Origin of the sequence: Pedobacter jamesrossensis, from assembly GCF_042650905.1 — a bacterium.
Lineage (GTDB): Bacteria > Bacteroidota > Bacteroidia > Sphingobacteriales > Sphingobacteriaceae > Pedobacter > Pedobacter jamesrossensis.
In genome coordinates this window covers 57,672-115,342 of sequence record NZ_JBHSBY010000143.1, presented here as the reverse complement: position 1 = coordinate 115,342, position 57,671 = coordinate 57,672, and the positions used below count along the sequence as shown (strand labels likewise).

Below are 57,671 nucleotides of genomic sequence, written 5' to 3'. Positions count from 1 at the left end.
ACAATTCCTGAATAATTATTAGATGTTTGATTTTAGATTTAAATTTTTCTAAAGGATTGAGTTTATGGATTGAGCATTTTTTATGATGGGTTATCGTTATAATCCAATTCATTTAAAATTTCATAGATAATTGATGATTATCATAGACCTGCTATTTTTAAGTTTTTATCTGCCAGAGCAGATGCTTGTTGTATTCTTTTCAATCTTGTTTCTTTGGTTTTGTTAGATGGGCTTTCTGGAAAAAATACAGTTGGATTGTCTTAAAAGAAGATTGCGGATACAAAGCGTTTTTAAAATTATCGTCACCAATTAAATCGCATCTAATGGTCTGCTTATCAACTCAAATTCTTTCATTGCTTTCTTATGCAGGAGTTTTGTCAATTTCATTGCTGTTTTTGCTTTAGCCTGGGCTTGCTTTGGTTGACTCGCCATGGTTAAAACTGTTGGAACAAAACGATTAACATCTTCAGTTTTATCGAAATCAAAAAGCCATTCACCCAAACCAATATCTTGCCACATAATACCTTTGCTACTCTGTTCTTCCCAACGACAAACAATAGCTGGAATACCGAATGCAATACACATGATAGGACTGTGCATCTCATTACCAAATAAACCTGCAGATTTTTTATACACACTTATGGCTTCATCGGTAAGCCAATGCCTGTTAAGAAAAACCACTCTAGGTTTTACATCTTCTGGCAATAAATCAAAAAGCCATTCTTTACCGATAATTTGTTCTGTTTCATCCTCATTACAAATCAAAATTTTATGTTCGGTATTTCGGATAACAGCAGTAATTGCTTCTCTCAAAGGGTGATGATCATTTTCCTTCATCTGTTCATTTCGGGTATTTTTTTGTGCATCAAATGGTTTGTTCTTATGCTTGTGCAACCAAACAGGAGTATATCTGTGGTGTGGTATACAGCATAAAAACTTACCTTCTTCCAAATTATTATCCTCTAAAAATTGATTTGCTTTTACGTCATCAGTAACATCTATCGAAAAAACTGCATCTGGAACAAATTTAATAATGGGAGATTTTACCCCCGCTGCTACAACTTTTTGCAGCGAAACAGAATCTCTTAGATATACAAATTCGGCCTTACTTAAAGTTGTTGTTTCTGGTGTGCCCCATAATCCATAGGTTACACCAAAAACACCAAAAGGCTTGCCTGTCATTTTTTTAAAAGTATCCAAATTTTCCCATGCAATGGTGCCAGGGCCAGAATTATGCAATAAAAAATCTGTAGTATTTATTGCTTCTTGAAGCTCTGAACTAGATGCCTTTCCATCTTTATCATATGTTCCCTCTACTATTTTAACGTTGGGAAAACGCTTTTTAATCATCTCAACTTCATCGGTTGGCAGATAATTGTACCAAGGCCAAAAGGTAACCGTGGCACTCGGGATATACTTTTGTATCAAAGCCATCATTGCTGGGGTATGAGCAATGTCTCCAATATTTTCTGATTGCCAGCCAGACCTTAATAAGATATTTCTTGGTTTTTTTGAGGAGTTTTCTCCGTCCAAATTCTCAATTAATACTTTAGAAAATACTTCGTTCACAACAAAAGTTGTAGCGGTAGATAATGCTGATATTCTTATGAATTTTCTTCTATCCATTTGTTGGTGATTTCTAAAGTGTAATGGAGACAATTTTAATTAATTTTTTCTAAAAACTTTAAAATTCAAAAGCACCTATGTCCCAGATTCCGCCTTTATTTCTGTAATCAAAATCTGAGGTAAACATCAGCGGAAATGGTGAAATTGGTGTATAGATTAATACCCCTTTGTTAATTACTGGCGATGTTGATTTGAGATGAAAATCTGCATTGGCAGCATTTATAAATTGCGGATCTATTTGTAGTGAAGCAGAGTTGCTTACCATTGTTTGAGTATAGCTATTTGCGCCATTGTTGCTTACTTTAAAATCAAAAAATAGGTTATTGCTAATATTATGTTTTGATGCTTGATTGTGAAATATCGAATATCTAGATGAATTTGAAGATTTGTTATAAAAAATGTTATTCTTTATCGTAATATTAAAGTCTGCAGTATTCGGACTAAAATTAGCTACTTCCCCAGTAAAACCAACTTTTGCATTATTGTAGAATGTATTGTTTACAATATAAATATTTCCGTATCTGGCAGATTGGCCTTGGATATTTATGAATTCAAATCCAGATCTCTGACAATCTTTTACAACATTATTAAAAAAATAAATTTCTCTAGCAAAGCCTCCTAATTCTGCACCGACTGTTAATCCGGCAGATTGGCAATTGTAAATTTTGTTACGATATACTCTTATGTTATAAGAGGTGCCACTGCCAGCATCAACGTAAATTGCATTTCGGTATAGATCATGGATGTAGTTTTCGTAAATTTCTCCATTATAACAAGCACCCTTGGCATCAATTCCTTCACCACCTTCGCCCTCTATAACGGTATCCCAAACCTCGTTTTTGGATATTTTAAAATTATTCACACCTGCAATTGTGATACATTCTTGGGTGCCTACGTTATTTCCGACTCTAAAAGGATAAGTACAAGCTCTCCTAACATTATTGCTAATAATTTCTATAGCTGAACTTCTAACTACATAAATACCGGAATAGCGAGATTTATAAGATGAACAGTTTTCTATTTTGAGATTTTCACAATATTCGCCGCTGAATCCAAACCAATAAGCATTTTCAACTTTAATTCCGTCGATCTGAATATAACGACATTTCATAGCCTCCGTTGCATCACCACCAATTTTAAAAATCGCACCATAATCTGCTCCAATATTACTACCATCTAGGGTTACGGTTTCTCCCTGTCTGTTTCTAACAATAGTTGGTGCTTCAGCTGTGCCATTTAACCTGCGATTAAGTGTGACTTTTTCAAAGTATCTCCCCCCTTTAATTTCTATAATTGAGCCAGCCGGAGCATTGTTTAATGCATGCTGTATGGTTGCCCAAGGTGTATTTATGTTTGTAGGATTGGTGCTTGAGTTGTTTCCGCCTTGTGTGGAAAGTGCAACATAATAAATAGGCTGATTCTCATTAAGCTGAGCGTTAACACTTAATTTTTTAAATTCAGGCTTAATTTGTTCAATTGCATCTTGTTTGCAGCCTAACAAAAAAACAATTGCCATCAGGTATGTGAGGTTAGCTACATTAAATTTTTTCATACTTATTTGGTTTCGATATTTTGATTTAACCAAAAATAGCTTTTAGAAACCTGGTTAACTTCTACTTAATTTGCCAATGCAGATACTATGTTGATCACCATTGCACTTTTTTAATGCTTAATATTTTTAATCTCTGGATGTATATCTCCTTTCCTAATTTTAGTTTCATAAAAAATTTATGATTTTTAATGAAATCAATACTAACCATGTAAATGTTAATAGGGCTAAAGATTTTGTTATTATCGTGTTGGCGGAAAAAAAGGATAGATAATTAATATTGGTATTAAAACTATCAAATGAATTTCTATAAAAAAAAAGGAATAAATGGTATTTTTCTAACCCTTGGTTTGCCATAATAAAAAGATAATTATTAGTGAAATTTCAACACGAATTTTACTAATAAATCTGTTATTTGATTGATTTTATCCAAGTACTTACTTCTCCACCTGTTTGACTAGCATCTGCATAAGGAACCAATATGATATTTTCAGCTTTTCCATTTACACTTGCTTTAACTTGGTAAGCTTGAGTCCCTACCCAATTTTTAGGTAAGGTTTCAGTGGGCATTTGTATTAACGCTCCATTTTCGTCTCCAACAGTGAAGTCTTCCGTTATATTTTGATTTAAGTATCTATCAAAAGCTAAAACTTGCGGGCCACGTTGATAAGCAATAGAATTAGGATAGCTAATACCTCCAATTAAAACTTTAATTGGTAGCTCAAAACTGAGCTCAATTTTATCACCTTTTGTCCATTCTCGGTTTAAAGAAATCATATCATTGCTTGTGGTGTTTTGTACTTTTCCGTTTACAGCAATTCTAAATGCTGCAGCCCAATAAGGTTTACGGAGTAAAACTTCAAAAATTTGTTTTGATGTAGGATTTACTGTAATACTCACATTGCCGTTTTCTGGGAAAGTTGTTTTAGTAGCAAATTCTACCGCCGTTTTACCCCCTAATACAGTTTTGTAAACCCCTGGCTGATAAAAATAAAAAACTGGATGTCCATTCAATTTCCCATTGGTGAAAAGTGGGATCATGGCAATCCCTCTAGGAATGCTCGACATGCAGCATGTGATGCTGCAACCATAAGGTTTAGCACCCATCAAAGGAGTATAATAACTTACACAGCCGGTTTGGGGGTTTTCAGCACCCGTTAAATGATTGTAAACTGCTCTTTCTAATTCATCTATATATTTAGTCTCTCCAAAGATGCTCAATAATTGAAAATTTAACTGAACCCAAGTTGTAGTTACGCAACCCTCGCCCATATTATCTTTGCTGCTGGCTGGTAACAGATAATCATCATGAAAATGCTCAAAAGAACTTGTTGTGCCAGTAATGTATAAGCGCTTTTCTGTAATATCTTTCCAAGCTGTTAAAATTGGTTTTAAAAATTGATTATCAGCAGTAACTCTGTACAGCTTAACCAAGCCAACTAGATTTGACATCATTTCATAAGCTTTTGCATTAGCGGTTTTATCTACTCGTCCAACTGTATTTAATGTCTCAATAATTCTGGGTCCGTTTTTAGTGTCATAACTCCTTGTGATATAGTAGCAAAAGTCTAAAAATTCTTTTTTACCTGTGTATCGGTATAAATCTGTCATTGGGTCTACAATACTAGTTGCGGCCATGCCCACATGAGCTCCAGATTTAATGATATCTAACTGACCTGCTTGATCACCAAATCTTTTCGAAAGCAAATCGCCAATTTTAGCTGATGCTAGCAATGCTGGTTTGTAACCGGTAAGCTGATAATAACTTAACAAGCCGACTAAATCATATTTGTGCGACCACACATCCCAACTTGTCCACTGGCTATCTTTTTCATATGTGCCTAAGTAACCATCATTTAGTTGCGCTGAAATTAATTGTTGTGCTGTTCTATCTAGCTGTATTTTTAATGCAGGATCTTTAGTGTTATCGTAAGCGTTACAAGCAGCTTCTAAAAATTTGCCCACATGTTCGCCAATCCATGGATGAACACCTGGCTTATTAATAAAGCCTGCCAATATGCCAGCCTCATCTACTTTATATAACCGTTGTTCTTTATTCGCTTTTAGTCTTTCGCCTAACCAACCTTGAATATTTTGTTGGCCTAATTGAGCTGGACTAAATATTTCTTTCACTTTATCAGCTACAGCCGGCATAGCCGATTGGTAGTTGATATTTTCATAGCCATACTCGTCATTCCAATGGGTTTTAAAATTATACTGCGAAACCGTTAAGTTATATTGGATTTTAATAAAATTTGATGGAGATTGATAAGGAAAAGAGTTGATATTATCGCCAGGTTTGACGCTTATTTTTTTGGCAAAAGAAGCTAATTTCTTTTGATTTAAATCATAAAAACTAGAAGTTAAATCTGCACTTAAAGTTTTGTCTGAAAAATTTTTTATTGATAAACGATACGTAGCTTTTTTATTTTTGACCTGGTCTTTGTTAGTTACACCATAGGCTGAAGTTTTCAACAATAAGATATTTTCAAGTTTGGCTGATTCTATAGAAGGAGTACTTTCTACGGATGAACTGCCGCCCCAGTGGCTAATGCGAACTGCTATAATATTTTCTTTATCCCATAAAATTTGTTCAGGTTTTAAAATATACGCTCTTTTAATATCTCCAGAGTTGGTTTCGCCAGCTACATATCCATTAAAGTAAAATTTATCTTCTTGCTTAATTCTGCCTAAATAAAGCATTAATGCCCCAGTTTTTTCTAATTCTTTTTTTAATGTAGATGGAATTAAAATCTTCTTTCTAATCCAAATAATATTGCTTGTTTTTGGTAAATCATTAGTCCATTTTAATGCATTTCCTTCTTTGGTATTCCATTTTGAATCATCAAATAAAGGTTGTGCATAGTGGTCATCATCAATAAATGAGTAGCTCCATTTTCCTGATAGCGATATTTGAGCATATAGCTTACTGAATGAACACAATAAAAAAAGGATGATTAGTTTTTTCATAAGAAAGAATATTTATGTAGTAGATTGTATGAGTTATTGGAAGATTTATGTGTTCAATTGCTAATTATTACCATAATTGATAAGTTGTTACTGGAGAATAAAATTAATTGCTTGATTAGTTTTTGATTTGGCTAATCAAAATTAACTTTAAGAAATCCATTTTACTTCTCTTTAATTTGCAAATGCATATACTGTGTTGATTGAATTTTTGTTATTACATGACCAAATGTTTGATAACATGGTATTTTAATCTACAAGAAGAATCAATTTAAGAGTGAATTGAAATCTTAATATGAACGAATGCATCTTTTAAATTTTACAGCTTGTATTGAAGCAATACGTTCGAAAAATCCTTTCAAGAAATAGTAATTAAAAATCATGAACGAGTTTGGTTAAACTAAGCTTGTCTTTTTTTTAGCTTTTTGCAAAGTTTATCATAATATCATGCAAAAATTGTATTAGTCAGTGCAAAAAAAATTATAGCTAAAGGCCTTACCGTCTTTTATATTTGCTGTGACAAATCATCGATCGATTTTAACAATAATTCTAACCAACAGAACCTTAATTAATGGAGAGCCTCAAACAACTTGATTATTTTGCCATTGCTATCTATATGCTTTTAATGGCGGGCATAGGTTTGTTTTTGGGTAAATTCGTTAAAAATATAGGAGATTATTTTAAGGGAGGTAACTCTATTCCGTGGATTTCTGGAGCCATCAGTAATTTCATGACCAAGTTTAGCACATTCATTTTTGTAGCGTACGCTGGTATTGCCTATACCGATGGTATGGTTGCCATTACTTTAATCTGGAGTACGGTAGTTCCTGCATTATTTGGTGCGTTTATTTTTGCGAAAAAATGGCGACGAGCAGGCATCATCACCCCAATGGAATATTTGGAAACTAGGTTTAGTCCTGCCGTGAGACAAGTCTTTTCTTGGTCGGGCGTTGGGTTTAAAATTCTAGACAATATGGTAAGGCTTTATGCGCTCGCACTTTTTGTTAACGCAGCAACTGGTATAAGTTTAGAAGCCTCAATACTAACTTGCGGTATTATAGTTGCGCTATACACCATTGCTGGCGGCTTGTGGGCGGTAGTTATTACAGATGTGGTACAATTTGTTATCCTAATTGTTGCAACGCTTATTTTGTTACCATTGACTATAAAAGCTGGCGGTGGTATTAGTAACATTATGGCCACTATCCCAGATCAGTTTCACTGGTTTAAAGGGCCAAAGGGTATGCCATTATATGTTATGGTTTACTACCTCATGATATTAATTAAATATAGTGGTAACTGGACATTTATACAACGTTTTTATAGTGTCAGAGATGAGACAGCAGGAAAAAAACAGGCTTTGCTAAGTGCAGCTTTCTTCCTTATATTTCCCTTTATATTTCTTTTTCCATCAATTGTAGCCCGCCAGATTATACCAGATCTCGCCAATCCGGAAATGGCTTATGTAAGTATTTGCCTAAAGCTTTTGCCAGAGGGAATTATGGGTTTGATGGTAGCTGCGATGTTTGCTGCTACCATGAGTGTGTTAAGTGGAGAATATAATGTAACAGCAGGCGTGTTAACTAAAGATATTTACCAGCGTGTATTTAAATCAAATGCATCAGACCAAGAATTACTTTGGGTTGGCAGAATGATGACCCTATTTTTGGGTGCTTTGATTACCGTCGGGGCATTATATGTAGGTGGTTTTGGAGGTGCATTTGAAGCTAATAAATTGTTTACAGGCTTGTTCGCTTTACCGATGACAATCCCGTTGATTTTAGGTGTCATTCTTAAGCGTCCAAATCCTACTGGTGCCTTGGCCACAGTTGGGGTAGGTATAATTGTGGGCTTGGTATTAAACTCTACAAAAACTGTAAGTTGGGAAATGGGAACACTAATTGAAATTGTAGTTTGCGTTGCTATATTTCTCATTTCAGGGATAAGAAGAAGTTCAAATCAAGAATATAATAATCGAGTTGCAGCATTTTTTAAGAGAATAAAAACTCCGTTAAGAGAAGATGAAAAACCAATTGAAAACTGGGATTTTCAAAGGTCGATGAACCGTTTATACGCCATTGCTTTACTAGTTGTAGGGTTATTGTTTATGGCTATGAGCATCCCTTCAATGGGTAATGCAAGTGGTAATTCTTCATTTATTGCTGGTATTTTATGCCTGATATTAGCGGTTGTGATGTGGTTTGTAATCGGGAAGAAAAAAACAGAATTAAAATCACCCTTTTAATATTACGCGACAATTAAATGAAACTAAGCTTCCTCTTTTTTGGTAACAAACCAGATGAAAAATGGGTTTTGGCTCGTCAAATGGGAATTACAAAAGCTATCGTAAAATTGGCTCCAGAATTAACCGGCGAACTTCCCCCTTGGGATTTTAAATCTTTAGAAAAATCTGTAAAAACTTATCAAGAGAATGGTTTTGAAGTAATAGGTTTTGAAGGTGATCAATTTGATATGGACCGAATCAAATTAGGTTTAGAAGGTAGAGAGCAAGATTTAGAAAAGTATAGGCAAATGCTGCTGAATATGGGTAAACTAGGCATTAAACTTTTATGCTATAATTTTATGGCTACAGGTTGGTTCAGGACAGCTAAGAATGTACAAGAAAGGGCGGGAGCATTGGTTTCTGGATTTAGTATGAAAGATGCGGAACAATTGCCACTCACTAAATATGGACATATAAGTGCTGAAAAAATATGGAAAAACTATGCGTATTTTTTGGAGCAGGTATTGCCAGCCGCAGAGAAAGCGGGTGTTAAAATGGCCTTGCATCCAGATGATCCACCAGTACCAATTTTACTAGGTATCGGAAGAATTTTTATCAATGCCGAAGCAACTAGAAAAGCACTTAGTTTAGTTGACAGCCCATCGCATGGAGTGACTTTTTGCCAAGGCACTTATACCACAATGGGTGAGGACGTAAAACAATTGATAACCGAATTTGGTGAGCAAGGCAAGATATTTTTTGTACACATTAGAGATGTAGAAGGAAACGCGGAAGATTTTCGGGAAACATTTCACGACAACGGACCAACAGATATGGTAGAAATGTTTAAGGCTTACAAAGGCATCAACTTTGATGGGCCAGTTCGTTCAGACCATGTGCCTACCATGGCTGGCGAAACAAACCAACAACACGGATATGAAATGAAGGGCAATCTATTTGGTATTGGTTATATGAAAGGAATCATGGAAGCACTAGCGATAAAGGAAAATTAAAATTATGAGCATAGATCAATATAAAAAAGAAGTAGGAATGATGAACTTAGATAAACTCATCGAATTTCGCGAAGGAAAATCAGAAATAGAGTTTCCTATACCTGTAAAAGAACTATTAAGTAGGTTCGAAAAAATATACACTGGAGCAATTAATGATGTTTTAAGAGAATTTTGTTTGTTAAATCAGGCTTTGCCAGGTCATATTATACCTTTAAGAGAGTATAGAACCATAGCAGGAATAGCATTTACTGTAAAAAGTGCACCAAATGCAATTGTAAGAGGCGAAATGGAATTTCGTACACAAATGTTGGATGCCATGCATGAAGATAGCTTTGTAATTTGGGATACTACAAATGATGCAAAAGCAACTTTATGGGGCGGAGTAATGACAGCAACAGCCAAGGGTAAAAAAGTCAAAGCAGCTTGTATTGATGGTGGAATTAGAGATACGCACCAAATTTTAGATGCAGACTTCCCGGTATTTTACAAGTATAGAATTTCTAACGGAAGTTTGGGCAGATGTTTGATTACGCATTATCAAACTACTTTACAAATTTCAGATGTTACCATTAAACCTGGCGATGTAATAATGGGCGATATTGATGGCGTTTTGGTGGTGCCTAGAGAAATTGCTTTCGAAGTTTTAATCAGAGCTGAAGAAATTATCGAAAACGAAAAGAAAATTTTTGGATGGGTACATGAAGGAAAAACTATTCATGAGATTACAGAAAATGGAGGATATTTTTAGAACTAACTGAAATTTATGAAATTAAAAATCTTTTTCATATGCATCATTCTCATTATCTTTTCACAGCAGAAGCTCAAAATGTGGGTTCATCACCCGAATATATCAAGACTTTAACATCCGAGTTTACAGGTGAGAGATTTGGAGATTGAAGGCCTAAAGTTTCTGATGGATTAAAAGAAGATTACGCTGGAAGCGGCTTGAGCAGAATTGATAAAAAAGGCTATCCTAATTAATTTGAAGGAGATTGGAAATTAATTAACGAAAATGAAGATTTCGTCATGACAGGTAGATCTGTCACTGCTCAATTTATGCCTACTCGTCCTGATCTAGATCAACAAGTTCGAGCACAAGGGAAAATTGAAGACAGAGCATACCTTTTAGCGACAACATCACGGGCAATCAACACATTAATAGCGATAGATATTTTATGTAGCAGATGGTTACAATAGCCTACTTATGGTGCCATTACAGGTTTTAATCTAGGAATGGCTTATTTTCGAGAACTCAAAGGGGGGGCGTTTTTTATGGAAACGTTCGTGATATGGAAGATTTGAGAAAAATTAAAGGTTTTAATGGTTGGATTAAAGGTTCTCATCCATCATATATGCGCCAGACTATGCTCACTTCTATTAATGCACCTATTCGTATCGAAGTGCAGTTGTGCAGCCTGGTGATGCTGTTTTAGCTAAACAAGATGGAGTGCTTTTTATTCCCGCAAACTTGGTTGAACATATCGTTTTAACTGGAGAAGTAACGGCATTGTTTGATGTTTTTGGACAACAAAGAATTGAAGAGGGAAATATACCGCCAGAGAGATTGATAGTAAATGGACAGATGAAATAAAAAAAAGATTTTAAAAATTTGTCTACTAATTATAAAGGTAAATTACCGATATCTAGAGCTGATCTAGAGAAATATCTAGAGAGTAGGAATTTCTAATTAATAAGATTAGCCATTGAAAATTTAGTAAATATTGCATTTAATGTAAATAAATATGCTCAAAAATAATTGGTTTTTAGTAGTCATTTTGTGTTTTTTGAATTATGAATCCTACGCTCAGCAAAATATAAAAACTGTAGATATCGCTCAAACAGTTTTAAATAAAGGCCTCAAAGAAGTTAATTTAGAAGGCTATCAAGGTAGTTTGTTGTTGCAGGGAATGGCAGAATTAGCATTGGTAAATACTGATAAAAAAATGCTCAGAGAAATAGAAGCCATTTATCAAAAATTTGGCACTAGTCAAATTGATGGAAAGGGAAGTTTTATCAGCTATAAAGCAGGTGGCAATGGTGCTGCTTTTTTAAATTATCACAAATCAACCACCAAGTTAAATGATCAGGTTGTTAAGGCTGCATCTCAAATGTTTAATAACCAAAAGAGAGCCAAGGAAGGTATTCTTACAGCTAACTGGGCATCCGATCAAAACGAACAGGTTTTTATTGATATGGCTTTTGCTGTAACTCCTTACATGTTATATGTTGGCCTACGTGAAAATAAAAATGAATATGTTGATTTAGCAGTTGCTGAAACTTTAGAGCTTTTTAGAATACTTCACGATAGTAAAACAAAATTATTGCACCAAGCTCGTGGATTTAATGGTGCTGGCATAATTTCAGAAGATAATTGGAGCAGGGGAAATGGTTGGGGAGCTTTGGCCATAGCAACATTGGTAAGAGAATTGCCCAAAAATCATCCTAAGCGCAATGAAGTAGAAATACTTGCGAAAGAATTCTTTCAGGCGATAATTCGTCATCAAAATAAAGCAGGACTTTGGCATCAGGAAATGACAGACAAATCCTCATTTATAGAAACATCGGGTAGCGGGTTATTACTTTATGGATTAGGGATAATGCTTGATGAAGGTTTACTAAACAAAAAGTATGAAGCTAATTTTATTAAAGGTTTAACTGCTCTGGCAGCATATATTACCAAAGAAGGATCAGTAAGTCATGCTTGTTTTAGCTGTCTAGCACCTCGAAATGGTACAAAAGAAGATTATAAAAATCATGTTTGGGTTTATAATGATCCTCATGCATTTGGGTCAATAGTTTTAGCCTATGCGCAAGCCATAAAAATGGGGATAAGAGATGTTACTTTAAATGAAGAACAAGGAGCATTGGCAAAATTAGATACTGTAAAACAAGAGATTAAAACGTATGTAAAATACGTTCCTGAACGCCGTCAGGATATTGCATGGGAAAATGATCGGATCTCTTTTAGATATTATGGCCCTCCAGTAAGAGATCAAGTAGGCAGTGGTATTGATGTTTGGACTAAAAAAGTAGATTATTCTATTATTGATAAGTGGTACAGGTTAAACTCAAGGGGAGAGGATTATCATGTGGATAGAGGTGAAGGAGCTGATTTTTATAATATGGGTTTTTTACGTGGAGTAGGAGGTAGTGCCATTTGGAAAGACGATAAACCATACCCTTCCCAAACTTATGCAAACCATCAAATTATTAAAAACGAAAAACAAGAAATTGAGTTTGCTTTAGTTTTTGATGAATGGGATGTCGATGGAAAAAAAGTGTCGGAACAAAAAAATATTAAAATGATTAATGGAACTAATTTTTTTCAGATATCTAGTACAGTCAATAGTCAAAATAAGGAAGATTTAATTATTGGAATTGGACTTACAACTTTTGGTAAACCTATTTTGTATCAGGATTCTTTGTCGGGCGTGTTGAGTGTTTACGAAAAAATTGATTCTAACAAAGGAAGTTTAGGGACTGCTGTAATAGTAAATCCGAAACAATTTGTAGGTTACAAAAAAAGTGGAAATGATGAGTATATATTGATTAAAGTGAAACCTAATCAATCATTTTATTATTATATAGGTGCAGGATGGGATGATAATTGCCGATTTAAAGAACAAAACTCATGGTTAAATTATGTTAGACCGCATAATTGGGAAAAATTAAATAAGACTTACAAAACTAAATTGAGTAAAAAAATTATACCAGTTTCAAAAGAACAATACAAGAGCGTGAATTAATAGTAGTGTATTTCAGACTTCTTTTTTAGTACGCCAATTAAAAATCCCTTCAACTGAACAGTTTTTTTAAACAACCTCAGGCTCTCTATACATTTTCGATAAATGCTTCATCCGGTAGGCAGTAGGGTTAATGTTTTTAACAATTTTAAATTGTCTATTAAAATAAGATACATTTTGATAACCGCATAAATAACCAATTTCGGCAATGCTCAATTCTGTATCAATCAATTTTCTGCAGGCAATTCCAATTCTTATATCGTTTAGGCTTTCTGACAAAGTTTTATTGGTTACACTTTTGAAGTATCTGCAAAATGCAGATGCATTCATGTTCGCATGTTCCGCTACCTCTGCTAAAGTTAAATTCCGGTGGTGATTTTGAACTAGATAATTGTAAATATTAGATATTTTTTCTTCATTATTCGATTTATAATACGATTGTGAAAATCCTTCAGAGGCCAATAATTCGTAATCGCTTTCTCCAATGTTGCATAAGAGATCTAGCAAACTAATCATCTGATTCCAACCCGTTTTTTCGGTAATGCCAATCATCTTCTCTTTTATTTTTTTTGCGAATTTTATTTTAACTTTTACACCCCTATGTGCAGCATGTAATAATTTCTTCACATTCTTCATCTCTGGCAAATCAAAGAAATCTTTACCTGCAAAATCCGTTTCGAACTGTATCAAAACCAACTTGGCGCTTAAAAGTGGATTGTTTTCATAGTATTTTGGCTCGCTTTGCCAATAATGTGGCAAATTTGGACCCACTAAAACTAAATCATCATTTGAAAAAGGAAGAATGCTATCGCCCATAAACCTCGTTCCGTTATTTTCCAATACGTAAAGAAGTTCGTATTCTTTATGGTAATGAAATTGATCGTAGGTATGTGGCACTTCCGCTAATTTGCAATAAAAAGATTGTTCTGCCGATTTAGTGTGTTTGTTTAAAAATTTGGGTCCCATAACATTTAGTTAATAATTGTCAAAAAATCAGCAATATGATAATTGCAAGATTTCAAACACTTTAAATTAAATCGGTTCGTATTTGGTTAAACTAATATACGCAGTTTTTAGTGGCGTAACTGTGATTGCAAATTTAGTTCAATTTATTGCAAATTCTAATGAAGAAGAGGTAGGGACTAAAAATTACTTTTGTTTATAATCTTAAGTAACCAATTTGAAAATGTTAGAAAACGATTTTCTGTTGAATAATGAAATAGCCAAATATTTATACCACCAGATAGCACAAAAATTACCTATAATTGATTATCACAATCATTTGAATCCGTTGGCCATAGCTAACAATAAGAAGTTTAAAAATATAACTGAATTATGGATTTATGATGATCAATACAAACATAGGTTAATGAGAATTAATGGTGTGGGTGAGAATTATATTACCGGTGATGCACCCGATTATGAAAAATTTTTGGCTTGGATGGAAACTCTTCCAAAAACTATCGGAAATCCCGTTTATCAATGGTCTCAATTAGAGATTTCTTATATTTTTGGCGCTGATATTAATCTATTAAAAGATGATCCTCTAGAGATATGGCAGCGGTGCAATCAAAAATTGGGCGAGAATGGTTTTGGCGTAATTGATATTCTAAAAAAATGGAATGTAGCGTTTCTAAGTACTTCCGATGATTTGCTTGATGGATTAGAAACGCATCAACAAGCTTCAGCAGATCAGAATCATCAGTTTTTGGTTAAACCATCTTTAAGAGCTGATGCCGTTTTAGCATTTGAGACGCCAACATTTACGAATTGGCTAACAAAATTTACTAATATTTCCGGTATCGAAATCACAAATTTGGATAGCTATTTACAAGCCATCAATATCAGACTAGACTATTTTCAGAAATCAGGCTGCTTGAGTTCAGACCATGCTTTAGATTCGGGTTTCATTTTTAAATTACCTACAAAAACCATTGCTGAAAAACTATTTGCCAAACTACTAAATGATGGTCATTTAACAAATGATGAAATAGTAGAGTTGCAATCTTATCTATTACAGTTTTTGGGTATTGAGTATGGAAAAAGAAAATTAGTGATGCAGTTACACATTGGCGCACAGAGAACCACAAGTACAAGGCTAAAGAAAATTGCTGCAAAGTATGGAGGGTTTGCCGCAATCGGAAATCCTTTGGATATAGAAAGTATTTGCATGTTTTTAGATACCCTGGAGAAAGAAAGTACATTACCTAAAACGATACTCTATACCCTAAATGCTGTTGATAATGAAAGAATTGGTACGCTAACTGGGTCTTTTACAGAAGAAGGCATTAGAGGTAAAGTACAATTCGGGCCTGCATGGTGGTTTAATGACCATTATGATGGTTTTGTTAAACAGTTAACAGCTTTGGCAAGCTATGGCATGTTAAGCACATTTATTGGGATGACTAGTGATTCCAGAAGCTTTTTGTCCTTATCAAGACATTATTATTTTAGAAGAATACTCTGTAGTTTAATTGGTGAATGGGTTGAAAAGGGATTATTGCCAGATGATAAACAAGTGCTTCAAGTTTTAGTTGAAGACATTTGTTGTAACAATGCAATAGCATACATTAATGTTGAGAAAAAGGAATTAGTATGATGCAAAATGAAAAAGTAGCCATTGTTACAGGAGCTGGTGGAACCTTATGTTCTGAAATGGCCAGAGCATTGGCGAAAAATGGAGTCAAGGTAGCGTTATTAGGCAGAGATATAGGTAAACTAAAAATTGTAGAAGAAGAAATAAATTCTAGTGGTGGTATTTCTCTGGCAATTAGCACGGATGTTACCGACCAAGCATCGGTAGAGAATGCACAGGGAATAATTCTAGAAAAGCTGGGTGTTTTTAGTATTTTAATCAATGGAGCCGGTGGTAATCAAACGGAGGCCATTACAACCATCAATGAATTTGACCCGAAAGAATTGGATAATAACGATCCTAACTTTAGAGGCTTCTTCAATTTAGATATGAACCGTTTTATGGATGTGATTAAAACTAACTCAATGGGATCCATCACCCCTTGTTTTGTATTCGGAAAAACAATGGCTAAAAATGGTGGAGGCTCTATCATAAATATTGCTTCTATGAGCAGTTTTAGGGCACTATCTCGGGTGGCTGCATATGCTTTTGCGAAATCGGGCATGGTAAGCTTTACACAATGGTTAGGCGCTTATTTGGCCCCAGCCAATATCCGTGTAAACGCTATTGCGCCAGGGTTCTTTCTAAACGATCGCAGTAGAAAACTACTCACCACATCTGATGGAGGTTATACTGAAAGAGGAGCATCAATTATGAGGTTATCTCCTATGAAAAAATTTGGTGAAGCACAACAACTTATCGGTACCATGAATTATTTATTGGATGATGTGGCATCGGGTTTTGTAACTGGCGTAACCATTTCGGTTGATGGAGGGTTTTTAGCCAATGGTGGGATTTAGAATTTAGTTTCGAATAACGTTTTTAGAAAAAAGTAATTAATAACTCTTTTGATAGAAATCATCCTGCTTTATTTTTTAATTAAAAAAAATGGATACCATCCAAACATTGAAGATTGTAATTCCTATCTTATCTTTATTGCAAATATAATTCTAGTTAATGCAAATATAGATTAAAGTCTAAAGCTAATTCTCTACTATTTTTGTTAAACAAGCATGTGGCTGATTTAATAACGCTCAATATTAGATAAGCTACAACATCTGCCAAATATAAATTTTCTTTATTCAAGCACTATTTTAGGGAAATTTCTTAGCAAATGCTTTGTGTTTACGTACTAATTAATCTTCATTAATTGTGAATATTTATGTCCTTAAAGTATATTTTTTTATTAGTAACAGTATTTTCTCTTTTTGCCTTTAATGCAATTGATAAACCCAAATATCCTTTTCAGGATAGTACCTTAACTGTAGAAGAAAGGGTTGATAATTTGGTTGGCATGTTAACATTAGAGGAAAAAATATCCCAAATGGTTAACAACTCTCCATCAATTTCACGCTTACATATTCCAGCTTACAACTGGTGGAACGAAACTTTACATGGGGTTGCCAGAACCTCTTATAAAGTTACCTCATATCCACAAGCCATTGCAATGGCTGCAACTTGGGATACAACTTCTTTAAAAACAATGGCAGATTATAGTGCTACAGAAGGAAGAGCAATCTACAACGATTCTCAAAGGCAGGGTAAAACTGGTATTTATTTAGGTTTAACGTACTGGACTCCAAATATCAATATTTTTAGAGACCCCAGATGGGGCCGCGGACAAGAAACTTACGGCGAAGATCCTTACTTAACCGGGTCATTAGGAAAGGCTTTTGTAAGAGGGTTAGAAGGGGATAATCCTAAATATTTAAAAGCATCAGCTTGTGCTAAACATTTTGCAGTACATAGCGGCCCAGAGTGGAACCGGAGTACATTTAATGCTAAAGTATCTGATTTTGATCTTTGGGATACCTATTTGCCAGCCTTTAGAGATTTAATAGTTGACGCCAAAGTAAGTGGTGTAATGTGTGCTTACAACGCTTTCGATGGTCAACCATGTTGTGGTAGCGATAAGCTAATGCAAAAAATATTGCGTGATGATTGGAAGTTTACAGGTTATGTAACCTCTGATTGTGGCGGAATTAGTCATTTTTGGCGTACGCACAAAACGCATCCTACAAAAGAATCTGCAGCTGCAGACGCTGTTTTACACGGTACAGATTGTGAATGTTCTGGTGATCCGACCTATAGAGCCTTGCTAAAGGCAGTAAAAGATGGTTTGATCAGTGAAAAGGAAATCACTACTTCGGTAAAAAGATTATTTACAATCCGCTTTAGATTGGGGATGTTTGATCAAGCAGAAGAAGTACCTTTTTCCAAAATTGATATAGCTGTTTTGGAAAGTGATGCCCATAAAGCACATGCCTTGAAAATGGCCCGTCAATCGATGGTGCTGTTAAAAAATGAACCATTCGCAAATCCCAAATCTAATGTGTTGCCATTTGGAAAAGACATAAAAAAGATTGCGCTAGTTGGCCCAAATGCTGATGATAAAGCTGTAATGCTTGCAAATTATTACGGTTTTCCATCTCGTATTTCATCTGTTTTGGATGGTCTTCGCTCTAAACCTGGTGTTGAAATAATTTATGAGAAAGGGTGCAATTTGGTAGACAATAAAGTTTTTAAGCCAAATTGGAAAGGTAACAATTTTAGTTTTGGCGGTAAAAAAGGATTTCAGGTAGCATATTTTAAAAATACTAAATGGGAAGGCCAGCCAGCATCAATTAGCAGGGTTGAAAAAATAGATTTTCAATGGGGAGATGGGGAACAAGTAGCAGATGGGATTATTGCGAATCAATTTACTATGCGTTTTACAGCTGATTATAAAGCTGATGAAACTAGTGATGTTGTTTTTGAATTAAAAGGCGATGACAATGTAAAGTTGTTTATTGATGGCGAAAAGCAAATCGAAACCGATTTAAAAGGAGGTTACTATACACTTAAAGCTCAAAAAGCTAAGGTATATCAAATTGTAATCGATTATCTTCAGTACACCGACAATGCAGAAATTGAGTTAAATATGGGCACTGTTGAATCAGCATCTGCCGAAACTATTGCGCAACGCGTAAAAAATGTTGACGCCATTGTTTTTGTTGGTGGAATAGCTGCAAGTTTAGAAGGAGAATCAATGCCAGTTTCTGTTGAAGGTTTTAAAGGTGGTGATCGAACAAATATCGAGCTGCCTAAAGTTCAAACAGCATTAATGAAAGCGCTAAAAGCAACTGGAAAACCTGTTGTTTTTGTAAACATGAGTGGTGGGGCGATGGGGTTTGAATGGGAAGCAGAAAATCTCCCAGCAATTGTACAAGCTTGGTATGGTGGTCAAGCTGGTGGACAAGCCATTGCTGACGTACTTTTTGGAGATTATAATCCTGCTGGCAGACTTCCAATTACTTTTTACAAAAATGTGAACGACTTGCCAGATTTTGAAGATTACAGCATGAGTAATCGTACTTATCGCTATTATAAAGGCCAACCTTTGTATGCTTTTGGGCATGGATTGAGTTATACCAATTTTAAATATAGCAATCTTAAAGCTGCAAGATCTGAAAAAGCAAACGAGGTTTTAGTTACTGTTGATGTAACCAATATTGGTAAACTTGCTGGAGATGAAGTTATTCAACTCTATTTATCACATCAAAATGTTGGGTATCAAACACCAATTAGAGCATTAAAAGCTTATCAACGTAGCTATTTCAAAGCTGGAGCAACCAAAACAATATCTTTTAAATTGGGGGCTAATGAGTTAAGTGAAGTTAATGGAATTGGTAAGGTAATTCGCATGAGCGGGAATTTAGCTATCTCTGTTGGAGGCGCTCAACCTAGTCCAACTTTACTTGCACAAGGAAAATCAATACAAGAACAATTCACGCTAAACTAAAATTGGTAAAAAGCATGAGCAAAATTATCATCTTCATATTTACAATTTTAGCTTCAATTAATTTTAAAGCCTATCCTTTGGTTTGCCAAATTTCTTTAGTGACAAATAGCAATGATGAAAGCAAATCTCACCATAAATCAAATGTTTGGATTTTTATAATGGCTGGTCAATCTAACATGGCTGGAAGAGCTAAAGTTGAACCACTTGATACCATCACAAACAAACGGATTTTGGTTATGCAACCCAATGGCAAAATAACTATAGCAAAAGAGCCATTACATCTTTATGAGCCAGCTATGGTGGGATTAGATTGTGGCTTATCTTTTGGCAAGCAGTTGTTAAAGTCCATTCCTGATTCAATCTCAATTTTATTGGTGCCAACTGCTGTTGGTGGCAGTTCAATAAATCAATGGCTTGGCGATTCCTTACATAGGGGAGTAAAGCTTCATTCTAATTTCAAAAAGTTGTTAAATCTCTCTATTCAACACGGCACAGTAAAAGGAATATTATGGCACCAAGGAGAAAGTGATGCCAACCAAGTTAAAGTAAAAAAATACCAGCAAAAACTTATCGAGCTTTTTTTAATTTTCAGAAAAGAAGTAAATAATGATCAAATCCCGATTCTAACTGGTGAAATAGGTGCTTTTAGTGAACAAGTTGAATATCAAAAACAAATTAATAAATCGATAAGAAAAAACGCTAATAAGGATCCTTACACATTTTTAGTTCGTACAAATGATTTAGCTCATAAAGGTGATCAACTTCATTTTGATGCCAAATCGCAAAGACAATTAGGAGAAAGATTTGCGAAAATTTACAGTAAAAACTTTAAATAAAATAGATCAACATGGCTTTATGAGCTGTAAGGTTAAATGTGTATTAAAATAAAACACTACAAATGAAATACAAATATCAATTTATCATCACTTTCTTTTTTTTGATTAGTATTAAAAATTTGGCTGCTCAAACCAAATCATATCAAATTATTTCTCCAGATAAAAAAACCAGTGTTAATGTAAGCTCAGGAGAGCGTTTAGCTTACAGTATAAACTACAATAGCAAACCAATATTATTAAACAGCACACTTTCAATTGCTTTATCTGATGGGAAAGTATTGGGTAAAAACAATAAAGTGCTCAAAACTTCAAAAAGAAGTGTGAACCAAACTATTACGCCATTGTACGGCATGGCAGCTCATTACAAAGATGTTTATAATGAATTTACCATTCAGTTTAAAGATAAATTTGAAGTAATCTTTAGGGTTTTTAACAATGGTGTAGCCTATCGGTTTAAAACCAGCTTGCCGGGTAAAATCCAAATAAAAGAGGAAGAAATTAATTATCAGCTCACCGCCGATTCTGATGCATGGTTGCAAACTACCAATTCTTTTCAATTTAGTTACGAGGAGCAGTTTTTTAAAAAGAAAATATCAACCTTAACTGGTAAACCTTTGGCTTCATTGCCCTTAGTAACGGAAAGTAACGGCCTTAAAATAGCCATCACAGAAGCTGATCTTTTAGATTACCCAGGTTATTATTTTACCTATTCAGGCACCAATACCTTGAAAGGAGTTTCTCCGAAGTTTGTTTTAAAGGATACCGTTGGAGGACAGGATAATTTCAATAAAATATCTACTCAGGATGCAGATTATATCGCCGAAACAGAAGGTATGCGAAATTTCCCATGGCGTTTAATGATTTTGGCAGAAAATGACAAGGATCTGCTGTACAACAACCTAGTCTATTTATTGGCCAGTGAAAGTAAAATTGGCGATGCTTCGTGGGTAAAGCCAGGTAAAGTATCATGGGATTGGTGGAATGCCAACAACCTGACCGGGGTTGAGTTTAAATCGGGTTTTAATACCGAAACCTACAAATACTTTATTGATTTTGCTGCAAAGAACAAGCTAGAATACATCATGATGGATGAAGGTTGGAGCGACCAGTTTGATCTGTTGAAAGTAAATGACGGCGCAGTGGTTACCAGCGGTACAACTGCCCTATCAGGAAGCTTGGATATGCCTTACCTTTTCGATTATGCCAAACAAAAAGGTGTTGGTATTATTCTTTGGTGTGTTTGGCATACCTTGGACAGGCAAATGACCGAAGCCTTAGACCAGTTTGAAAAATGGGGAGTGAAAGGCGTGAAAGTAGATTTTATGAACAGGGACGATCAGACTGTTGTTCGTTTTTATGAGCGCCTTGCCAAAGAAGCTGCAAAGCGAAAGATGATTGTAGATTTCCATGCTGCTTACAAACCAACGGGAATGGAAAGAACCTATCCTAATATCCTTAATTTTGAAGCTGTGCAGGGTCTGGAATGGAGCAAATTTTCTGACGTTGATATTTTGACCCAAGCAACAATATTGCCCTTTACCAGAATGATCGCCGGGCCAATGGACTACACTCCGGGAGGATTGTACAACGCAAACAAAGAAGATTACAGGAAAAGCTTTTTCAGACCAATGACTTGGGGTACAAGATGTAATCAACTGGCCATGTTTACCATGTATTATGCACCTTTTGAAATGCTGGCAGATGCGCCGACTGCTTATGAAAAGGAACCTGAAATCTTAAATTATCTAGCTGCAATGCCAAATACTTGGGATGAAACCGTTCCAATTGCAGGCAAAATTGGCGACCATGCTGTTATTGCCCGAAAAAAAGGTACAAGCTGGCATGTGGCTGGGCTAAACAACTGGACTGGCAAAAAAGTTACAGTTAATTTTGATTTTTTAGACGAAGGTGAATATCAAGCGACCATTTTCTCTGATGGTATCAATGCAAATAGAATAGGAAATGATTATAAAAAATCCACTCAAAAAATCAATAAAACTTCAGCTTTAGAGTTTCAAATGGCAAATGGTGGCGGGTTTGCAATACAGTTAGATAAGATTAAATAATGATGATGTATATAACAAAAAGACTATTTATTTTATCGAGCTTATTGGCATTAATAAACAGTAGTAATGCACAAGATAAGTTGATTACTGTTAAAAGTACCCAACCAGAATTGGTGGTTCCCTTTCCTTTTTTAGGGAATGTAAAACCGCGTATGGCGAATGAAATAGATTCTTCGAATTGGATAATTGGTTGTGAAACCTTGGATCGTGATTTTGCAGATTATGATGCCTATAAAGAATATCTAGTGCCCCTTGGCATTAGAAAGATCAGACTTCAGGGTGGTTGGGCTAAAACCGAAAAACAAAAAGGAAAATACGACTGGAAATGGTTAGATCATATTATTGATGATGCGGTGAGTAGGGGATTAAAGCCTTGGTTGCAAATATCTTATGGTAATCCAATCTATCCTGGAGGTGGAGGTTCAGCTTTAGGCGCTGGTTTACCTTATTCTACCGAAGCACTAACAGCTTGGGATAAATTTACAGCAGCTATGGTGAGTAGATATAAGAATAGAGTTGTTGATTGGGAAATTTGGAACGAAGGGAATTTTGGAGATAACCTTCAAAACACACCAGAATTTGTTGCAGCAATCAACATCAGAACAATTCATATCATCAAAAAAATACAACCGGCAGCTAAAGTATCAGGTCTTTCTTTAGGTCATATTGATTTAAAATATGCAGATACATTTTTTAAGATTTTGAAAGCAAAAAACAAGCTGCATCTTTTCGACAATATCACCTATCATGATTATGTCTACAACCCAGATGCAAATGATTTATTGGTAGAAAAACTTAGAGATATTTTAAGGAAATATGATGCAAAGCTAAAACTAAGACAAGGAGAAAATGGTGCACCTTCGGGTCCTGGATTTGGCAGAGGTGCCTTAGGCGATTACAATTGGACAGAACTTTCTCAAGCCAAATGGAATACTAGAAGAATGTTAAGCAATTTAGGTCATGATATAGAATCAAGTGTATTTACAATTGCTGATGTTGCTTATACAAGTGGTCCGATTAAATTATTGAACATTAAAGGCTTATTGCAGTCAGACTCTACAAAGCAAGTCATTCGTCCAAAATTAGCTTATCGATCTGTACAGGTTGTAGCCTCAATCTTTGACCATACTTTAGAACGTATCACTGATTTACATACAACCTATGAGAAAAAAGTGAAGGTAGATAAAGAGGCGGTAAGGTATACCAAAAGCACCGATCGGAGTTTAGTGGTTTATGGTTACAGGCATCGCCAAAATAAGCAACAAATTTATACCATTTGGTCTGATGAGGCTATTCCCTCAAATACCAATGAGGTAAAAATGCTAGATTTTTCTTTTATCAACGGTAATTTTATTGAACCTGTAATGGTTGATGTGATTACTGGAAAAGTATACAATATTCCTAAAGAGAATTGGAATAAAGAAGGCAATATTGTCAATTTCAAAAAAATTCCTGTTTACGATGGTCCAATCCTCATTGCTGAAAAAAGCTTAATTAATTTATAATAAATACATGAAGACAATTAAAATATCATTAATCCTATCCGTTGTTTTGCTAACGGTTTTTAACAATCTGAAGGCTCAAACAAACTTAATTCATAACGTACTAAACAGAAAAAACATTAGCTTAAACGGTACATGGCAATACATAATAGACCCTTATGAAACAGGGTTTTATGATTACCGTAGGGAAGAGCGAAAAGAAAATGATAGGGAAGCCTATTGGAATACCGAAAAATTCGACAATAAAACAGACAAAAAAGAGTTCGGTTTCACTGACAAATATTCGATAAAAGTACCTGGCGATTGGAACTCTCAAGCTGATAAATTTTTATATTATGAAGGATCTGTTTGGTACAAGAGAACTTTTGATATAGATCTAAGTAAAACAAACGAAAGAATATTTTTACACTTCGGAGCAGTTAATTATCAGGCCGATGTTTATTTGAATGGTAAAAAATTAGGCGTTCATAAAGGTGGTTTTACAGCTTTTAATTATGAGATTCCAGTTTCGATATTAAAAGCGAAAGAAAATCTATTGGTTGTTAAAGTTGATAATAAAAGAGCTTTAGATGAAATTCCAACCATTAATACAGACTGGTGGAACTATGGTGGTATAACCAGGGATGTCAATTTGGTTTTTGTACCTCAAACTTTTGTGCAAACTTATAGCATTTCATTGGCAAAAGGCAGTCATGTTGCTAAATCTAAAACTATTGAGGGTTGGATAAAGCTAAACCAAAAAGCGAATGAAAATGTAACCTTAGAAATTCCTGAACTTAAAATTAAACAGGTTTTAAAAATAGATGGCGACAGTATTGCTTTCTCGGTAAAAACTAGTGCTGTACAATTATGGTCAACTAAATCACCTAAGCTTTATCAGGTAAATATTAGTACTAATGCCGAAAAAATTACTGATAAAATAGGGTTCCGCAATGTTGAAGTATTAGATGGGAAATTGATGCTAAACGGAAAACAGATTTTTTTAAGAGGTATTTCTGTTCATGAAGAAATTCCAAATGAAATCCGTAGAGCCTACAGTGCAAAAGATGCGCAACATTTGCTTGGACAAGCTAAAGAATTGAATGCAAACATGGTTCGCTTGGCACATTATCCTCATAATGAACACATGACAAGGGCTGCAGATTCATTGGGTTTATTTGTTTGGTCAGAAATCCCGGTATATTGGACTATTGATTTTTCAAGTAATGAAGTTTTGGCAAAAGCTAAAACTCAGTTAGAAGAAATGATTAGCAGAGATAGAAACCGTGCAAGTATAATTATATGGTCTGTTGGTAATGAAACACCAGTTACCGAAGCTAGAACCTTATTTATGAGTAAGTTGGTAGCTAAAACTAAAGAACTAGATCAAAGCAGAATTGTAGCTGCAGCTTTAGAAAGTTTTGGGATACAAGGTGTACAAACCGTAGAAGACCCACTTGGAGCATTTACAGATATTGTTGCGGTTAACCAATACATTGGCTGGTACGGTGGTTTGCCAGATAATAGTAGAAAAGTGAGCTGGGCTACTAAATATAACAAGCCACTTTTTTTTAGCGAAACTGGAGCAGAAGGTTTTTCTGGATTACGGGCGGATAGTTTAACTCGTTTTTCAGAAGAATTTCAAGAATGGTATTACAAAGAACAAGTAGGGATGTTTAAGCGTATGCCAGCTAATTTTGCAGGTTTATCGCCATGGATTTTGAACGATTTTAGATCACCACGTAGAAACCACCCAACTTTACAAGAAGGTTGGAATAATAAAGGCTTATTTGATCATGATGGGAAAAAGAAATTAGCTTTTTATGTGTTAAAGGCATATTATGATGAAATGGAAAAAAAGTTTGATAAATAATATTAAACTTTCAAAAAGAATAAAATTTCAACATGAATAGGAGAAATTGGCTTCAATTTTCATCATCAGCTTTAGCAGCTTTACTCTTGTCTAACAACACTTGGGCAATAGAAGAGCTGCAAAACTTTGAATATTTAGTTTCGGATAGCTTAACCGAGCCATCGTTCAAAAGTGATACGATTACTTTTCCTTTTGATTGGTTAGTTTCAGAAATTACAACAAATGGGAAAGATTTGCGCCTTAACTGGAGTAGAGAAATAAAGCAGGCGAAAAAAGTATTTTTCAGAATAACTAGTGCAACAGATATAAGGGAAGAATGTACGCTTCAATTGTTAACCGCAAAATCTAAAAAAGAGATTGGTACTCTTGATATGCGTTTTGCACATTACATGCAACCTTTTGAGGTGCTAATTGAGGAGAACTTAATAAAGATTGTTTTGGAAGAGGGCATAGTTTTGAAAAAAATTAGCGGTGTAAAGCCACTTTATGTTTTTACTCCATCAGAAAAGTTAGAGGATATTCCAGTTCAATTTTTGCCGCATCTGTTGGTAATAAATAGTAAAAATAACTCAGAAGAGTGGAGAAATCGGTTGATGTCATTGGCTTCCATATCCACTTTTGGGTGGATGGAAGGTTGTGTTTTAGATGGAATTAGTATCCTTAAAAAAGATGAACCTAATGCTAAAGATGCACTAAATAAGCATTTAGAAAAATTCTTTGCCAACAATACTTTAACCTATGAAAATTTAAACAATAAACGTTCAGTAGAAACCATCAACACAGTAGAAAGCATACTTCCTTTTGCCATTTTAGCAAACACCAATGCAAATCACGTCATGTTGCAAAACGCGATTGATTTCTGCTACAATCATGCTGACCAAAATGGGGTAATTGCTGATGAGACAGAAACAAATAGAAGGTTAAAAACAGAAGAATGTTATACCATTTCTTATCCCTTGGCTGTGTTGGCTCAAAAATTAAATCAGCCTAAATTGTTAAATCTTTCTATAGCAAATTTAAAAGCTAGAGTTAATTTGTTAACTACGGATAAAATAATTTACCAAAATGCCAAAGAAAATGGAAATCCAGAATTTGGAAATTGGGCACGTGGCGTGGGTTGGTATTTATTAGGTTTAGCAAAATCTTTATCGGTTTTACCTGTAAACGATGATACCCAAAACCTAAAAAATGCTTTTCAAAAAGGGGTAAAAATTGCACTCAAACATCAACAAAAAAACGGTTTGTGGTTTAATTTTTTAGATCAGCCTTTAACAGGAATTGATACTTCTGGTTCTGCAAGTATTGCAGCAGCATTAGCTTTTGGCTTTAAAAACAATTTATTATCAATAGAGGCTCACCTTGCAGCTAAAAAAAGTTGGAAGGGATTACAAAAATATTTAACTCCTGATGGCTATTTAAGAGGAACAGCTCAAGTAAATAAAGGAGGAGAGGCTTTACAGAAAAATGGATTTAGGGTAATCTCTCCCTACACTTTAGGTTTTATGGCGATTTTAAACCATAGTCTTAAATAGAAATAATATTAGGTCATCCTTAAATAAATGAAAATGAAATTAAAAATAATATTCAACTCCTTTATAATCTTATTCACGTTTTGCAAGGTTAGCGGACAAAAAAACCTTCCATTACGTAATGATTTGGCAATCTTAAAACCAGTTGATGTCTTCCCGCTAGATGCGGTAAAAAGCTATAAATTTAATGATGGCAATAGAGATAAACAGGCCAGTGTTTTTAAAGCAGAAAAAAGCCAAAACGGCATTTCAAAGTTTACTTCCGAAATATTTTCTCCAACCAATAGCCATTACAGCATTCAATCTTCTTGGCTTAATGCTAGACCGATGAAAAAGGGTGATGTAATGTTAGCAAGACTAACCGTTAGATCTATCTACGCCAAACAAGAATCTGGGGAAGCAGTACTTTATTTTTATGTACAGCAAGCAACTCCACCCCAAGATAAAAGCATCGTTATCGAATTAAGCGTTGGCCCTGAGTGGAAAACAATAGACATACCTTTTAAAATTTTGAATGATATGCCAGAGGGAAAAGGATCAATATGTTTATCATATGGTGCATTGGCTCAAAAGGTTGAGATTTCGAATATCCAGGTTTTAAACTTCCAAAACAAAGTAGCTTTAGAAAAATTACCTACAACAAAGTTCACTTATGTAGGTAGAGAAGCAACTGCCGAATGGCGCCAAAAGGCTTTAAAAAGAATTGAAGAAATTCGTACTGCACCTTTGAATGTGCAGGTTAATGATGCAAATGGAAAACCAATACCAGGAGCAAATGTAAATGCTCGTTTGGTAAGTCCTGAATTTATTTTTGGTACAGCTGCAACGGTTAATTACATGTATAAAAAAGATGCTGAATCTAACAAATACTTAGACTCGCTAAAATATTTGTTTAATGCAGTTACTATTGATAACAATTTAAAATGGCCTGTTTGGATGAATCCAGAGAAAAGGAAACAAACCGATATTGCCATGCAATGGATTGAAGAAAATAAGTTGAAATTAAGGGGGCATAATTTAGTTTGGCCAGGTAAAAAATTTACACCAGCTTATTATAGTCGGCAAAAAGATTTCGGACCAGGCTTTGCAGATTCTATACGTAAGCACATTCAAGAATTAGCCACATATACCAAAGGGAAAGTTTATGGTTGGGATGTGATCAATGAAATGCTTCACGAAACTGATTATTTTAAAGTGATGCCCCGTTCGCAAGCAATAGAATGGTTTAAACAGGCAAAAAGCATAGATCCAGCTGCAGATTTATATATCAATGAATATGCAATGCTCAACAGTGTGGCAAGTACCCGAAACATCGAAAAATATTTGGCTTTGATAGCTGAACTACGAAATGGTGGTGCGCCAATTGATGCAATCGGCATACAAGGACACGTGGGAAGACAACCGCGTAATCCTGCACAAGTAATTACTGATTTAGATTTATTTACTGAATTAGGTTTGCCAATTCAAATTACCGAATTTGATGTAAATACTCCTGATGATGCTTTGCAAGCAGACTACACAAAAGATTTTTTAATCGCTTGCTACAGTCATCCTTTAGTAACTGGATTTACCATGTGGGGATTTTGGGAAAGCGCCCATTGGAAACCAGATGCTGCTATGTATCGCAAAGATTGGACTGAAAAACCAAATGCTGCTGTTTGGAGAAATTTGGTTTTAAAAGAGTGGCGAACAAATATCAATAAAATCACTTCATCAGATGGAAAAATTTTAGATCGAGGCCATTTTGGTTTGTATGAAATTTCCGTTACTAAAGACGGGAAAACAGTAAAAGTTCCTTATCAGCTCTCAAAAACTTCAGCACCAATTGAAATTAAATTGTAATTAAAGAAAAAGGGTGGCGATGTTAAAATTTAAAAGAGCGATAGCAATGGGAGTTTTTCTATTCGGTTGTTTTAATTTGATTGAAGCTGCTGGTCAGCATAACAAGGCTAACCAAGAAAAGCCAAGCAGATTCATTTCTTTCAAACATCCAAAAATTAATGTGATGGGTCGTGTAGCAATTACTGATACTTGCACTGAAATTTATTGGAATGGCTCCAGCATTACCCTCAATGTTGCTCGCACAAAAACTGTAAAAGCTTTGATTAACGATGAACGAGATGAGTCTTATTATTATGTAATTGTTGATGGACAGGGTGATAAAGCTCAAAAAATTAAATTTGACAAAGGAAAAAAATTATATACTTTAATCTCTAATTTAAGTGATGACAAACATAAAATAGAGCTTTTTAAGATAGGTAATACTGATTTTAGTACAACGCGTCTGTTTGGGTTTGACTTGGATAGGGACGCTAAAATTTTAAAGCCAGACAAAAAACCAAAGCGTAAAATCGAGTTTTATGGAAATTCTGTTACTAGTGGACATGGGGTTGATATACCGTTGGATAGTGCTGATTCCGGTAAGCCTCAATATTTTAATAATTATAAAGCTTATGGTGCTTTAACTGCAAGATATTTTAATGCCCAATATTATTGCCAATCCAAAAGTGGGATTGGTTTAACAGTGAGCTGGTTTCCAGAGGTTATGCCCGAAATTTTTAATCGTTTAAATCCAGCCGATGTTAACAGTAAATGGGATTTTACTTCATATCAACCAGACATAGTTGTAGTTAATCTTTTTCAAAATGATAGTTGGATTGTGAACATGCCAGATGAAATGCAATTTAAAGCAAGATTTGGCGCAATAAAACCAACAGAAAATTTTATAATTAAATCATACGCCAATTTTATCTCTTCAATACGTAGCAAATACCCTAAAGCGCAAATTATTTGCACTTTAGGCTGTATGGATATTACTAAGGCAGGATCCAAATGGCCATCCTATGTAGAAAGAGCTGTAGCATTCTTAAGAGATAAAAAAGTTTCCTCCTATTTTTTTACCTACAAAAACAGCAATGGTCATCCTAAAATAAAAGAACAACAAATGATGGCTGATGAACTGATTAATTTCATCGAAACAAATAAATATTGGAAATAAAATATACCAATTCAACTCTTTAAAATTATGATAAGGAACAAAATTATATACCTTTTTATACTGTTATCAATCTACACCCACCATAGTAAAGCACAAGGTTTAGTAGAATACGTAGATAACTTTATTGGGGTCAGAGATCAAAACACAAGTACAGTTCTTGGTCCTCAATTACCACAAGCATCCATTACACCTAGTCCACAAACCGCATCTGGAAAAGTTAATTACGATATGGATGGTTATATTATGGGGCAGCCAATAAGAGGCTTTGGGCAGCTACATGTCAGTGGTACTGGTTGGGGCAAGTACGGACAAGTATTTATTTCTCCTCAAATTGGTTTGGCAACGGGGGCAAACGCACACGATTCTGAGAAGACAAACGAAGTTGCCAAACCTTATGAATATGGAGTGCTTTTAACTAGGTATAAAATCAGAACTGAAATTACACCTGCTGAACATTCTGCCATTTATCGTTTTACTTTTCCAAAATCAGATAGTGCTAATGTCATGCTTGATGTTAGTCACAACATCACCGAAATAGCAACTGTTATGCGTGGTGCAGACAGCAGATTTATGCAAGGAGATGTAACTTTTACCAGTGCAAGCGGAACTGAAATCAAAGGCTTTGGTACTTACACAGGTGGTTTTTCTGATGGGCCTTATAATGTATATTTCTGCATCAGATTGAGCAAGCTGCCATCCCAAAAAGGTACATGGAAAAATGATTTAATTAATTCAGGCAAACTATCAGAAAAACTAAGTAATAAAAATGATCGTATCGGGGCATTTCTACAATACAAAACTGAAACAAACGAGAAAATATATTTAAAATTAGCGGTTTCTTTAAAAAGCGCAGAACAAGCTACAGCTTGGTTAGATGCAGAAATTCCAGCCTGGGATTATGATAAAGTAAAATCCCAAGCAAAGAAAACATGGAACAATGAATTGCAGAAAATTGAAGTAAAAGGCGGAACGGAAAGTGAAAAAAGAATTTTTTATACTGCCGCTTATCATGCTTCAGTAATGCCTAGAGATAGAACAAATGACTCAAAAGATTTTGAAAAGGATGTGCCAGTTTGGGATGATCATTTAGCTGTTTGGGATACTTGGCGAACATTATATCCTTTAAAAGTGCTTACCAATCCCCAAATGGTGAGCGGCACCATCAACTCCTTTTTAGCAAGGTGGAAAAAATACGGCAAGGTAAAAGATGCCTATGTTGCAGGTAGAGATATGGGTGTAGAGCAAGGTGGCAATGACATTGATAATATCATTGCCGATGCCTACGTAAAAGGTGTAAAAGGGGTAAATTGGGATGAAGCTTACCAATTGATAAAACACCAAGCGAATAACGAACGTAATGGAATTAGCTACGGAAAACCTGATAGCAGTAAAATCTATAAGGAATTAGGGTGGATCCCGGCAGGTAAAATGAGTAATTCTGTAACTTTAGAATATGCTTATAATGATTTTTGTGCGGCTTTAATGGCGAAGGATTTAGGAACGGAAGAAGAGTATAATAAGTATTTAAACAGAAGTAAACAATGGATAAATCTCTGGAACCCGCAGGCAGAAAGTGATGGTTTCAAAGGGTTTATCACTCCTAAAAGGTTAAATGGAGATTTTGTGAATATCAGTTTGAAAAAGAATTGGGGTTCATGGAAAGATTATTTCTATGAAGGAAGTTCATGGACATACTCTTATTTTGTACCACATGATTTTGAAAAACTAGTAGAATTATCTGGCGGAAAAGAAAAATTTGCCACAAAACTAAAATATGCATTTGAAAATAACTTGATTGATTATGGAAATGAACCAGCATTCTTGGCCGTTCATGCTTTTCATTATGGGGGTAGAACTGATTTAGCTAGTTATTATATGCGTAAGTTAATGAGAGAGCGGTTTACAGAAAATGGAAATATGGAGAATGATGATAGTGGCGCAATGAGTAGCTGGTATATTTTTTCTGCAATGGGCTTTTTTCCTAATGCTGGTCAGAATATATATTACCTGACCGGAGCTGCTTTTCCTTCAATTAAATTGAGAATGGACAACGGTAAAACTTTGGAGATTATTGCCAAAAATACATCCGATAAAAATATTTATATACAATCATGTAAAATAAACGGAAAACTTTGGGACAAGTTTTGGTTTACACATCAAGATATTCAAAATGGTGGCAAAATAGAATTTGTTATGGGGTCAACGCCAAACGATTCGTTGAATCAGTGAAATAGGATATGTTAAACATCAAGCGATGAAAATTCAACCTTCAGTTTTTACAACTCATATATAATTCTGATCAATTTGATGTGAAAATAGTTCTAAAAACTGCAAATAGGGCCAAAATGGCAGAACTGATTTTTTCTTAGAATAAGTGCAATTGTTACTTTCCTGTTTTTTACCATATTTAACTATAAGTGATTTAAAACAGTTGCAACAATCCTAAAAAACTGATAAAATTAATTCTTAAGGTACCCATACAAACACAGGAAAAACAGATGGAATGAAAATCGGTTACTGGTTAAACGCTTTCACTTTCATTTCACAATTGAGTAGCAAGCCCATTATCAGTTGAATAATCGTTTGCTGTTATATTTTGGATAACCTTTCATTTGAGAGCATCTTTCAATTTCGATTCATAATTATCTGTCTTTGCTTACCACCATCTTAAAAAAGCAATATAATGGTGTAATCTTCGCTAAATATAGCAGTTGGAGTATTGAATTAAAGTTAAGCAGATGTTTAAGGGATAAATCTGTATCGGACTTTGATCATATTAAAATGGCGGAGTGTTGTTCGCGGTGAGATTGAACGCAAGTTCTCAAAGATACGTTGATGTCTTGCTAAAATACTAGCGCTACATTGGTTTAATGATATAGCAATTGCGCACTTTGGAGTAGTATAACTTAATAAGGCAAATTAAGTTCAAGTGATTGCAAATCAAATTCAAATAAGTCGTAACAAATAAAAATAAATTTGCTAAACAGAGATTAAGGGTGATTCATCTGATATCATTCTTTTTTAATAGAAACAATGATGCACCTGCTTAAAGCAATTTTTTGGAACGCATCAAAAAACTAACCAAATATAAAACCTAATCATTAATATGAATAAACTTTACCTTCCCACGTAAATCCCTAACTCTTGTAGTTTGCGATTATCAAAACTTACAATCAACAGCTTTTTAGCTGCTTCAAGCTAACAAACTAATAAAAATATAAACCAAATATTTATGAATTTCAGTAAAAAATTGTCTGTTTCGACTGTTTTTATCGTTAAAGCATTAATTGTGCAATTGTTGATTTTTATTTTCTCAATTAGCCTTTTAACAGCAGGGGAAAAAGTAATTTCAAACCATAAACTCGTTGAGTCTACCATCTTTTTTCAGCAAAACCAAAAACAAATTACGATTACGGGTTATGTTTATGATGATGCAAATTTACCAATACCAGGTGCTTCGGTCGGTGAAAAGGGAACCAAAAATATAACCCAAACCAATAATGATGGTTTTTTTACATTAAAGGTTAGTTCTCCGGCTTCTGTTATTGTAGTTGGAAGTGTGAGTTTTATAACTAAGGAAGTTAAAGTAGGCACCCAAAACTCAATTAAGGTATTCTTACAAACTAGTGTAAGTAGCTTAGACGATGTAGTTATTGTGGGTTATGGCGTACAAAAAAAGGCAACCAATACCGGAGCGCAATCTTCTATAGAAAGTAAAACATTGGTTCAATCGCCAGTAGCTAATATTAGTAACTCTTTGGTAGGTAGAGTTGCGGGTCTTTCTGCTGTACAAGCCAGCGGTGAACCAGGTGCGGATCAATCAACTATAAGAATACGTGGCGTTGGAACTTTTGGAGGAAGCCAAGACCCTTTAATTTTGGTAGACGGTATCCAGGTAAACAACTACAACAATATAGATCCAAATGAAATTGAAAACATTACCGTATTAAAAGATGCGTCGTCTACTGCTGTATTTGGTATCAGAGGGGCAAACGGCGTAATATTAATTACGACCAAGGCAGGTAAGATTGGTGCGCCATCCATAAGTTATACTTTTAACTATGCGATAAATAAATTTACTGATATCAGAGAAAACATGAATAGCTTTGATTATGCCAATTCATTCAATCAAGCCTTATTTAATGATGCCTATATTAATGATTCACAAGCCTCTTTCACACCCCGGTTTAGTCAATCAGACTTAGCTAAATACCGTTCTGGAGAAGATCCTGTTTTTTTTCCAAACGTAAACTGGTACGATCTCATTTTTAAACCATCCGCAGGTCAGCAGCAACATAACTTAAATATCAGGGGGGGGACGGAAAAAGTTAAATATTTTATTTCTGCGGGTTTTTTCGATCAAGAAGCATTGTTCAATACAAATGCTGTGGCTTCCGCAGTAGATCAACAACTTAAATACAGGCGTTACAATTTTCGGTCGAACCTGGATTTTGAGGTGACCAAAAAGTTTAAAGTTACGCTAAGACTGTCATCTCAAACAGAAGATCGCTCTGGCCCAAATGTTGCCAATACCAGAGGGATTATTGATAATGTGTTAAGGGCAACCCCACTTAGCTCTCCGGGTATCATTGACGGTAAACTCATCTCCTTATCAGGCAATGGAAGCGATAACCCTTTAATTGGATTATATAATAATGGGTACAGAACTCGTTTTAACAATACGCTCAATGGATCCATTCGCTTGGATCACAATTTGGATTTTATAACTCCCGGTTTAACCACGCATGCCGAGGTTGCCTACCAGAATTTTAATGCCCAGCAAACAACTTATACCAATTCAGTTGTACTCTACAGGGCGATTAGAGGTGCAAACGGAGCAACCAATATTGTTCCACTTGGTGATGAGCAGACATTAGGAGGATTTGCCGTTGCACCAGATAAAAATAATAGATTAACCTCAGAATTTGCTTTTGATTATAAACGAAAATTTGGCAACCATTATGTTACAGGCTTAGCATTGTACAATCAAATTAGAGCTACCGACCCAAGTTATTTTGATTTGGTAGCAAACACTTACCAAAGTGTTGTTGGTAGAGCAACTTATGACTTTAAAAGCAAGTACTTAGTCGAAATCGCACTCGCCTATAATGGTTCAGAAAATTTTGCACCGGGACAGCGATTCGGATTTTTCCCATCTTTTTCTGCTGGTTGGGTTCCCACACAAGAAGGGTTTTTCCCAAAAAATAAGATTCTCTCTTTCTTGAAAATAAGAGGATCCTATGGTGAGGTGGGGAATGATCAGATTGGTTCAAACTTTTTACAATCGAATAACCGGTTTTTATACCGCCCTACAGCATTTAACAGAACTGGAGGCTATTATACTGGTTTAAATTTAAGCGGTTATAGGCTTATTGGTGGTAGAAATGGGACAAGGGAAGGACGAGGAAGCAATCCAAATCTTACTTGGGAAAGGGCAATCAAGAGTAACATCGGTTTTGATGCCAATTTATTAGATGAAAGGTTCAATTTAACGTTCGATATTTTCCAGGAAAACAGGGATAATATCTTAGCAACATTTCAAACCATAGGTGGTAATCTGGGATTCCAAGCGGCACCGGAAAACTTTGGTAAGATGAAAAACAGAGGTTTAGAGTTTGACCTTGGCTTCAAGGATAAAATTGGTGAATTTAATTATTTCATCAGAGGAAATTACTCTTTTGCAAGAAATACCATTTTGGAACAGGATGAAATTACAAGAACTTTTTCTTATCAAAATAGAACCGGAAACCGTTTCGGGCAAGGCTTTGGTTTAATAGCCGATGGATTCTTTAATTCATGGGAAGAAGTTAACGATGCCAATCGTCCTTTTTATGATGTTCAAAATAATAAACTGCAGCCAGGTGATGTGAAATTTAGAGATGTTAATGGAGATGGAATCGTGAATTTTGACGATGTTGTTCCAATTGGTTATTCTGATATACCTGAAGTTACTTATGGTTTTAACATAGGAGGTACATTTAAAGGCTTTGATTTTTCTGTACTTTTTCAAGGTACTGATAATGTTTCTTTACAGTATTCCCGTAGAACAACCCAGGCATTTTTTGATGCCATACCTACTGGCGCCGTAAATACATTATTGGAAAGCTGGACCCCAGAGCGCTATGCACAGGGTTTGCCTATCAATTTTCCTCGTTTTGCCGTCGGCAATAATACAAGCGATAAGAATAATTACCGTACCTCTACACTATTTTATGCAGACGCAAGTTATCTCCGACTTAAAAATGTAGAAATTGGTTATTCTTTATCGTCCAAAGTTTTTCAAAAACTTAGAATCAAAAGCGCAAGATTTTATATCACTGCAAATAATCTGTTCACTTGGTCAAAAGTAGTTAAAGGCATTGATCCAGAAAATCCGACTACTAATGCTAACGAAGAACCTTATCCATTGGTTAAAACAGTAAATTTTGGCACCAGTATTAATTTTTAAAATGAAAATGATGAAAAGTTTATTATACAAAACAACATTGATGCTGTTAGTTTGCATGAGTTTTTCGTGCAAAAAAGATATCACCCAATTTTTAGAAAAGCCACCTGGAATCAGTTTAGATGAAGATAAAGTATTCAGTTCTCAGGAAGAGATCGAACAATACATCTCAACTGGTTATCAATATAGTATACCTACCTTTTTTGGTGTAAGGGATGGGCTGAATGGTACACTAACGGTATCACCAACAGGAAGAATACCTACCCAAGCAACCACAATTTTTGCAGGTGCCACTGATGAGGCAGAATCGACGGCTGATTTTACCTCAAACAATGCCTGGAATGGCGGTTCTGTACAGCCAACAACCATTTTGGGTGATGAAGATGTAATGTACTTTGCTAGATTTAAAGGCATTAGGTTGGCTAATATCTTATTAGAAAGAATTGATGCAGCACCTGTTACAGCAGCTTATAAACAACAGGTAAAAGCAGAAGCAAAATTTTTAAGGGCTATTAACAATTTTGAAACGTTTAAACGCTATGGCGGTTTCCAAATTATTAATAAACGTCTTACCGCTGAAGAGTCTTCTACATTAGCAAGAAGTTCAATACAAGCATGCGTCGATTTTATTATCAAAGATTTAGATGAAGCTTTTACTGAATTACCCGCGGGGTTCCCCGTTGAGGCTCAAAAGGGCAGAGTAAACAAAAGTGCTATCGCCGCCCTAAAGTCTAGAACATTATTGTATGCCGCAAGTCCATTATTTAATACGGGCACACCTTACATTAGTTATGGCAACAACAGTTTGATTTGTTATGGTAATTTTAGTGCGCAACGTTGGCAGTTAGCTGCAGATGCTGCCTTGGTAGCATTGAACACGGCTACAGGTGAAGGTTTTCAATTGTTAAACGACCCTGCAAAAAGAAACCCAGTCCCTGTGAATAGAGCTGTTTTGGGTAATTATCGCGAATCTTGGGAAGCACCAGATAACAATGAACTTATCTTGTCTTATAAAGGATTCCCATCGAGTGGTAGATTTAGTCATCCTTGGCAGCATGTGCTCCCTAATATGGATCCTCCTTTCGACGGTTACTTCTCTGGTACAGCAGTAAATCACCGTTTTATTAAAAGATATGAAAAAAAAGATGGTACCGTGCAGACCTGGGGCTCATCTGGTAATGATTTGGTACAGAAGTATAGTGAATTAGATCCTAGATTCGCCCAAACTGTTGGTTTTAACGGTTCCAGATTTAGTCAAAACCAACCTATTCTAGAAACTTTTCAAGGCGGCGTACATTCACGTACCTGTAAAACGGGCGCTTGGATGAAAAAGTTAGTTCCCGACCTGTTATATGCAGGTAACCTGGTTCCAATTATTAGTGTGTTTAGATACAATGAACTATTGCTAAACTATGCTGAAGCCATTAATGAATTTCAAGGACCAGGTGTAGCTACAGGTGCCACACCTCCAATTATTCCCGTATCAGCTTATGATGCCCTTAATGCCATTCGCTTAAGATCGGGCATGCCACCATTGCCTGCTGGTTTGAGCAAAGATCAATTTAGATTAAGGCTGCAAAATGAGCGGGCCATAGAACTGGCTTTTGAAAATTACAGAATTTGGGACGTAAGACGTTGGTTAATTGCAGAAAACGATGGCATTATGAATGGTGCTGTATTAGGTTTAAGAATCACCACACTGCCTGCTAGTCAATTTAGATATGAAGAATTCGTCGTTGAAAATCGTGTGTTTCCTAAAAGATTGTATTTACATCCTTATGATAGGGACGAGATTCTAAGAAATCCAAATATGATCCAAAACCCTGGGTGGTAAAAATGAACCATTATCCAGGATTAAATTCTATCGGTTCAACTGAAATTATCAATTAATTGATAACCAATTACAGATTAATTATGAAATTAAGATATTACCCAATTATAATTTTTACAGCTGTATTTACATTCTTCCAATCCGATGCTCTGGCGCAAGTTAAGCAGAAAGGGAAAAATGATTCAAAAAGCGGTTTGAAAACTGATTCCATTAAAATTATGCCAAGAAATGTGCAAAGATATATTGGCTATAGTCGTCAAGATTCAGTGCTCATTACCAGCGCCATCTCTACGATCAAAGGCGATATCCTCACCAAAAATTTCAATACTAATCTTGGCAACAAACTATATGGTCGTTTAGCTGGATTAACGGTTTCTCAAGGAGGTTCTGAAGCAGGTTATGATAGACCTTCATTATTATCAAGAGGTAGAAATTCCTATCAAGGTCAAGTAAGTCAAGAACCATTAGTGATAGTTGATGGCTTTATTGGTTCGTATGAACTACTTGTAGCAGAAGAAATAGAGGAGATATCATTATTAAAAGACGCCTCAGCCTTGGCTGTTTATGGTTTTAGAGGCGCAAATGGCGTATTGTTGGTTACCACTAAAAGAGGTAAAGCTGGCCCTTTATCTATTGGCTTCAGTTCGCAATTGGGCTTCAATAGAGCAACTTCAATTCCAAAAACACTTAACTCTTTTGATTATGCTAGCTTGTACAATGAGGCGGCAGCAAATGATGGAAGGCCACCTCTATATGATGCTACTGCATTAGAGTCTTATAAAACGGGTAATAACCCAACCTTATATCCTAACATAAATTGGTATGACGAGGCTTTGAGGAAAACAGCACCTGTTTCTAATTATAATTTAAATTTTAGCGGAGGAGATAAAACAGTTAGGTATTTTGTCGCTTTAAATGCCATAAATCAACAAGGTTTGTATAAAAACTTTGGAGATGATGATCAAGAAAGTAGCAATTCGACTTATAGTAGGTATAATTTCAGATCTAACATAGAGGTAAATATTACCAAAAGATTTTCTGCAACATTATTACTAGGTGGAAATGTGGAAGATAAAGCGAATCCATACCAAATTACTTCGGGTGGTTCATTCAATGCTTTTGCTTCTACTCCGCCTAACGCTTTCCCAGTTCGTATCCCTGATAATTCGGTTACTGTGACTGGAGCAGCGATTCCAAATGGTTCTTTTGCAGGTACAGCTGGTTTAACAAACCCAATTGCTAATTTAGCAGGGACCGGTTTTTTTGAATATAACGCCCGTACATTTCAATCTAATTTCAGTTTAAGGCACGATCTTGATTTTATAACCCAGGGATTAAGTGCTTCAGCAAGTATATCTTTCAATAACTATTTTCAAGGTGGCTCGGGTAAAACTAAACAAGTTCAAAGGTACATCATTAGTAATAATAGTGGTACGGCAGTATATTCGCCTGCGATTGCAGAACCTAATCTGATACTGAGTGGTCAGGAACTATATCCTGGAGAAAACCGAAGTTTTGGCATTCAATCTTCATTAAACTATAATAGAACTTTTGGTATTCACGGTATAACAGGATTATTATTTTACAACTCCGATTCTTACAATATCATTAGAGAGCAACCTACAACCTCAGCAGCAAATAATGCTCTGCCTTATAAAACAAATGGCGGCGGTGGTCGAGTAACTTATGTAAACAATAATAAATACATCGCTGAGGTTTCTTTTGGTTTTATGGGTTCAGAGAATTTTGCAAAAGGAAACCGTTACGGGTTTTTTCCAGCAGCATCTGTGGGATGGATAGCATCTAATGAGGATTTTTTGAAAAATAATAGGACCATAAGTCTTTTAAAATTAAGAGGCTCGTACGGTCTTACCGGAAATGATAATATTGGTGGAAGGTTTCTATTCGAACAACGGTATCCCTCTGGCGCATCTTATGTATTTGGTGCCAGTACAACCGTTTTTTCTTTAACAGAAGGTCGTTTGGCCAACCCAAATATTACGTGGGAAAAAGAAAAAGTGGCCAACATCGGAGCCGAAATTATTTTAAAAAATCAATTTAAATTCTCGATGGATCTCTTTGATCGAGATAGATATGATTTATTACCATCAGTTAATGCAACTGGTGGAGCATCAAGTGCCAGTATTCCGATGTTTTTAGGATACAATCAATTTCCGCTATTAAATGTTGGAAAAGTAAATAATAAAGGGTTTGAGGCCGTAATGAGTTATAATAATAAGTCTTCTAAGGCGCTTAGCTTTTTTGCAGAAGCAAATGTGTTTTATGCAAAAAACAAAATTATTTTCAGTGATGAATCGCCTGATTTAAATAGGTCTACCTTAACAACGGGTTTACCAATTGGCGTGCCTTTCGGTTTGAGGGCTTTAGGCTTATTTCAAAACCAAGCGGATGTAGATGCTAGTGCTAAACCAATTGGTGCTAATGTTAGAGTTGGGGACATTAAATACGCCGATATTGGAGGACCTAATGGGATTCCTGATGGAATTATAGATGGCAACGACAATGTTGTTGTAGGTAATCCTGGCACTCCAAATTTATCTTTAGGTTTTCATTCTGGCCTAAAATACAAAGGATTTGATTTAGATTTTGTCATTCAGGGCGTTACCGGAAGGTCTGTGTTTTTAAATGGCTCATATTTTAGTCAGTTTCAAAATGCCAATGCCAGTGCTTCAGCCATTGCTTTAGAAAGATGGACGCCCACAACGGCTGCAACCGCTGAGTTTCCACGGTTATCTTTAAACGGAAATCAGAATAATTATCGTTTTTCATCATTTTATGAGCGAGATGGTAGCTTCATTAAATTGAGAAGCGTTGAAATTGGTTATAGTTTTAAGAAATCATTATTGCAAAAAATTAAACTAACCAACGGCAGAATATTCATAAATGGAACAAATTTACTTTCAATTGATAAAATTCCTTACGGAGACCCAGAATCTTTAGATACTGGATATCCACCACTACAGAGCTATTCCGTGGGTTTAAGGGTGGGATTTTAATCGACAACTCATAAAAGATAGAATTCAAACGAATTTATTTAAAATTAAAATAATGAAAAATAGATTATATCACTTGCTTTTAGTTGCCATTCTGTTTCTATCTGCTTGTCAAAAGCTCGATAGAGAAATCGTAACAGATTTAACAAAAGAACAAATAGAAACATCCTATGAGCGTACATCTCAGCTACTGAATGCAGTATATGTAGAACTCCAAGAGGGTTTTTTAAATATTGGTGGAACAGCCATGATGGCTTCTGCTACTGATGAGGCAGAACATGCCCAGGAAAATAGTAGTGTTCAAAATTTCAATAATGGTAGTTGGAATTCCATTAATAATCCTAATAACGTTTGGCCATCTTATTATAGGGCAATAAGACGAGCAAATTTATTTCTTGAATCTTCCGATAACATTAATCTAGACCTTTATAAATTAGACCCATCTGGCGCTCAACAAGCCATATTCAGACAAAGGTCTTATGAAATTGCTGTATGGAAATACGAAGCAAGGTTTTTACGAGCTTTCTTCTATTTTGAATTGGTAAAACGTTACGGTGGAGTGCCTATTTTTAAACAAACGGAGGGCACAGAAATCGTGGGTACGACTAAGAGAAATTCATTGGACGAATGTATTAACTTTATTGTTAGTGAGTGCGATGCGATAATTAATGCGACTGTACCAGGTACGGATGTAGATAGAACCCCAACTCAAATTCCTTTAAGGTATACTTCGGGTCAATTAGAACTAGGAAGGGTAAGTAGGGGGGCAGCCATGGCATTAAAAAGCAGGGTGCTTTTGTACGCAGCCAGCGATTTGTTTAATGATCCCTCATGGGCGGGTGGCTATTCTAACCCCGAATTGATTTCTTTATCAAGTAATACAACTACTCGTACACAACGCTGGCAGGCTGCAGCTAATGCAGCACTAGATCTAATTAACGCTTATAATGTATCAAGTTTAACCAACACCTATCCCAATCAGTTTAATGCAGCAAGTTTCAACCAAACTGAGATTATATTTGCCAGAAGAAATACGGCTTCAAACAGCTTCGAACAAGCGAATTTTCCAATAGGTTTACAGGGGAAAAGCGGAACCAACCCTTCCCAGAATTTGGTAGATGCTTATGAGATTAGACAAGGTACGGGAGCAACCCAAACTGCAGTAGCATTTGATTGGAACAATCCGGTACATGTAGCCAATATTTATACTTCGGGTACTGGTGACAATGCTAGAGATCCTCGTCTTGATTTCAGCATTGCTGTAAACAATAAACAGCTGATCAACACAGCTGGTTTCAACAGGGTGCTTCAAATTTATAATGGTGGACTTGATGCAAAGCCAATTCCTGACGCCACAAAAACTGGTTATTATATCAAAAAATACATCAACAATACACCAACGGCAACGGCGGTACATAGCTGGAATTACTTTAGATTATCTGAAATATATTTAAACTACGCAGAAGCCGTAAATGAATTGGGAGATCTGGCGACCGCAAGGGCATATATTAACAGGGTGAGAAGCCGGACTGGTATAGCAATGCCATTGATTCCGGCCACAGTAAATACTCGTCAGGCTGTAAAGGATAGGATTATACAAGAGAGAAGGGTAGAATTTGCATTTGAAGATCATCGGGCATGGGATGTAAGACGTTGGATGATTGCACCACAAACTTTAGGTGCTCCACTTCGCGGAGTTGATATTAAAGCTATTTCTCTTACCACTTTCTCTTACACACCATTTGTGGTTGAAAATAGGTCTTTTGATGCTAGAAAAATGTATTTATATCCAATACCACAAGAAGATTTAAACCTGGCTCCGGGTATCAAACAAAATCCTAATTGGTAACCTAATATTAAGATTTTTAAGTTTAAGAAATTATGAAAAAAATAAAATTCTTCAATAACGTAAATATAATGCTCTTTAGCGTTCTTATTGCTATGTTGATTTCATCGTGTAAATACCAGGAGGTAGCAGAGGTTTCTTTTGCAGAGCAGAAAATTTATTTACCAGCAGCTTCGGTTGCTGCTCTTGGTATTGGCGGCAATGGCATTTACAACATTAATACTTTAGCTACACCAGGGCAAGTTTTTAGATATGTTATAAACAGCTCAGCCAATAAGTTTAATGTGCCGCTAGGAGTTTACCGGAGTGGTACACAACGAAACGGTGTAGTTAATGTTAACATCACAACACCTACAGATACGGTTACCAAATTAATTTCAAATAATTTTCTGGCTAATACTGTATTGTTACCGGCTAACAGATATACAATTGAACAGTCCGTTACTATTCCAGATGGTGCTGAGATTGCACCTTTTACCATTTCTGTTGATTTGCCATATTTGCTGTCTAATCTAAATACCAATCATGCAATCGCGGTTAGAGTTGCTAGTCCGAATGTTGCTTCCAATATTTTATACAATAATGTAGTTATTGTAATAAATCCTGCGTTTTTAATTCCAACATCTCAATTCACTTCAATTGTTAATGGGAAAAGTGTTTCATTTAATAATATATCAACCAATGGAGTAAATTATTCTTGGAACTTTGGTGATGGAAGTCAGGCCGTGACTACTAAATCTCCTAGCCATGTATATACTAATTCTGGTACCTATACTGTAACGTTAACTTCAATTGGAGCTTTAGGTGCTACAAATCAAGCAATATCTACTAATGTGGTAGTTGTACCGTAAAAAAAAATCAAATCAATAAATTTAATCGTCAGCGGTAAGGTATATCAGAATTTCGATGATGATGGCTTAAACCTGCGGTCTGAATACCGTAACAATATATGCTGTTAAGAAAAGTTGCTCATGAAAAGTTTTAAAAAAAAAGTAAGGTGCTTTTTAGTAGTGATTTTAAGTGTCGGATTCAACACAAGTGTAAATGCTCGAACGTTATACGTGGCCGTAGATGGTGATGACAATAATAATGGGAAAACAGAGGAGACCGCTTTTAGGTCATTGCAAAAAGCAGCTGACGTGGTGCAGCCAGGGGATGTTGTGTATTTAGGAAATGGTGATTATACCAATGATGATAAATATGATGGTGGGGCAGTTTTAAGAATTCATCGATCAGGAAAACCCAATGCATGGATTTCTTGGAAAGCATTACCAGGTACTCATCCTACCATTCGTCCAGTTGGTTGGGCAGGGGTGAGTATAACAGCCTCTTATGAAATTATTGATGGCATAACAATTTTAGGCGCTAATGATTCAATAAACTTATTAGCCGCATTAACTGATGCAAAAAATAAAACACCTAATCCATTATATAATACAAACGGTATCACAATTGATGGTCGAAAGAATTCACCTTATCAAAAACCTCACCATATCATAATTAAAAACAGCACGGTAGGTAAATGTCCCGGTGGTGGAATAACCATTTTAGAAGCAGATTATGTAATTGTAGAAGATTGCAAGGTTTTTGAAAACGCTTGGTACATGCGTTATGCTGGTTCAGGGATTACTACACTAAATAATTGGGCATTCGATGATTCTCCAGGTTATCACATGGTGATACAGCGGAACTATGTTTGGGACAATAAAACTTTGGTTCCTTGGGAAAAGACCGGTAAACTAAGCGATGGAAACGGCATTCTGATAGATGTTACAGATTTAAAAAAAAATGGTGCTACTAATCCAAATGCCGACGTTGCAGTAGTTACAAAACATCAAAGCGAAAATTTATTACCCGAAAAACAAAAAAATATGCAAAGACCCGAATGGAAGGGTAGAGCATTAATTGCAAATAATCTAAGTGCCTTTAATGGTGGTTCAGGCATTCATGTTTTTAGAACAAAATATGTAGATATCATTAACAATACAACTTATTGGAACGGACAAACAGTTGGTTATCAAGAATTATTTGCGAATAATTCAGAAGATATCATTTTCTTGAACAATATTATTGTTCCCCGTCCAGGGGGAAAAGTAACTTCAAATAATAAAAACAAAAATATAAGGTGGGACTACAATTTATATCCCAATGAGCAGCAAGTATTCAAAGGAGAAAAGGATATCATAGCAGACCCTTTGTTCATAAAGATTGATAAAGATTTAAGAAAGGCAAATTTTAAACTTTCAAAAAATAGTAAAGGTATTAATTCGGGTATTGATGAAATTCCCCAGCCTTATGATATTCAAAGAACCAAACGACCTAAAAAATCGATTAGAGATAGGGGAGCCTTTGAACAATAAAGCTTAGTTGAAAAATCAGCGATATTAAAAAATCAAATAAATTCCAGCCAAAGTTGAAGGGTCTTAAAAGAAAAATTTTAATAGTCAGCGAAGTAAATAGTATGATTTTGCTGAACAGCAAGGGGTGAGCGAAAAGTTATTCAAGGCGCTGGTGGATTACGACCTGCTCATTGAATAAGAATTCTCAGAGCTGCTCATTTTAAAAAGTGTTGACCTATCTTCCTACCCAGATAACCTGCAACTCAATCAAGGGAAATTAATCTCTTCTACCATCACAATCTGTAATATCCTCAACCTAGAACATTACTTGATCCATAATAATAGAACTGAGATTAGCCTGAAAAATATGAACGCATGCTTTCCAGTCGAAGGAAGTGATGCTACTATAAACTTCGGCTACAATCAGATAGGGCCTGTTCTGGATGAATATGGTGCGCAGATAATAACCAGTAAATACATTAACGCTATGACGGAAAAGGATATAAATGTCTTAATGGCGCACGGCACAACGGGCATTGATGGTTTCAAATATTTTTCAAGTAGAAGTTGATTCCTTTCATTACTTAAATAAGGTATTTGGCAAGGGTAAAATAGCTATCCTTTTTGTATTCTAGTGATAGCGCCCTTCTCGAAATATGATGTGACAATGGCCAAGCTATGGTTAGCAGAATTCCTTTCTGTTTTTAAGGGTAGTTATTTCATTATTGAATCAGTGCACTTGGCCAACTGTAAATCAACTGAATATGCCCCCAGACCCAGCGCATGTTCAGGAATCCCAATATTTATTTCACCGAGCCTATATTGACGCCCGCACCAAATGAATAGTGAGGGATAATTTGGCTATTGCCTTAGAATACTTTTAACGTTTGATTAGTTTCGGATAGCCTGAAATTTTTTCATTTTCCGGCATTTTCTTTAGATTTGATAACAGGTGAATATCATCGGTTGTCAAGAGATACTGTTTCAACAAACCGCTGTATACCGAACGGTACGTACAAAGGTGTGAGAGGGACAGGTAGTCAATTAATGATTCCCTTCCTACTCGATCACGTTTGGGCAGTTCTTTTGTTTGTAACTGACCCTAAACAGCTGTCAGATTTAATCTTTATCATGCTTTACCCAGATCAGCTTTCCGGTATTGTAGCCGTCCTGTCTTGCTTTAGCTAAAAAAGCTTCCTTGGTCTTGCTATCCAATTTTGGGGTTCTGGAGAGCAGCCAGATGTATTTAGTGCTACTTCCATATATCAATGCGTTCTGATAGTCCTTATCGATACTTACAATATTGTAGCCTCCGTAAAAGGGCCCGAAAAAGGAAACCTTTAGTTTAGCTTCACTTTTTGATCCGATAAACTTAGCCTTGCCTTGAGCGGAGCTCCATTTGTTTTTTTTATAGTTGAAGCCTTTGTTTATCACTTTTATACTACCGTCCGGATTAAGGGCGTACTCAGCGGTGGTGTTGTCCATGTTTTTTTCAAAGGAATAATCGAACCTTGCGATTTCGTACCATTTGCCCAGATATTTTTCGCTATTGAAGTTTTTGACAGCGATTACGTCTTTTGACTTTACCGCGCATGACTGCAGCAGCAGAAGCGAGATTGCGGCCGTTCCGAGCGATAGATATAGGTATTTTGTTTTCATGGTGATAGCTCCTCAAATCCTGTGCCCATAATGTTTAGGTTTAGGATAAACTCTGCGTTTTTTTTAATTGTTTCTTCTGTATTACAGTAGTTTCTTTAGTGTGATATGCTTTTTTAATTATTTGTTACTTGCTTTGAGAAAGCAGAAGTTTACAGATTATCCAGGTATTTTCTGCATCGTTTCCAGTAGCTGAAAAACGAGGGGTATTCGCCGGTAACTTCTGGAAATATTCGCTCGTAACTGTCCCTTGTCCCTGGGTAATGATTGAAAGCGGGATGGTCTTTTGAGATAAAGGCCTGCCCCGTAGCAAGGCCGCTCTGGCTATAAAGAGCCTGCAGTTCGGCTATTTCTCCTGCGTAGATCTGGATGCTGGGAATATTTCGGCTAAGATCTTGAATAAATCCAATCACTTTTTCGCTGACCGGGAAGCGGTCGAAATGGGAGGGTTCTAATAGGAGCACTCGGTTAGCGTTTTGATCTTTTCTCCACATAGGATCCAGATTATAGCTGTTATAGATAATCGTTGGACGGCTGGTATCAATAATTGGGAGGCTGGTGTTGGGAAGTTTTGTGATTAATTCAATAGCTATGCCTTCCTTTAGAATTTCAGGTATTGGCATTTCCGGAAGCTGTTCATAAGGCCGGTCAAGGAAGGTGCCCTGCTGGGTGCTCATGGTGTACATGTTTATATTTTCCTGGTTACAGTAGTATTTTTTATTTGCAAAAGCGCCGGCTACCCACTGCCAGCTGCAGTTGTTGCTCGCAATGTCTCCGTCGAGCAGATGGTAATACATCCATTTTGATGGCAAGATCCAGTGTGCTTTGGCGATATTGCAGGTAATAGATGCCAGGTACATCCTAACATGATTGTGCATATACCCCGTGATGAAAAGGCTGTTTATTTGTTCATCGATCGATATTATGCCGGTGTTGGCTTTTGCTATTGCGCTGATCATGTCTGTCCGCTGTACATCTGGCTGCGGATGCCTCAGATCCTGCCAGATATGCGCTTGCCTGGCCTGCCAGATCTGCTGGTAATATTCACGCCAGGCGAGTTCCTGGATGAATTTTTCGGCGCTTTGTGCAGAAGGTCCATTATGGAGCGCCGATCTTGCGACCTCGGGCAGACTGATGACGCCACGGGAAATATAGGGGGACAGGTAGCTAACCCCGCCATTTATAAAATTTCTTGTCCTGGCATAGTTCAGTGGATCTATAGTTGCGACACGCTCCAGTATTGCTTTGTAGTCTGTGTTAAATGAGATCTCTTCCATGAAGCTTATCTTTTGCTAATCCTGTTTGCGCTAATGGCCCGCTGGCGGTCGCATTTAAATGTTGTGATGTTTGATGTGCGCATAGAGGCGTGTTTGGTCGATCTGCCGCACACCCTTTTTCTCCACATCTTGAAACTGCTCTGCTTCATTTCCTGGCGCATCAGCGAGATCACACTTGAGTGATTCAGTCCAAACTGCGTTTTGATGGCATCAAAGGTTGTCCGGTCTTCCCAGGCCATTTCGATGATTCTGTCGATTTCGATAGGGGATAAGGTTTGCGCTTTCATCTGCTTTTTTATTTGTGGTTGCTGCATTATCAGGGGCCTTCCAGTTTTTGAATTAGGGTTTTGATGTGCTGTTTTTTCTGCAACCTGAGCTGCAGTATTTGACCGCTTCCCAGTTTCTGGTCCATTTTTTTCGAAAGGAAAATGCTCTTTTGCAGACCTCGCAAATCTTGGAAGGCAGGTTTTCTTTTTTTATGATCTTCATTGCAGCCAGTGTTATAATATTATTTTGAGCTTTGGGGCTTCAGTATTTCCATAGCTGTTGCCTTCTCTGGCTGTTGGGCGATTGCTGATATCTGGCTTTCTGCGCTGGCTGTACTCTGGTATTTTTTTGTTTTTCTGCGGGGGAGAAGCGAGTGTATCATAAGCCGGAATTTATAAAGGTTAGAAATCCGGATGCGCTGAGCGATGAGCTGTGCAGCTGTTTTCCCTTTGATTTTGTTAAAAAGTTTTCTGTAATAAAGATAAGCCAGGTATACGCCTCTTTGTGATGAGGGCGGGAGTTGGGTTATGCCTTCAAGTGCAGCATCAAAGTCCAGTTCGATATCTGACTGGATTTCTTTTTTTTGCTCGTCTGAAAACTGCGAAAGGTCTACACCGGGAAAATAGCTCCGGCTTAATAGATGAAAATCTGCGCTCACATCTCTTAAGAAATTGACCTTCTGGAAGGCGGAGCCCAGTTTCATAGCGGGTTTTTTAAACCGCTCGTATGCTGTCTGCTCACCGTTGGTGAAGACGTGCAGGCACATCAATCCAACAACCTGTGCTGAGCCCAGGATGTAGCGTTCGTATTTTTCCTCAGTATAGGTTTCTTTTTTAAGATCCATTTCCATGCTCTGAAAAAAGAGATGGATGAGTTCGTGATCGATTTTATACTGGTTGACTACTGCCTGAAAGGCGTTGAGGATGGGGTTTAGGCTGATTGATTCACTGATGGCCTTCATTGTGTCGCTGTTGAATTTTAACAGAAGGGATGCCTTATCAAATCCATGGAAGCTGTCCACGATCTCATCTGCAAGCCTTACAAATCCGTAGATGGCGTAAACGGGACCTCGCAGCTCGGGGCTTAAGAAGCTGATGCCAAGGGAAAAGCTGGTGCTGTAGCTTCTGGTGACTATTTTGCTGCACTGTGAAGATACGTTGTCAAAGATTGCTTTCATCGTTCTGATTTTGTTGTTTGGACCCGGTTTAAAGGGTAATTCGGTTCATTGTGTAGTTATGTAGTGAATAGGTCTGCACCGCAGGCTTAATGCCTTGTTTAGATTGGCCTTTCAAGCGAACGCTCATAATGGAAGTCTTCGAGCTTGAGCAGAAGCCCGATAAGTTCGAGTTTTTCTTCTCGGGATAGGGGCTGAGTCACCTTCGCTGATGCGAGCTTGATGTTCTCGATGCTTTTACCAAGTTCTGCTCTGCCTTTTGGGGTGACGTGAATAATCCGGGCTCTTTTGTCGCTGTCTGTGCCCTGCTGCTCTACCAGGCCTTTTTCTATGAGCCTGTTAATGATCAGTGTCCCGGTTGCTTTCTCATGGATGTTGGCTTTGATGAGCGCTGTTTTGCTCATGTTGCCACCGGAAGATAGGGTAATGAGGTAAATGAATTCATCGGGTGTTGAAAAGGGGCTCCCGGCAACCGCTGTCTTCGCGTGAAGCCTGGCGTAACGGTAAAGATGTACCAGGGAAGTATTGATTACGCTGTCTGCCGAGCGGCCGTTTGTCTTTCCCTCCCATATGGGCTCATCCTGTGGGAGCGGTGTTTTGTTTTTATTTTCCACGTTCAGCCAGTCAAGGAAAGAAAAGATATCCTCTTTTGGATGCGTAGCGCTGCCTTCGTATTTTTTGACAAGCGTAAGAAGCTCACCGATAAGGTTGTACATCATGGTCTTTGATTTTGTTTTTTTGTTTATCCTTTTTTCCTAAGGAGATTTATCAGTTTGCTATTTGCCGGCTGCTTTAAGTATTTCTTCCACAACTATTGAGGCGCTCTTCATTGCGCCGTTTATCGATCCGTTAAGCATGTGGTCCCCGCAGAGGAAGACGTTATGACGGCGGTATATTTCCCGGTCCATTGCGTTATGGGTGGTTTTGTTTTGAGGAAGGGCATGGGATATATCGTAACTAGCCAGTAGTTTCCAGTCTTTTGAGTCCGGGTACCATTGCGCAAGCTCTTTTCTAACCTTTTCTTCTAAATGTTTTCCAGATGCTTTCTGCTCTGTTTTCAACGAAACCGATATCAGTGACTTGCCGATAGGCGCATAGAAGGGAGAAATATGATCCATAAAGGCGATGTTGTTGATAACCTGCCCATGAAGGGCGTTGAGTGCAATCTGTCTGGTGACCGGCGTTTTTTTCTGCGCTGCAAAATACAGGGTATGGGCCGGTTTCCAGATCTGGCCAGGCTGTTGGTCGATTTTATCTTGACCAAACAGGCTTTTGGGCTCTGTTGCGATAATGATGCTGCCGGCAGAAAATGCCATCCCTGAGCTATTATAGGCTATGCCGTTTTCTATTTTCTCTATTCTTTCATGCAGCAGCAGTTCTTCGCTGTCCAGGCATTCAGAAAGCTGTTTTGAGATTTCGCCCATGCCGAGTGCGGGCACTGCAGCAGATCCTTCGCTGAGCATTTTGAATACAAATTCAAACATTCTGCTTGATGTCTCTAAACTGCTTTCTAAAAAGATTCCGGAAAAAAATGGCCTGAAGAATTTTTTAATGAATATTTCGCTGAAGCCCAGATCTCTTAAATGGCTGAGCGTATCGGTTTCTTTTTTTTCGAATATTTCCTCTACCGTGTTAAATGACAGGCTGAACTTTAGCTTTAAAAGGCGCAGCTTGTCTCCAAGGGTGCCTACAGGGGAAAACAGTGTTTTCAGCAGCATCTTGGGTGCACGTAATGGATCCCCGATTTTATGGGTTCCGGAGGCATCAAGAATCTCTGCGCCGGGGATAAAGCTCCTTAGGTTAAGCTTTTTGTAATCGAGAAGCTTTTTAGCCTCTGGGTAAGCGGTGAGCAGGATCTGGAAACCGCGGTCCAGAATAAATCCGTCCTTAAGGTCGCTTCTGACCCGGCCTCCGATTGCGTTAGATGCCTCGATGACCAGAACGCGCTTTCCCGCCTGCTTTAAAAGTTTGGCAGCGGAAAGCCCGGCAATTCCGGCGCCGATGATTAGCACATCTGTTGTTTTTTGTTCCATGGGGTTGCTTTAGATCCGTTGCGTTGGGATGCCGGGTTTTGCGTAGCTGAGTCTGGCTAGGTGCTTGGTGGTATGATAGCTGTCCAGACCGCTTACTGTTACCGTCCCTGCTTTTTCATGGTCGATGAATCCATCCTTAGCTATAAATTGGCTGTTCATACTGATGTGGACGACTTCGCCAATCACCAGCGTTGTATTATTTATTTTGATGGGCTGAATTTCCCTTAAATTGAGCGCTATACGGATGGTGGACTCTGCTACAAATGGGGCATCAAATCCGGTAATGAAGAGTTCGGTCAGCCCGCATTCCACAAATTCAGAGAAACCGCTTTCGTATCTTGCGCTGCTCTGGTGCGCCTGCTCAAAAAAGTCAGGGGTTACGTTGTTCATGGTATATGTTCCGGTGCGTTCGATGTTGCTCAGCGTATCGTGGTTTTGTGATTTTGGGCGGAATATAACACCTAAAAGCGCTGGAGATGAGCCTAGGTGTACGACGGAACTGAAAAGTCCGAGGTTGCTATGCCCGTCTTTGCCCGTGGTGCCAATGAGCTGCAGGCATTTATAGCCGTTGAGTGAATTGATGAGTGAAGTGCGGTAGCTGCGCTCCATCTTCGAAATTGAAAGACTTGTGATATCCATGAATTAAAGATTAGTCCTTAAACTTCCCATTCCCCCGTCTACGGGTAGGATTTGCCCGGTTATCCAGCTGCTTTCCGATGAGAGCAGAAATGCGACCGCTGCGCTGATGTCTGCCGGCTCCCCGTATTTTCCTAGCGGATGCCTTTTTTTTGATGCCTCCATTTTTTCCGGTGTATTGAGCAGCTTTTCCGATAGAGGGGTATCGGTGAGTGAGGGGGAGACTACATTGACCCTGATTTGGTTGGAGCTGAGTTCTGCTGCCAGCGATACGGCCAGGCCTTCTATCGCTGACTTTGATGCTGCTGTACTGGCATGGAATCCCATTCCCGTTCTTGCAGCTACTGAGCTGATCAGTACAATCGAGGAGGAGCCTGCATTTTTTAGTGCTTTGAGCGAAAGTTGTATGGTTTTAGTAGCGCCGACAACGTTTAGCCGGAAATCTTCCATCAGATCGCTTTCCGTTATTCTTGGAAAGGGCTTCAGGTTGATATTGCCTACGCAGTACACAAGTCCGTGGAGTACCTCTGGTAGAAAAGATGAAAGTGAATCCATATTTTCAAGCACATCAATCTGCAGATAGTGGACAGATTCCGGCCAGCGTTCCGAGCGGCCTCTGGAGGCTGTGTAAACGTTAGCACCCTGTTTTGATAGGAGCTGTAAAAGGTCCAGTCCGATGCCTGAACTTGCGCCTATGATGAGTATGTTTTTGTCCTGGAATCTCATTGGCCTATGTATCTTAAAAATTCGTTTCTAATGTCGGGGTCCTTAAATTTTCCACTGTAAGAGCTGGTCACTGTTGAGCTGCCGGCATCCTGGATCCCCCGGGAGGAAACGCAGTGATGGCTGGCATCAACGATTACCGCAACATCCTGGGTTCCCATCACCCGTTTGATCTCTTCCGCTATTTGGATGGTGAGCCGTTCCTGTACCTGCGGCCTTCGTGAATAATATTGCACGATGCGGTTAAGTTTGGAAAGGCCTATCACTTTTCCATTGCTGATATAGGCAACATGCGCCTTACCGGTAATGGGTACGAAATGGTGCTCGCAGTTACTGAAAACAGCGATATTCTTTTCCACCAGCATCTCGCTATAGCGGTAGGGGTTTTCAAAAAGGGTAGCAACGGGCTTATTGATGGGGTTCAATCCGCTGAATATTTCCTTGACATACATTTTTGCAATCCTGCCCGGAGTTCCCTTCAGGCTATCATCACTGAGGTCTAGGCCAAGGATTTCCATTATACTGGTGAAGTGTTCACTGATCAGGGAAATCTTGGTCTCATCGTCCATTTCGAAGGCGTCTGCCTTGAGCGGTGTGCTGAAATGTTCCTTTTCAATTTCTGCTAGTTGCTGTTCTGGCATATTTATATATAGTGTATTTTTGTACTAAGTTAGAATATAAAAGTATATTAATATATTAAATACAGGTTTAACTCCATTCGCTTTGTTTTTTTAAAATCCTATGACTTAATAAAAAGGTTCATAGCCCGTACGCAGTCTGTTTTGGAATTATCGGCTTTTCTAATTTCGATGCCAGTATCCTTGATCAACCGTTTGTTGTTCCAAGTTTTAAGGCTAGCTTTTCGATCAAAGGCATAGCTTTGTTCCATGTTTTCCAGACTTTGATGCGCGAGGGGTTGGAGTGAATATTGAAGATCCTGGTGATGAGCACCTCAATGTTATTTCTGCAGGAAAGTCCTGTAGCCATATTTTAATGAAGTTCTGCACTTTATTGTTAGATTGGTGAAGGGGAATAGGTATGACGGGGCTATAGCTTTTTGGAAATGAATTGTGAGAAAATAGCTGTGATATACATCTCATTATCACCATTAACCGATAAGATGAAAGCCATTGCTTAAATATTCCTTCATTAGCTGATGATTTTGGTCTAATGCTAAGTGTAAGCGGCAACGTGATATAGCATATTTCCAACAAATTGATGAGTATTTGGTGGTAGAGGTTCGAGATGTGTATAAGTTTAACAGGGGATTCATGCGCTTTTTAGCTGTTGATATATCAGGTCAGATTTGGGCAGCGCTTTTCTGGTGTTTGTATAAGTTTTGTGCAAATTTATGCCAAGGCAATATGCTTTGGTAAACGAGAACTTTATTCTTTGGCAAAATGTTCTTGAATTTCTCGGAAATTTCATCAGGGTAGCTTTTAGACAAATCCTTAGCAAGATATCTGGTTCTGTTGCTAAATATATTTATGGATGTCTATAACTAAAACATTAATGCCTTAATCAGCAAGAAAGAGATATTAAGCGAGCTTTAAGATCTGCTTTTAATATTTTCCTGTTTTAAACTCGTTTTAGTTAAGGAAGTATTTTTTATCTAAAACCATTAAAAATTTTAAGGAGAAGTTAAGGTACAAGCGCTAGCTTTAAATAATTATTCCTTAATTTCGGGAAGATCTAAGATTAAATTTAGGCAATTGGATAATAGGATATCAAATGGGGAATAAAAAGAACGGTCTTTCGGCCTAATTAAGGGCTTTTTTAATCAGTCGTTTCAGCCTACAGCTCGATAATGCCAACGAGGACGAAGTAGTTGCTTCCATCACTAAGAACTCAGTATTTGTAGGTGGTAATCTCTGGACACTGATTTTTGCTATCATCATAGCATCTGTTGTTTTAAATATGAATTCAACAGCAGTTGTCATTGGAGCCATGCTAATTTCTCCCCTTATGGGTCCAATTATGGGAATTGGGCTTGGAATAGGGACAAATGATTTTGAGCTTGTTAAAATGGGGGGCGAAACCTACTTATCGCAACAATCATAAGCATAGCCACATCGACACTATATTTTTAAATCACACCGCTGCATGATGCGCAAAGTGAGCTGCTTGCTCGAACAACACCTTCAACATGGGACGTTTTGATTGCATTTGCCGGTGGACTCGCAGGCATTATCGCTATGACACGCCGTGAAAAAAGCAATGTTATTCCCGGGGTTGCTATTGCCACTGCGCTAATGCCTCCATTATGTACTGCTGGATTTGGCCTTGCAAATGGTAATTGGCTTTATTTTCTTGGCGCTATATACTTGTTTTTTATTAATAGCCTGTTCATCTGCATCTCAACTTATCTGATCGTTCGGTTTCTTCATTTTGAAAAGAAACATTTTGAAGACAGTGATACAGAAAGGAAGGTTTCCCGTTATATATTGATAAGCGTACTCATAACAATTCTGCCAAGTATTTATCTTGCTTACGGTATCGTGGATAAGAGCATTTTCGAAAATAATGCTCAGGCATTTGTAAGGGAGCAATTCGCTTTTAGAAACACGCAGGTTGTTAGCAAGAATTTTCACTACACTTCAAAATCTAAAGAAATAGATTTACTGCTTATAGGCTATGAACTTCCGGACACCACAATTTTAAATATTAAAAACAGGCTTAAGAATTATAAGTTAACGGGAACTAAACTTATCATCCGGCAAGGCCTCAGTGCTAAGCAAGAAGTTGATTTTTCACAAATTAAGGCTAGCATTATGGAAGACGTTTTCAAGCGTGATACTGCGGAAATGAGAATGCTTCCCCCCGATAAACTCAATCCTCCTCTACCAGATATATCAGGTGAACTGACGGCATTATTTCCTGTTTTAAAATCATACAGCCTTGATAATGTAGTTTACAAAAATCTTGATAGCGGAAATCTTGATACTATTACATTATTTAATGGAATAATAAACAAAAAGCTATCGGATGTAGATAAAGAAAAACTTCAGAAATGGCTTAGGAAACGATTTAATACGGAGTCCTTGAAAGTAGTTATACAGTAGAGAATTGATCTTAGCCTTACTGGAAATTTGATTAGCTGGGTAAATTTATTAAGAAGTATCCAACGATTGTTCTGCATTGTCACCCACCGTTGACAAGGGAAAGAAGAAAATAACCATTAGATTATTTGTTAAGCTTGTGATCAAAAAAACTCACCAGAATAACATTATCAAACTATGAATTTGAGTTTTAATCTTCAGATACGAGACCTCGAGGCTTGCCTCGGCGTTGTTTATTAAAAAAAAATATTTTATATAATTTGCTGATAAATGACCGCCGATAGACCGATTAGAATAAACAATATCAATCTTGCCATTCTCGTTGATTAAAAATTCAGCACCAATTAAATTAGCGTGGCCGTCCTGTTCAAACTTCCGTGTAGATAACTTTTTGTCTTGTTCGGCCTTGCTGATAACATCTTTGTGGGTGGCTGATCACAATTTGATCATGCTGTGTTTCTATGGCATATTTTTCATCAAAACCGGGTGCAAAGATACTGGTCCATCATCAGAAGTCATTATTCACCATCATCCTTTTTTTTAAGAATTTTCGAAAAATTCCCTATTTCAATCAATTCAGACACAAAATGGTTCGAATTACGCACAGCCACTTACCCATTTTAAGAAAAGTGTCTTAGGAGATCCCTAAGGCACTTTCTTTTTATTCAAATTTCTATTTTTTCATTAAATCTATTTCTTAGCGTCAACTATTTGGTCAAAAGCTAAGTTACTACTTCCTTCTCCTCGTCCGGTTTGTCTGTATCTACCAATCCAATTGTAGGTTTTGCCATTGTACCATCTTGTTCTTTGCCAAGCCCGACTAATAACTGTACCAGAGTAGGGGATTTCTTCCTCATTAATAAAGTATGGAGCGACTTGTTCCGTTAAAATAACGCCCTTGGCTTTAACTGTATCAATGGGAGGTGAACCAAGTTTTGGCATTGAAGCTCTTTGAAAATGAATGTCCTGATTGCTACCTGGTAACTGAACCGGAAGAAAAGGAATCCAGTTTTCGGGTACGGTGTTGCCTAATTTATAATTAATTAAGGT

General features: G+C 36.8%; 40 protein-coding genes (1 of these 40 only partly in view). 25 read left to right on the top strand and 15 right to left on the bottom strand.

The window, feature by feature from the left end:
• Window positions 1–309: 309 nt before the first annotated feature.
• The 3 genes from ACFOUY_RS19230 to ACFOUY_RS19220 all read right to left on the bottom strand — a co-directional run bounded on the left by ACFOUY_RS19230 (window position 310) and on the right by ACFOUY_RS19220 (window position 6,145).
• Window positions 310–1,626, bottom strand: coding sequence for a polysaccharide pyruvyl transferase family protein (locus tag ACFOUY_RS19230; RefSeq protein ID WP_378962894.1), 1,317 nt, complete (start codon window positions 1,624–1,626; stop codon window positions 310–312).
• Between the two features lie 58 nt (window positions 1,627–1,684).
• Window positions 1,685–3,178: a right-handed parallel beta-helix repeat-containing protein gene (locus tag ACFOUY_RS19225; RefSeq protein WP_378962893.1), complete on the bottom strand. Its 1,494-nt coding sequence runs from the start codon at window positions 3,176–3,178 to the stop codon at window positions 1,685–1,687.
• Window positions 3,179–3,586: 408 nt separating this feature from the next.
• Window positions 3,587–6,145, bottom strand: a complete 2,559-nt coding sequence (locus ACFOUY_RS19220) for a beta-L-arabinofuranosidase domain-containing protein (protein WP_378962892.1) — start codon at window positions 6,143–6,145, stop codon at window positions 3,587–3,589.
• 568 nt (window positions 6,146–6,713) lie between these two features.
• Between ACFOUY_RS19220 and ACFOUY_RS19215 the strand changes: the two genes are divergently transcribed.
• The 5 genes from ACFOUY_RS19215 to ACFOUY_RS19195 all read left to right on the top strand — a co-directional run bounded on the left by ACFOUY_RS19215 (window position 6,714) and on the right by ACFOUY_RS19195 (window position 13,125).
• On the top strand, window positions 6,714–8,387 hold the full coding sequence (locus ACFOUY_RS19215; RefSeq protein WP_378962891.1) for a sodium:solute symporter family transporter: 1,674 nt from the start codon (window positions 6,714–6,716) through the stop codon (window positions 8,385–8,387).
• A 17-nt stretch (window positions 8,388–8,404) separates the two neighbouring features.
• Window positions 8,405–9,379 (top strand): mannonate dehydratase, encoded by a 975-nt coding sequence (locus tag ACFOUY_RS19210; protein ID WP_378962890.1) that lies wholly within the window; start codon window positions 8,405–8,407, stop codon window positions 9,377–9,379.
• A 4-nt stretch (window positions 9,380–9,383) separates the two neighbouring features.
• Window positions 9,384–10,127, top strand: coding sequence for an RraA family protein (locus tag ACFOUY_RS19205; RefSeq protein WP_378962889.1), 744 nt, complete (start codon window positions 9,384–9,386; stop codon window positions 10,125–10,127).
• A gap of 660 nt (window positions 10,128–10,787) precedes the next feature.
• Window positions 10,788–10,970, top strand: a complete 183-nt coding sequence (locus ACFOUY_RS19200; RefSeq protein ID WP_378962888.1) for an RraA family protein — start codon at window positions 10,788–10,790, stop codon at window positions 10,968–10,970.
• Between the two features lie 151 nt (window positions 10,971–11,121).
• The gene (locus tag ACFOUY_RS19195) at window positions 11,122–13,125 is read left to right on the top strand and encodes a DUF4861 family protein (RefSeq protein WP_378962887.1); all 2,004 of its coding nucleotides are present in this window, start codon (window positions 11,122–11,124) and stop codon (window positions 13,123–13,125) included.
• Window positions 13,126–13,191: 66 nt separating this feature from the next.
• Here ACFOUY_RS19195 and ACFOUY_RS19190 read toward each other — a convergent pair whose 3' ends face one another.
• The gene (locus ACFOUY_RS19190; protein WP_378962886.1) at window positions 13,192–14,088 is read right to left on the bottom strand and encodes an AraC family transcriptional regulator; all 897 of its coding nucleotides are present in this window, start codon (window positions 14,086–14,088) and stop codon (window positions 13,192–13,194) included.
• 220 nt (window positions 14,089–14,308) lie between these two features.
• On the opposite strand from ACFOUY_RS19190, the gene uxaC reads away from it, so the two are divergent.
• The 18 genes from uxaC (at window position 14,309) to ACFOUY_RS19100 (ending at window position 46,367) form a co-directional block, all read left to right on the top strand.
• Complete coding sequence (gene uxaC, locus ACFOUY_RS19185; RefSeq protein WP_378962885.1) at window positions 14,309–15,721, top strand: glucuronate isomerase; 1,413 nt, start codon at window positions 14,309–14,311, stop codon at window positions 15,719–15,721.
• Window positions 15,718–16,557 carry an SDR family NAD(P)-dependent oxidoreductase gene (locus tag ACFOUY_RS19180; RefSeq protein ID WP_378962884.1) on the top strand — a complete coding sequence of 280 codons (840 nt, stop codon included), beginning with the start codon at window positions 15,718–15,720 and terminating at the stop codon, window positions 16,555–16,557. The genes uxaC and ACFOUY_RS19180 overlap by 4 nt, the downstream gene beginning before the upstream one ends.
• Window positions 16,558–16,919: 362 nt before the next feature.
• Window positions 16,920–19,538 carry a glycoside hydrolase family 3 C-terminal domain-containing protein gene (locus ACFOUY_RS19175; RefSeq protein ID WP_378962883.1) on the top strand — a complete coding sequence of 873 codons (2,619 nt, stop codon included), beginning with the start codon at window positions 16,920–16,922 and terminating at the stop codon, window positions 19,536–19,538.
• Between the two features lie 14 nt (window positions 19,539–19,552).
• The gene (locus tag ACFOUY_RS19170; RefSeq protein WP_378962882.1) at window positions 19,553–20,374 is read left to right on the top strand and encodes a sialate O-acetylesterase; all 822 of its coding nucleotides are present in this window, start codon (window positions 19,553–19,555) and stop codon (window positions 20,372–20,374) included.
• A 62-nt stretch (window positions 20,375–20,436) separates the two neighbouring features.
• Window positions 20,437–22,440 carry a glycoside hydrolase family 97 protein gene (locus ACFOUY_RS19165; RefSeq protein ID WP_378962881.1) on the top strand — a complete coding sequence of 668 codons (2,004 nt, stop codon included), beginning with the start codon at window positions 20,437–20,439 and terminating at the stop codon, window positions 22,438–22,440.
• 44 nt (window positions 22,441–22,484) lie between these two features.
• Window positions 22,485–23,945 (top strand): hypothetical protein, encoded by a 1,461-nt coding sequence (locus ACFOUY_RS19160; protein ID WP_378962880.1) that lies wholly within the window; start codon window positions 22,485–22,487, stop codon window positions 23,943–23,945.
• Between the two features lie 7 nt (window positions 23,946–23,952).
• Window positions 23,953–25,794 (top strand): glycoside hydrolase family 2 protein, encoded by a 1,842-nt coding sequence (locus ACFOUY_RS19155; RefSeq protein ID WP_378962878.1) that lies wholly within the window; start codon window positions 23,953–23,955, stop codon window positions 25,792–25,794.
• Window positions 25,795–25,826: 32 nt separating this feature from the next.
• Window positions 25,827–27,326, top strand: a complete 1,500-nt coding sequence (locus ACFOUY_RS19150; protein ID WP_378962876.1) for a glycoside hydrolase family 88 protein — start codon at window positions 25,827–25,829, stop codon at window positions 27,324–27,326.
• Window positions 27,327–27,359: 33 nt separating this feature from the next.
• Window positions 27,360–29,165, top strand: coding sequence for an endo-1,4-beta-xylanase (locus ACFOUY_RS19145; RefSeq protein WP_378962875.1), 1,806 nt, complete (start codon window positions 27,360–27,362; stop codon window positions 29,163–29,165).
• Between the two features lie 19 nt (window positions 29,166–29,184).
• Window positions 29,185–30,321, top strand: a complete 1,137-nt coding sequence (locus ACFOUY_RS19140) for an SGNH/GDSL hydrolase family protein (protein WP_378962874.1) — start codon at window positions 29,185–29,187, stop codon at window positions 30,319–30,321.
• A gap of 27 nt (window positions 30,322–30,348) precedes the next feature.
• On the top strand, window positions 30,349–32,550 hold the full coding sequence (locus ACFOUY_RS19135; RefSeq protein ID WP_378962873.1) for a GH92 family glycosyl hydrolase: 2,202 nt from the start codon (window positions 30,349–30,351) through the stop codon (window positions 32,548–32,550).
• A 1,003-nt stretch (window positions 32,551–33,553) separates the two neighbouring features.
• A complete protein-coding gene (locus tag ACFOUY_RS19130) occupies window positions 33,554–36,769 on the top strand; it encodes a SusC/RagA family TonB-linked outer membrane protein (RefSeq protein ID WP_378962872.1) in 3,216 nt (1,071 codons plus the stop codon).
• Window positions 36,770–36,779: 10 nt separating this feature from the next.
• Window positions 36,780–38,600: a RagB/SusD family nutrient uptake outer membrane protein gene (locus tag ACFOUY_RS19125; protein WP_378962871.1), complete on the top strand. Its 1,821-nt coding sequence runs from the start codon at window positions 36,780–36,782 to the stop codon at window positions 38,598–38,600.
• Between the two features lie 80 nt (window positions 38,601–38,680).
• Window positions 38,681–41,614 (top strand): SusC/RagA family TonB-linked outer membrane protein, encoded by a 2,934-nt coding sequence (locus ACFOUY_RS19120; RefSeq protein WP_378962870.1) that lies wholly within the window; start codon window positions 38,681–38,683, stop codon window positions 41,612–41,614.
• Between the two features lie 52 nt (window positions 41,615–41,666).
• The gene (locus ACFOUY_RS19115) at window positions 41,667–43,460 is read left to right on the top strand and encodes a RagB/SusD family nutrient uptake outer membrane protein (protein WP_378962869.1); all 1,794 of its coding nucleotides are present in this window, start codon (window positions 41,667–41,669) and stop codon (window positions 43,458–43,460) included.
• Between the two features lie 32 nt (window positions 43,461–43,492).
• Entirely contained in the window at window positions 43,493–44,308 is an 816-nt protein-coding gene (locus ACFOUY_RS19110; RefSeq protein WP_378962868.1) for a PKD domain-containing protein, read from the top strand.
• 120 nt (window positions 44,309–44,428) lie between these two features.
• A complete protein-coding gene (locus ACFOUY_RS19105) occupies window positions 44,429–45,817 on the top strand; it encodes a right-handed parallel beta-helix repeat-containing protein (protein WP_378962867.1) in 1,389 nt (462 codons plus the stop codon).
• A gap of 346 nt (window positions 45,818–46,163) precedes the next feature.
• Window positions 46,164–46,367: a hypothetical protein gene (locus ACFOUY_RS19100; protein ID WP_378962866.1), complete on the top strand. Its 204-nt coding sequence runs from the start codon at window positions 46,164–46,166 to the stop codon at window positions 46,365–46,367.
• Between the two features lie 548 nt (window positions 46,368–46,915).
• Here the strand turns inward: ACFOUY_RS19100 and ACFOUY_RS19095 are convergent.
• From ACFOUY_RS19095 to folE, 10 genes are all read right to left on the bottom strand, one after another.
• Window positions 46,916–47,455, bottom strand: a complete 540-nt coding sequence (locus tag ACFOUY_RS19095) for a lipocalin family protein (protein ID WP_378962865.1) — start codon at window positions 47,453–47,455, stop codon at window positions 46,916–46,918.
• Window positions 47,456–47,604: 149 nt separating this feature from the next.
• The gene (locus tag ACFOUY_RS19090; RefSeq protein WP_378962864.1) at window positions 47,605–48,729 is read right to left on the bottom strand and encodes an FAD-binding domain-containing protein; all 1,125 of its coding nucleotides are present in this window, start codon (window positions 48,727–48,729) and stop codon (window positions 47,605–47,607) included.
• Between the two features lie 5 nt (window positions 48,730–48,734).
• Window positions 48,735–49,016 (bottom strand): TIGR03643 family protein, encoded by a 282-nt coding sequence (locus ACFOUY_RS19085; protein WP_378962863.1) that lies wholly within the window; start codon window positions 49,014–49,016, stop codon window positions 48,735–48,737.
• 52 nt (window positions 49,017–49,068) lie between these two features.
• Window positions 49,069–49,218, bottom strand: a complete 150-nt coding sequence (locus ACFOUY_RS19080) for a DUF2256 domain-containing protein (RefSeq protein WP_378962862.1) — start codon at window positions 49,216–49,218, stop codon at window positions 49,069–49,071.
• A gap of 19 nt (window positions 49,219–49,237) precedes the next feature.
• Complete coding sequence (locus ACFOUY_RS19075; protein WP_378962861.1) at window positions 49,238–50,173, bottom strand: phytoene/squalene synthase family protein; 936 nt, start codon at window positions 50,171–50,173, stop codon at window positions 49,238–49,240.
• Window positions 50,174–50,271: 98 nt separating this feature from the next.
• Entirely contained in the window at window positions 50,272–50,889 is a 618-nt protein-coding gene (locus tag ACFOUY_RS19070) for a MarR family winged helix-turn-helix transcriptional regulator (protein WP_378962860.1), read from the bottom strand.
• A gap of 57 nt (window positions 50,890–50,946) precedes the next feature.
• The gene (locus tag ACFOUY_RS19065) at window positions 50,947–52,203 is read right to left on the bottom strand and encodes an NAD(P)/FAD-dependent oxidoreductase (RefSeq protein WP_378962859.1); all 1,257 of its coding nucleotides are present in this window, start codon (window positions 52,201–52,203) and stop codon (window positions 50,947–50,949) included.
• A gap of 9 nt (window positions 52,204–52,212) precedes the next feature.
• The gene (locus ACFOUY_RS19060) at window positions 52,213–52,842 is read right to left on the bottom strand and encodes a flavin reductase family protein (RefSeq protein ID WP_378962858.1); all 630 of its coding nucleotides are present in this window, start codon (window positions 52,840–52,842) and stop codon (window positions 52,213–52,215) included.
• Window positions 52,843–52,845: 3 nt separating this feature from the next.
• Window positions 52,846–53,565: an SDR family NAD(P)-dependent oxidoreductase gene (locus tag ACFOUY_RS19055; RefSeq protein ID WP_378962857.1), complete on the bottom strand. Its 720-nt coding sequence runs from the start codon at window positions 53,563–53,565 to the stop codon at window positions 52,846–52,848.
• Window positions 53,562–54,203 (bottom strand): GTP cyclohydrolase I FolE, encoded by a 642-nt coding sequence (gene folE, locus ACFOUY_RS19050; RefSeq protein WP_378962856.1) that lies wholly within the window; start codon window positions 54,201–54,203, stop codon window positions 53,562–53,564. Before folE ends, ACFOUY_RS19055 begins: the two co-directional genes overlap by 4 nt.
• 1,276 nt (window positions 54,204–55,479) lie before the next feature.
• Here folE and ACFOUY_RS19045 point away from each other — a divergent pair.
• The gene (locus tag ACFOUY_RS19045) at window positions 55,480–55,623 is read left to right on the top strand and encodes a DUF389 domain-containing protein (RefSeq protein ID WP_378962855.1); all 144 of its coding nucleotides are present in this window, start codon (window positions 55,480–55,482) and stop codon (window positions 55,621–55,623) included.
• Between the two features lie 29 nt (window positions 55,624–55,652).
• Complete coding sequence (locus tag ACFOUY_RS19040) at window positions 55,653–56,624, top strand: DUF389 domain-containing protein (protein WP_378962898.1); 972 nt, start codon at window positions 55,653–55,655, stop codon at window positions 56,622–56,624.
• 687 nt (window positions 56,625–57,311) lie between these two features.
• Here ACFOUY_RS19040 and ACFOUY_RS19035 read toward each other — a convergent pair.
• Window positions 57,312–57,671 carry the 3' end of a hypothetical protein gene (locus tag ACFOUY_RS19035; RefSeq protein WP_378962854.1) on the bottom strand. It continues 1,413 nt past the right edge of the window, so only the last 360 of its 1,773 coding nucleotides appear in the window; its start codon lies beyond the right edge, outside the window; the stop codon is at window positions 57,312–57,314.

Excerpts from the sequence above, each read along its gene's own strand:
- ACFOUY_RS19230 (WP_378962894.1), bottom strand. The coding sequence starts at position 1,626 with ATGGATAGAAGAAAATTCATAAGAATATCAGCATTATCTACCGCTACA.
- ACFOUY_RS19225 (WP_378962893.1), bottom strand. The coding sequence starts at position 3,178 with ATGAAAAAATTTAATGTAGCTAACCTCACATACCTGATGGCAATTGTT.
- ACFOUY_RS19220 (WP_378962892.1), bottom strand. The coding sequence starts at position 6,145 with ATGAAAAAACTAATCATCCTTTTTTTATTGTGTTCATTCAGTAAGCTA.
- ACFOUY_RS19215 (WP_378962891.1), top strand. The coding sequence starts at position 6,714 with ATGGAGAGCCTCAAACAACTTGATTATTTTGCCATTGCTATCTATATG.
- ACFOUY_RS19210 (WP_378962890.1), top strand. The coding sequence starts at position 8,405 with ATGAAACTAAGCTTCCTCTTTTTTGGTAACAAACCAGATGAAAAATGG.
- ACFOUY_RS19205 (WP_378962889.1), top strand. The coding sequence starts at position 9,384 with ATGAGCATAGATCAATATAAAAAAGAAGTAGGAATGATGAACTTAGAT.
- ACFOUY_RS19195 (WP_378962887.1), top strand. The coding sequence starts at position 11,122 with ATGCTCAAAAATAATTGGTTTTTAGTAGTCATTTTGTGTTTTTTGAAT.
- ACFOUY_RS19190 (WP_378962886.1), bottom strand. The coding sequence starts at position 14,088 with ATGGGACCCAAATTTTTAAACAAACACACTAAATCGGCAGAACAATCT.
- uxaC (WP_378962885.1), top strand. The coding sequence starts at position 14,309 with ATGTTAGAAAACGATTTTCTGTTGAATAATGAAATAGCCAAATATTTA.
- ACFOUY_RS19180 (WP_378962884.1), top strand. The coding sequence starts at position 15,718 with ATGATGCAAAATGAAAAAGTAGCCATTGTTACAGGAGCTGGTGGAACC.
- ACFOUY_RS19175 (WP_378962883.1), top strand. The coding sequence starts at position 16,920 with ATGTCCTTAAAGTATATTTTTTTATTAGTAACAGTATTTTCTCTTTTT.
- ACFOUY_RS19170 (WP_378962882.1), top strand. The coding sequence starts at position 19,553 with ATGAGCAAAATTATCATCTTCATATTTACAATTTTAGCTTCAATTAAT.
- ACFOUY_RS19165 (WP_378962881.1), top strand. The coding sequence starts at position 20,437 with ATGAAATACAAATATCAATTTATCATCACTTTCTTTTTTTTGATTAGT.
- ACFOUY_RS19155 (WP_378962878.1), top strand. The coding sequence starts at position 23,953 with ATGAAGACAATTAAAATATCATTAATCCTATCCGTTGTTTTGCTAACG.
- ACFOUY_RS19150 (WP_378962876.1), top strand. The coding sequence starts at position 25,827 with ATGAATAGGAGAAATTGGCTTCAATTTTCATCATCAGCTTTAGCAGCT.
- ACFOUY_RS19145 (WP_378962875.1), top strand. The coding sequence starts at position 27,360 with ATGAAATTAAAAATAATATTCAACTCCTTTATAATCTTATTCACGTTT.
- ACFOUY_RS19140 (WP_378962874.1), top strand. The coding sequence starts at position 29,185 with ATGTTAAAATTTAAAAGAGCGATAGCAATGGGAGTTTTTCTATTCGGT.
- ACFOUY_RS19135 (WP_378962873.1), top strand. The coding sequence starts at position 30,349 with ATGATAAGGAACAAAATTATATACCTTTTTATACTGTTATCAATCTAC.
- ACFOUY_RS19130 (WP_378962872.1), top strand. The coding sequence starts at position 33,554 with ATGAATTTCAGTAAAAAATTGTCTGTTTCGACTGTTTTTATCGTTAAA.
- ACFOUY_RS19125 (WP_378962871.1), top strand. The coding sequence starts at position 36,780 with ATGAAAAGTTTATTATACAAAACAACATTGATGCTGTTAGTTTGCATG.
- ACFOUY_RS19120 (WP_378962870.1), top strand. The coding sequence starts at position 38,681 with ATGAAATTAAGATATTACCCAATTATAATTTTTACAGCTGTATTTACA.
- ACFOUY_RS19115 (WP_378962869.1), top strand. The coding sequence starts at position 41,667 with ATGAAAAATAGATTATATCACTTGCTTTTAGTTGCCATTCTGTTTCTA.
- ACFOUY_RS19110 (WP_378962868.1), top strand. The coding sequence starts at position 43,493 with ATGAAAAAAATAAAATTCTTCAATAACGTAAATATAATGCTCTTTAGC.
- ACFOUY_RS19105 (WP_378962867.1), top strand. The coding sequence starts at position 44,429 with ATGAAAAGTTTTAAAAAAAAAGTAAGGTGCTTTTTAGTAGTGATTTTA.
- ACFOUY_RS19100 (WP_378962866.1), top strand. The coding sequence starts at position 46,164 with ATGAACGCATGCTTTCCAGTCGAAGGAAGTGATGCTACTATAAACTTC.
- ACFOUY_RS19095 (WP_378962865.1), bottom strand. The coding sequence starts at position 47,455 with ATGAAAACAAAATACCTATATCTATCGCTCGGAACGGCCGCAATCTCG.
- ACFOUY_RS19090 (WP_378962864.1), bottom strand. The coding sequence starts at position 48,729 with ATGGAAGAGATCTCATTTAACACAGACTACAAAGCAATACTGGAGCGT.
- ACFOUY_RS19085 (WP_378962863.1), bottom strand. The coding sequence starts at position 49,016 with ATGAAAGCGCAAACCTTATCCCCTATCGAAATCGACAGAATCATCGAA.
- ACFOUY_RS19080 (WP_378962862.1), bottom strand. The coding sequence starts at position 49,218 with ATGAAGATCATAAAAAAAGAAAACCTGCCTTCCAAGATTTGCGAGGTC.
- ACFOUY_RS19075 (WP_378962861.1), bottom strand. The coding sequence starts at position 50,173 with ATGAAAGCAATCTTTGACAACGTATCTTCACAGTGCAGCAAAATAGTC.
- ACFOUY_RS19070 (WP_378962860.1), bottom strand. The coding sequence starts at position 50,889 with ATGATGTACAACCTTATCGGTGAGCTTCTTACGCTTGTCAAAAAATAC.
- ACFOUY_RS19065 (WP_378962859.1), bottom strand. The coding sequence starts at position 52,203 with ATGGAACAAAAAACAACAGATGTGCTAATCATCGGCGCCGGAATTGCC.
- ACFOUY_RS19060 (WP_378962858.1), bottom strand. The coding sequence starts at position 52,842 with ATGGATATCACAAGTCTTTCAATTTCGAAGATGGAGCGCAGCTACCGC.
- ACFOUY_RS19055 (WP_378962857.1), bottom strand. The coding sequence starts at position 53,565 with ATGAGATTCCAGGACAAAAACATACTCATCATAGGCGCAAGTTCAGGC.
- folE (WP_378962856.1), bottom strand. The coding sequence starts at position 54,203 with ATGCCAGAACAGCAACTAGCAGAAATTGAAAAGGAACATTTCAGCACA.
- ACFOUY_RS19045 (WP_378962855.1), top strand. The coding sequence starts at position 55,480 with ATGAATTCAACAGCAGTTGTCATTGGAGCCATGCTAATTTCTCCCCTT.